Annotated in this window: 46 protein-coding genes (2 of these 46 running past the window's edge); 31 read left to right on the top strand and 15 right to left on the bottom strand. The window is 41.4% G+C overall.

Annotated features, from left to right (window positions below):
* Positions 1–730 carry the 3' portion of a signal peptidase I gene (lepB, locus tag FQ608_RS04390; RefSeq protein ID WP_158856577.1) on the top strand. Its footprint begins 347 nt before the window's first position, so only the last 730 of its 1,077 coding nucleotides appear in the window; its start codon lies off the left edge, out of view; its stop codon occupies positions 728–730.
* 86 nt (positions 731–816) lie between these two features.
* On the opposite strand, the gene ung is transcribed toward lepB, so the two are convergent.
* A complete protein-coding gene (ung, locus tag FQ608_RS04385) occupies positions 817–1,479 on the bottom strand; it encodes a uracil-DNA glycosylase (RefSeq protein WP_158856576.1) in 663 nt (220 codons plus the stop codon).
* A 73-nt stretch (positions 1,480–1,552) separates the two neighbouring features.
* Between ung and apaG the strand changes: the two genes are divergently transcribed.
* The 13 genes from apaG (at position 1,553) to pfkA (ending at position 14,430) form a co-directional block, all read left to right on the top strand.
* Positions 1,553–1,939 (top strand): Co2+/Mg2+ efflux protein ApaG, encoded by a 387-nt coding sequence (gene apaG, locus FQ608_RS04380; RefSeq protein ID WP_158856575.1) that lies wholly within the window; start codon positions 1,553–1,555, stop codon positions 1,937–1,939.
* On the top strand, positions 1,929–2,735 hold the full coding sequence (locus FQ608_RS04375; RefSeq protein ID WP_158856574.1) for an O-methyltransferase: 807 nt from the start codon (positions 1,929–1,931) through the stop codon (positions 2,733–2,735). Before apaG ends, FQ608_RS04375 begins: the two co-directional genes overlap by 11 nt.
* Positions 2,736–2,849: 114 nt before the next feature.
* Positions 2,850–4,490, top strand: a complete 1,641-nt coding sequence (locus FQ608_RS04370; RefSeq protein WP_158856573.1) for a capsule assembly Wzi family protein — start codon at positions 2,850–2,852, stop codon at positions 4,488–4,490.
* A 96-nt stretch (positions 4,491–4,586) separates the two neighbouring features.
* A complete protein-coding gene (locus FQ608_RS04365; RefSeq protein ID WP_158856572.1) occupies positions 4,587–6,260 on the top strand; it encodes a capsule assembly Wzi family protein in 1,674 nt (557 codons plus the stop codon).
* Positions 6,261–6,453: 193 nt separating this feature from the next.
* A complete protein-coding gene (locus FQ608_RS04360; RefSeq protein WP_158856733.1) occupies positions 6,454–7,371 on the top strand; it encodes a hypothetical protein in 918 nt (305 codons plus the stop codon).
* A gap of 81 nt (positions 7,372–7,452) precedes the next feature.
* Positions 7,453–7,824, top strand: coding sequence for a 30S ribosomal protein S6 (rpsF, locus tag FQ608_RS04355; RefSeq protein WP_158856571.1), 372 nt, complete (start codon positions 7,453–7,455; stop codon positions 7,822–7,824).
* Complete coding sequence (rpsR, locus tag FQ608_RS04350) at positions 7,821–8,072, top strand: 30S ribosomal protein S18 (protein WP_158856570.1); 252 nt, start codon at positions 7,821–7,823, stop codon at positions 8,070–8,072. Before rpsF ends, rpsR begins: the two co-directional genes overlap by 4 nt.
* 40 nt (positions 8,073–8,112) lie before the next feature.
* Positions 8,113–8,556, top strand: a complete 444-nt coding sequence (rplI, locus tag FQ608_RS04345) for a 50S ribosomal protein L9 (protein WP_158856569.1) — start codon at positions 8,113–8,115, stop codon at positions 8,554–8,556.
* A gap of 187 nt (positions 8,557–8,743) precedes the next feature.
* Positions 8,744–9,724: a GSCFA domain-containing protein gene (locus FQ608_RS04340; RefSeq protein WP_158856568.1), complete on the top strand. Its 981-nt coding sequence runs from the start codon at positions 8,744–8,746 to the stop codon at positions 9,722–9,724.
* Between the two features lie 42 nt (positions 9,725–9,766).
* Complete coding sequence (priA, locus tag FQ608_RS04335) at positions 9,767–12,283, top strand: replication restart helicase PriA (protein WP_158856567.1); 2,517 nt, start codon at positions 9,767–9,769, stop codon at positions 12,281–12,283.
* 403 nt (positions 12,284–12,686) lie between these two features.
* Positions 12,687–12,977 carry a hypothetical protein gene (locus tag FQ608_RS04330; RefSeq protein ID WP_158856566.1) on the top strand — a complete coding sequence of 97 codons (291 nt, stop codon included), beginning with the start codon at positions 12,687–12,689 and terminating at the stop codon, positions 12,975–12,977.
* A gap of 92 nt (positions 12,978–13,069) precedes the next feature.
* The gene (locus tag FQ608_RS04325; protein ID WP_158856565.1) at positions 13,070–13,435 is read left to right on the top strand and encodes a methylglyoxal synthase; all 366 of its coding nucleotides are present in this window, start codon (positions 13,070–13,072) and stop codon (positions 13,433–13,435) included.
* An 8-nt stretch (positions 13,436–13,443) separates the two neighbouring features.
* Positions 13,444–14,430, top strand: a complete 987-nt coding sequence (gene pfkA, locus FQ608_RS04320) for a 6-phosphofructokinase (RefSeq protein WP_158856564.1) — start codon at positions 13,444–13,446, stop codon at positions 14,428–14,430.
* A 136-nt stretch (positions 14,431–14,566) separates the two neighbouring features.
* Here pfkA and fbaA read toward each other — a convergent pair whose 3' ends face one another.
* Positions 14,567–15,628: a class II fructose-bisphosphate aldolase gene (gene fbaA, locus FQ608_RS04315; protein WP_158856563.1), complete on the bottom strand. Its 1,062-nt coding sequence runs from the start codon at positions 15,626–15,628 to the stop codon at positions 14,567–14,569.
* Between the two features lie 151 nt (positions 15,629–15,779).
* Here fbaA and FQ608_RS04310 point away from each other — a divergent pair, with 151 nt between their 5' ends.
* Positions 15,780–16,652, top strand: coding sequence for a type 2 periplasmic-binding domain-containing protein (locus FQ608_RS04310; RefSeq protein WP_158856562.1), 873 nt, complete (start codon positions 15,780–15,782; stop codon positions 16,650–16,652).
* 76 nt (positions 16,653–16,728) lie between these two features.
* Here the strand turns inward: FQ608_RS04310 and FQ608_RS04305 are convergent, their stop codons facing one another.
* Positions 16,729–17,514, bottom strand: a complete 786-nt coding sequence (locus FQ608_RS04305; protein WP_158856561.1) for an NIPSNAP family protein — start codon at positions 17,512–17,514, stop codon at positions 16,729–16,731.
* 353 nt (positions 17,515–17,867) lie between these two features.
* Between FQ608_RS04305 and FQ608_RS04300 the strand changes: the two genes are divergently transcribed.
* The 3 genes from FQ608_RS04300 (at position 17,868) to FQ608_RS04290 (ending at position 20,683) form a co-directional block, all read left to right on the top strand.
* Positions 17,868–18,812 (top strand): UDP-glucuronic acid decarboxylase family protein, encoded by a 945-nt coding sequence (locus tag FQ608_RS04300; RefSeq protein WP_158856560.1) that lies wholly within the window; start codon positions 17,868–17,870, stop codon positions 18,810–18,812.
* 277 nt (positions 18,813–19,089) lie between these two features.
* A complete protein-coding gene (locus FQ608_RS04295) occupies positions 19,090–19,485 on the top strand; it encodes a response regulator transcription factor (RefSeq protein WP_158856559.1) in 396 nt (131 codons plus the stop codon).
* 7 nt (positions 19,486–19,492) lie between these two features.
* A complete protein-coding gene (locus tag FQ608_RS04290) occupies positions 19,493–20,683 on the top strand; it encodes a sugar transferase (RefSeq protein WP_158856558.1) in 1,191 nt (396 codons plus the stop codon).
* Here the strand turns inward: FQ608_RS04290 and FQ608_RS04285 are convergent.
* On the bottom strand, positions 20,649–21,908 hold the full coding sequence (locus tag FQ608_RS04285; protein WP_234364062.1) for a glycosyltransferase: 1,260 nt from the start codon (positions 21,906–21,908) through the stop codon (positions 20,649–20,651). The genes FQ608_RS04290 and FQ608_RS04285 overlap by 35 nt on opposite strands.
* Before the next feature lie 312 nt (positions 21,909–22,220).
* Between FQ608_RS04285 and FQ608_RS04280 the strand changes: the two genes are divergently transcribed.
* Complete coding sequence (locus FQ608_RS04280; protein ID WP_158856557.1) at positions 22,221–23,456, top strand: glycosyltransferase; 1,236 nt, start codon at positions 22,221–22,223, stop codon at positions 23,454–23,456.
* Positions 23,457–23,487: 31 nt separating this feature from the next.
* Here FQ608_RS04280 and FQ608_RS04275 read toward each other — a convergent pair whose 3' ends face one another.
* The 7 genes from FQ608_RS04275 to FQ608_RS04245 form a co-directional block, all read right to left on the bottom strand.
* A complete protein-coding gene (locus FQ608_RS04275; RefSeq protein WP_158856556.1) occupies positions 23,488–26,199 on the bottom strand; it encodes a phosphoenolpyruvate carboxylase in 2,712 nt (903 codons plus the stop codon).
* A gap of 550 nt (positions 26,200–26,749) precedes the next feature.
* Complete coding sequence (locus FQ608_RS04270; protein WP_158856555.1) at positions 26,750–28,087, bottom strand: oligosaccharide flippase family protein; 1,338 nt, start codon at positions 28,085–28,087, stop codon at positions 26,750–26,752.
* Positions 28,077–29,222, bottom strand: a complete 1,146-nt coding sequence (locus tag FQ608_RS04265; protein ID WP_158856554.1) for a glycosyltransferase family 4 protein — start codon at positions 29,220–29,222, stop codon at positions 28,077–28,079. The genes FQ608_RS04270 and FQ608_RS04265 overlap by 11 nt, the downstream gene beginning before the upstream one ends.
* The gene (locus FQ608_RS04260; protein ID WP_158856553.1) at positions 29,219–30,136 is read right to left on the bottom strand and encodes a glycosyltransferase family 2 protein; all 918 of its coding nucleotides are present in this window, start codon (positions 30,134–30,136) and stop codon (positions 29,219–29,221) included. The genes FQ608_RS04265 and FQ608_RS04260 overlap by 4 nt, the downstream gene beginning before the upstream one ends.
* Positions 30,137–30,140: 4 nt before the next feature.
* Positions 30,141–31,571, bottom strand: coding sequence for an O-antigen ligase family protein (locus tag FQ608_RS04255; protein WP_158856552.1), 1,431 nt, complete (start codon positions 31,569–31,571; stop codon positions 30,141–30,143).
* Positions 31,572–31,578: 7 nt separating this feature from the next.
* The gene (locus FQ608_RS04250; protein ID WP_158856551.1) at positions 31,579–33,726 is read right to left on the bottom strand and encodes a GumC family protein; all 2,148 of its coding nucleotides are present in this window, start codon (positions 33,724–33,726) and stop codon (positions 31,579–31,581) included.
* A gap of 2 nt (positions 33,727–33,728) precedes the next feature.
* Positions 33,729–34,460, bottom strand: a complete 732-nt coding sequence (locus FQ608_RS04245) for a TolC family protein (protein WP_158856550.1) — start codon at positions 34,458–34,460, stop codon at positions 33,729–33,731.
* 187 nt (positions 34,461–34,647) lie between these two features.
* On the opposite strand from FQ608_RS04245, the gene FQ608_RS04240 reads away from it, so the two are divergent.
* The gene (locus FQ608_RS04240; RefSeq protein WP_158856549.1) at positions 34,648–35,286 is read left to right on the top strand and encodes an acyltransferase; all 639 of its coding nucleotides are present in this window, start codon (positions 34,648–34,650) and stop codon (positions 35,284–35,286) included.
* A gap of 43 nt (positions 35,287–35,329) precedes the next feature.
* Entirely contained in the window at positions 35,330–36,028 is a 699-nt protein-coding gene (locus FQ608_RS04235) for a LytR/AlgR family response regulator transcription factor (protein ID WP_158856548.1), read from the top strand.
* A gap of 13 nt (positions 36,029–36,041) precedes the next feature.
* On the opposite strand, the gene FQ608_RS04230 is transcribed toward FQ608_RS04235, so the two are convergent.
* Complete coding sequence (locus FQ608_RS04230) at positions 36,042–40,157, bottom strand: PAS domain-containing hybrid sensor histidine kinase/response regulator (RefSeq protein ID WP_158856547.1); 4,116 nt, start codon at positions 40,155–40,157, stop codon at positions 36,042–36,044.
* Between the two features lie 204 nt (positions 40,158–40,361).
* Between FQ608_RS04230 and FQ608_RS04225 the strand changes: the two genes are divergently transcribed.
* Positions 40,362–41,543: a glycosyltransferase family 2 protein gene (locus tag FQ608_RS04225; protein ID WP_158856546.1), complete on the top strand. Its 1,182-nt coding sequence runs from the start codon at positions 40,362–40,364 to the stop codon at positions 41,541–41,543.
* Positions 41,544–41,549: 6 nt separating this feature from the next.
* On the opposite strand, the gene hrpB is transcribed toward FQ608_RS04225, so the two are convergent.
* The 3 genes from hrpB to FQ608_RS04210 form a co-directional block, all read right to left on the bottom strand.
* Positions 41,550–44,024, bottom strand: coding sequence for an ATP-dependent helicase HrpB (gene hrpB, locus FQ608_RS04220; protein ID WP_158856545.1), 2,475 nt, complete (start codon positions 44,022–44,024; stop codon positions 41,550–41,552).
* Positions 44,025–44,102: 78 nt separating this feature from the next.
* Positions 44,103–44,612, bottom strand: a complete 510-nt coding sequence (locus tag FQ608_RS04215) for a DUF2911 domain-containing protein (protein ID WP_158856544.1) — start codon at positions 44,610–44,612, stop codon at positions 44,103–44,105.
* 60 nt (positions 44,613–44,672) lie between these two features.
* Positions 44,673–45,818, bottom strand: coding sequence for a Gfo/Idh/MocA family protein (locus FQ608_RS04210; protein ID WP_158856543.1), 1,146 nt, complete (start codon positions 45,816–45,818; stop codon positions 44,673–44,675).
* Positions 45,819–46,401: 583 nt separating this feature from the next.
* Between FQ608_RS04210 and FQ608_RS04205 the strand changes: the two genes are divergently transcribed.
* The 9 genes from FQ608_RS04205 to FQ608_RS04165 all read left to right on the top strand — a co-directional run.
* A complete protein-coding gene (locus FQ608_RS04205; protein ID WP_158856542.1) occupies positions 46,402–46,809 on the top strand; it encodes a response regulator in 408 nt (135 codons plus the stop codon).
* A gap of 196 nt (positions 46,810–47,005) precedes the next feature.
* Complete coding sequence (locus FQ608_RS04200; protein ID WP_158856541.1) at positions 47,006–47,524, top strand: hypothetical protein; 519 nt, start codon at positions 47,006–47,008, stop codon at positions 47,522–47,524.
* Positions 47,525–47,583: 59 nt separating this feature from the next.
* Positions 47,584–48,021, top strand: coding sequence for a phosphoribosyltransferase (locus tag FQ608_RS04195; RefSeq protein ID WP_158856540.1), 438 nt, complete (start codon positions 47,584–47,586; stop codon positions 48,019–48,021).
* A complete protein-coding gene (locus FQ608_RS04190; RefSeq protein WP_158856539.1) occupies positions 48,011–49,858 on the top strand; it encodes a TonB-dependent receptor in 1,848 nt (615 codons plus the stop codon). The genes FQ608_RS04195 and FQ608_RS04190 overlap by 11 nt, the downstream gene beginning before the upstream one ends.
* Positions 49,859–49,869: 11 nt before the next feature.
* A complete protein-coding gene (locus FQ608_RS04185) occupies positions 49,870–50,892 on the top strand; it encodes an aldo/keto reductase (protein WP_158856538.1) in 1,023 nt (340 codons plus the stop codon).
* A gap of 353 nt (positions 50,893–51,245) precedes the next feature.
* Positions 51,246–52,394 (top strand): iron-containing alcohol dehydrogenase, encoded by a 1,149-nt coding sequence (locus FQ608_RS04180; RefSeq protein ID WP_158856537.1) that lies wholly within the window; start codon positions 51,246–51,248, stop codon positions 52,392–52,394.
* On the top strand, positions 52,391–53,137 hold the full coding sequence (locus FQ608_RS04175) for a gamma-glutamyl-gamma-aminobutyrate hydrolase family protein (RefSeq protein WP_158856536.1): 747 nt from the start codon (positions 52,391–52,393) through the stop codon (positions 53,135–53,137). The genes FQ608_RS04180 and FQ608_RS04175 overlap by 4 nt, the downstream gene beginning before the upstream one ends.
* Before the next feature lie 4 nt (positions 53,138–53,141).
* Positions 53,142–54,503, top strand: a complete 1,362-nt coding sequence (locus FQ608_RS04170) for an aldehyde dehydrogenase family protein (RefSeq protein WP_158856535.1) — start codon at positions 53,142–53,144, stop codon at positions 54,501–54,503.
* A 409-nt stretch (positions 54,504–54,912) separates the two neighbouring features.
* Positions 54,913–57,671, top strand: partial view of a SusC/RagA family TonB-linked outer membrane protein gene (locus FQ608_RS04165; RefSeq protein ID WP_158856534.1) — the 5' portion only. It continues 490 nt past the right edge of the window; 2,759 of the gene's 3,249 nt are visible here — the first part of the coding sequence; its start codon is at positions 54,913–54,915; its stop codon lies beyond the right edge, outside the window.

Raw genomic sequence — 57,671 nt, 5'->3', positions numbered from 1 at the left:
ACATTGGCACCCTACTGACCTTAAGACCAACTATATCAAAAGAGCCATTGCTGTACCTGGTGATGTTTTGGAAATCAAAGACACTCAAATTTTTATAAACGGGCAAGCGTCAGAGAATCCGAAGGAGATGCAATTCTCCTATGACGTACTGACATCCCGCCAATTGAACGCGGATTTCTTTGACCAGTTTGGAATAAATCCGGACAGTTATTATCCATTTTCGGACAACTCCGGATATTTAGTTTTTGCCACACAGGAAATGGTGGATAAATTATCCGCTAATCCAGCCGTAGCTTCGATCAAAAAACGAACAAGCAAAGCAGGTCAGGGAGACGGGAATATTTTTCCTGACGGGGCCTATCACGGCTGGAACAAGGATCATTTTGGACCGTTGGAAATTCCCTCCAAGGGATGGACAATTGATTTGGATGAAGATAATTTCCGAAAATATGCCTATACTATCGAAAAGTTTGAAGGGCATAAAAATGTGAGCATCGATGCCAATCAGTTGTTTATCGATGGCCAGAAAGTGACTACCTATACCTTTAATCAAGATTACTATTTCATGATGGGTGACAACAGGCACGATTCACTGGACTCCAGGTTTTGGGGTTTTGTGCCGGAGGACCACGTGGTGGGTAAAGCTTGGTTCCTGTGGCTTTCTCTTGAAAAACACAAAAATTTCCTTAATAAAATCCGTTGGAACAGATTTTTCAAGTCTATCAACTAGCTTGAAAAATACAATTTCGGAGTGAGGGTCTCCTCCCCACTATAAATAACAAAACCCCCAAATAGTTTATTATTTGGGGGTTTTTCTCACCACCTAATTTCTTCCAGGCCTTTTTCTTTAAGGTAAGCATTAGCCTGACTAAAATGCCTGCATCCCAAAAATCCCCTGTGGGCCGAAAGTGGGCTGGGATGTGGTGCCAGTAATTTAAGGTGGTCATTTTCTGAGATAAAACTCCCTTTTTTCTGGGCATAAGCTCCCCAAAGCATAAATACCAATCCGGTGTTTTTTGAGGCCAAAACCCTAATTGCAGCATCTGTGAAAGATTCCCAACCTTTATTTTGGTGACTCCCAGCCTTTTGAGCCTCTACAGTCAGGGTGGCATTAAGAAGAAGGACTCCCTGACCAGCCCATCGCTCTAGGTTGCCATGGGAAGGAATGGGAATACCCAAGTCTGACTTAAGTTCTTTAAATATATTTAAAAGGGAAGGAGGAAAGGGGATACCTTCCTGTACCGAAAAGGAGAGTCCATGTGCTTGGTTTGGGCCGTGATAGGGGTCCTGTCCAAGAATAACTACCTTTACCTTATCGAAGGGACATTTCCAGAATGCCTGAAAAATATTCTTAGCGGAGGGATAGATGATTTTGGTCTGATATTCTTTTTTAATAAAGTCTACAAGCTGCTCAAAGTAGGGTTGTCCAAATTCATCCATAAGTACCTCCTTCCAGGTATTTTCTATTTTCACTTCCATTTAGATAAAGGGGTTGGTTTTTGTGAAATTAAACCGTTAATTTCGAATAAGTTTTTGGATATCCAAGGGAAAAATGGTCACTGCAATCACAGATGGAATTAAAGTCACCGTAGAAGCTAACTATCAGGCGGAGTTCTCCAGTCCGCATCAGCAGCACTTTGTCTTTATTTATAAGGTGACTATAGCCAATGAAAGTACAGCTACGGTTCAACTTCTTCGAAGAAAGTGGGAAATCCATGATGCCGGAGAGCAACCTAAAGTTGTGGAAGGTGACGGTGTTGTGGGACAGCAGCCAGTCATGGAGAGCGGTAGTTTCCATCAGTACGTTTCGGGATGTAACCTTCGCTCCGGGCTGGGTAAGATGAGGGGAAAATATTTTATGGAAAGAGTCATGGATGGACAGCTAATAGAAGTGACCATCCCCGAATTTCAACTAATTGCTGAAATCTTTGACAATTAGACAGCTGACTGCTTCTATTTATATAGCCAAGGAATACCTGCTTTATTTCTTGGAGAGAACTGATCATCACAGTCTTCAAGCACCATTTGCATCTACTTTCTATCGGGAATTAATGGTATATATTCGCCAACACCGAGAGGGCAACCCATCTTTGGAAAAGTCACGCAAAACCCTTGCCCAAGATACCCGGATTTTGGATATTAAAGACGAAGGAGCGGGCTCCAATTTTTCTGTTGGTTCAAAAAGATCCGTATTCTCCATTTGCAAATACGCATGTAGTGCCCTGTCCTATAATTTACTCTACCAATTTATAGTTATGAGGACTCCAGCAGAAACAGTAGTGGAATTGGGGACATCATTGGGGATCAATACAGGGTATTTGGCAACAAGAACGAAAGGAACTGTCTATACCTTTGAGGCAGACTGCTCGCTGCTTAAAATTGCGAAACATAATCTCAACACATTCCCGAATGTCACCTTCATCCAGGGAAATATCAATCAAACCTTCCCCGATTTTTTGTGTGACCAACCCCGAATCGATTTTATACAGTTGGACGCTCACCACACCTATCGAGCGACTATGCAATATTGTAAATGGGTTTGGCCATACCTACACGAAAAAAGTGTGGTGGTGATAGGAGATATTCATTGGTCAGCTGAAATGAAAAAGGCCTGGACGGAGCTTAAAAAGTTTCCGGGAGTCACTTCCACGATGGATTTTTTTGAATGCGGTGTTCTATTTTTTAGAACGGGGATACAACCGGAGCATCATATTTTGTACTATCCTGCCGATTAAAACGTTTTACACTTATTGAATTTCCCACTACGTATGTGAAGCTTTTTTCTTTTAACTATATTTGCAAAGCAAAAAAGGTTTGCGGCCACCCTCAGGTAATACAAATAGAAACAAATGGTAAGAATATGTATCGCCTTATTAGTTGTGATGGGCAGTGCGGTGTCAGTTTTGGGACAGTCAATACCAGCGGGATTTCCCATGGTGGAGGAATATTTAAGGAGGTCACAGCTCCTTGAAAAGATTGATCCTAACGTATCCTTTCTGGTTCGCCCAGTGTATCCCAGAGAAATAACCAATGTGCAAGATGCCTATTCTATTAACAAAATTTCAGACGATAGCATTTCCAATCCTACATTTCCGGGCGTCCAATTTTTTAAGGGTAACGGCAGGATGCAGTTACTTCCGCTTAGTTTACAGACTGAATGGAATCTCCGATATCCCTATCCTGTAGCGAGCCAGCATATCCCCAACAGAGGATGGCAGACCTTTGCCAGTGGGGGGCTGTATTTGGAAGCAGGGCCATTGGAGGTGAAGTTTCAGCCAGAGTTTATTTGGGCTCAGAATAAATTCTACGACCCTGGAATCAATAAATCCATTTATACGGAATATGAAGAACGCTTCGGGGATGGACCATATAGAAAATTATTGCCGGGACAAAGTAGTGTGCGGTTAAATGCGGGACCTTTTTCAGTGGGATATTCCACGGAGAATATCTGGTGGGGTCCGGGACAGTTTAATGCGTTGCTGTTTTCCAATAACGCTTTTGGGTTTGAGCATTTGACCCTTAATACCAGAAAACCAGTCAAAACATTTTTGGGGTATTTTGAGACGCAAGTCATAGCTGGGTATCTCAAAGGATCCGAATCTCGGACCAACGTTTCATTTATTAATCCGAGTAGGTACAGATTTGAAGATAGATACCTCAATGCATTTATCTTAACCTACCAACCCAAATGGACGCCTGGTCTATCGATGGGCGTTTCCCGTGTATTTCAGCAATATATTTCTATGAGGGGGGATTCATTCAGTGATTATTTCCCCATTTTCGCTCCTTTTCAAAAAGTCAGAAGTGGTTTTGGTAGAGATGCAGAAGGCAGAGATCAACAAGCTACTGTTTTTTTCAGATGGGCAGTTCCGGAAGGTCAAGCTGAATTCTATTTTGAGTATGGGCGCAGAGATCATGAGGCAACTTGGCGGGGAGCTTTGCTTAACCCGGAACATGCCCGTGCATTCCTGTTTGGTTTTAATAAGTTATTCCCAGTTTCCAATGGCGCGCATATTCAAACCCGGTTTGAATTGTTTCATCAACAAGAATCCATAAATATTTTGGCCAGATACCCCGGTACTACAGGAAGAACTAACTGGGGTGGGCACTCACCGGTCATTCATGGTTTTACCCACAGAGGACAGATGATCGGACCGGGCATAGGACCCGGGAGCAATGTGCAGACCTTGGAAACGTCATGGGTGAAGGGAATAAAAAAAATCGGATTGCGACTAGATAGACTAAATAGATACCAAGATAGGTTTGTTAAGGACTTTAACGATTTTACTCCTGAGCAACGCTGGGTAGACCTAGCTCTTGGTACTATTGTTGAATGGAAATTCAATAAACTTCTAATCAGTTCAAATTTAACTTTGGTCAATTCCTTAAACTATCAATGGCAAATGGAACCTATAGATTCGCGCCTAGTTCCCAAAGGAAAAGACATGGTAAATTTTCAGGGAAATCTTAAGACTATTTATCTGTTCTGATGTCAAAGAAAGCGGGAAGTACCATACAGTTTAGCTACAATGAGTAATGTTCAAATCAGCGTTCTAGAAGAACAGGCGAACAATAACCAAATCTCAATGAATCGATATCGATATTATGCTGTTTTTTTTATCTGTTTGCTCGGATCGGGTAATGCGTTAGCCCAGTCTGTTTCTCTGTTTACCCCTCTCTTGGAAGATTATGCACGAAGGAAGCAACTTACCGGAGATATTTCGGATGGTTATTCGTTTATGGTTCGACCGTTTGTTGCGTCGAAAGAGTTAGGCTTTGACTCTTTATTTAATCAGATTATCTATAAAAACGCCAATGTACCCGATGAAAAGCTGAAGGTGGAACCATTACCTGTCATTTTCAGGATTCAACATAATTCCGGCTACTCATTCGGCCAAAATAACGGCGTTATGGTACCCAACCGCGGTGTGCAGACGGTGCTCAGTGGTGGCTTTCACCTGTCTTATGGCAAGTTTAGTTTCCAGTTTCAGCCCGAATTTCTAACCGCACAAAATAAACCATACAGGGGAATGCCTGCCGGATCAGGTAGAAATTGGAGAGACTATTACGAATACCTGAATCGTATAGATTTACCGGAACGCTTTGGAACGGGGACAGTAATTAATCCCTATTTGGGCAACAGTAGTGTCCGGTTTACATTGGACAATGGTCTCTCTCTAGGAATTTCCAATGAATACTTGTGGTGGGGACCTTCCAAAAGGAATTCGTTGATGATGAGCACTAATGCTTCCGGATTTTTACATGTTACGGTTAATACCCAAAAACCCATTGAAACCAAAATAGGGAATTTTGAAGGCCAATTTTTGATGGGAAGACTTCAAAACTCCGGATTTCCACCTCCAAACGCTACGCTTCGAATAAGAAACTCCCTTCTGTATGCGCCTAAAAGAGATATGGATTGGAGATATCTGGCAGGTGTTATTTTTACGTATCAGCCAGTCTGGATCCCGGGCCTTTCGCTTGGCTATAGTAGCACGTCACAGATGTACCATAACGATATGGATCGTTTTGGGGACTATTTACCGATTTTCAACGGGAGAAAAAACTTCACCTACCTGGACGACCATGTGATAAATAGAAGGCAACAACAAAGCGCAGGCTTTTTTCGATGGATTAGCGTAAAGGGCAAATTGGAGTTTTACGGAGAGTATGGGACCAATGGCAACAGTAAGACCTTCCGGGAATTTATTGTTAACCCAGACCTGTATCGCGCTTTTACGCTGGGATTTGTTAAATTGATGCCATTATCAGGTCCGGAGCAGTTCATCCAAGTTACCGGGGAGATCACGCAAACCGGGCAGACGGTCCGCAAAGCAATAACCGATATAAACAGTTGGTACATCCATTCACATGTACGGCATGGCTATACTCACCGTGGTCAAAACCTAGGGTATGGATACGGCTCGGGAAGCAATTCCGCCTTTTTGGAGATAAGCTGGGTGAATAATTTTAACAGATTGGGTTTCCAAATGGAGCGTATAGCAAATAACAACGATTCGTTCTATCTCCAATATGAGCATATTGAAGGCTGGGATCGGTACTGGGTAGACATAGTGCCTTCTATGGTGTTGGATAGGAAATTTGGTCAGTTGTTACTTTCTACTAGGTTTCAGTACGTGAACACGTTGAATTATTATTGGGTCTTGGAAAGAAACCCGAACGCCTCTCTTTACAGACTTCAACCTGGAGATGACAGGAAGAATTTTGTCTCCCACATCAGTTTAGGTTATTTGTTTTGACGTGATTTGTAAGTAACCAATCTGATCAATAAATCGCCGAAATAATTGGTCTAAATTTTGCTATCTAGGATTGCCTTGAAATTTAGATCTTTATGCTTGAAAAAAGTCCCTAGATGATGTTAATTTTGTGCAATAAATCTGAGGCTAAGAAGTTTGATATCAATAAGAAAGCAATTTTAAAAGAAAAAATATGATGAACGAAGATTCCGGGAAAGCTGTGCAAAAACAGGAACAGGGAAAAAATATATTAATTATCGTGTTATTAATCCTTGTGATCATAAGCGGGGTAAAGCTATATTATGACCATCAGGAAAAGGTCCAAAAAACCGAGGAAATTTTAATTTTGTCGGAGGAAAACACGGATTTGAATCAGCGGTTGGATTCTATCACCTACGAACTTGACATCAGAATCAATGAAATCAAGCAACTTGGTGGAGATATTGATTCGCTGATTTCCATAAAAGATCTACTGATCCTTGAGCGGAACAGCAATCGAAATAGGTCGGTAGCTGAAATAGCGAGATTAAATCAGCGCATAGATGGCTACGGCAAATTGTTGCAGGAAAAGGATGCGGATATTGTCAAATTGAAGGCAATGAACGAGCAGTTATTTTCAGAGAATACAGAGCTGAAGTCTACCAAAGCAGAAATAGAGGAAGAGGTGGTGAAATTAAGCCAGAAAACTCAAGAACTTGAAGAAAAGGTAAATGTTGCTGCAAAATTAAGGGCTGAAAATATTGTGATTGCGGCTGTAAATTCAAGAGGAAGAGAAAGAGAGGGTGAATTCAGAAACAGACAACAGGAAAAGTTGAAAATAACGTTCACGCTTGCGGATAATCCGGTTGCTCCATTTGGTACTAGGGATATTTATGTTCAAATTCTATCACCAAATAATCAGGTTATCTTTGATATAGCCAAGGGGTCCGGTACTTTTAGCATGGATGGGCGGGAGGAGTTTTACACTGCCAGACAGGATATTTTGTTCAACAATTCCCTCCAGCGGTTGACGTATTTCTACGAGAAAGGATCTGACTACACCAAAGGGATGCATACCGTGCGTATTTTTGCAGATGGGTTGGAGATTGGTGATAAAGCATTTGAGGTGAAATAAATCCGCCTAGGTTTGGTTAATTAGTCTTAAACGGCTAATTTTGCAGACTGATTTCAAAAAATATACTTAAAACAATTTAGAATGTTCCAAAAAGATTATGAGACGGTATTCATCCTTACTCCCGTTTTGTCTGATGTTCAGATGAAGGATACCGTGGACAAGTTCGTGAACTTGTTAAAAGAAGAGGGAGCAGATATTGTGAATGTGGAGAATTGGGGGCTTAAAAAGCTTGCCTATCCCATCCAGAAGAAAACTACTGGATTTTTCGTGCTGGTTGAGTTCAAGGCGTTGCCTACGTTGCTCAAAAAATTGGAGATCGAATATCGAAGAGACGAAAAGGTGTTGAGATTTTTGACGACCGTTCTCGATAAGCATGCTGTCACGTATGCAGAGAGAAGAAGAAAAGGAGAGTTTAACAAAAAAGCAGAAGTAAAGGAGGAAGCAGCCAAATGACACTGAGAAACGAACCTATCAATAGGGAGCAGATTAAGAAAAAATACTGCCGATTCAAAAAATTGGGTATTAAGTACATTGATTACAAAGACCCTAATTTCCTTTTGAAATTTGTGAATGAGCAGGGAAAAATCCTTCCTCGCCGACTGACCGGAAATTCAGCCAAATTCCAACGTAAAGTTGCACAAGCTATTAAGAAAGCCAGGCATTTGGCCTTGTTGCCTTATGTAGCTGATGGTCTGAAATAATTTCCGACTGTATCATTCAACATTAATAATCCTTACTATAATGGACGTTATTTTAAAAACAGATATAAAAGGGCTTGGGTATAAAAATGATTTGGTGGAAGTAAAGCCAGGTTATGGTAGAAATTACCTGATTCCCCAAGGTTTTGCCGTGTTGGCAACTGCTTCCAACAAGCGGGTTCTGGAAGAGAACATCAAGCAAGCAGCACATAAGGCAGAAAAAATTAAAACAAGCGCGGAAGCTTTAGCCGAAAATATAGCCAATACCACCTTGCAGATCAAAGCCAAGATTGGTGATTCCGGTAAGATTTTTGGTAAAGTGACTACATTGCAGATTTCAGATGCACTTGCTGAGAAAGGCATTGAAGTAGACCGAAAGAAGATTTCAATCAACCAGCCGGTTTCAACAGCTGGAGAATTTGAAGCAGAAGTCGATTTGCATCGGGAAGTTAAGACTACCGTAAAATTTGTGGTAATTGCAGAATAATTATTCAAAAGCCCGGTTTAGCCGGGCTTTTTTTTGACACTTTTTTAGCAGCTTTTTATTCAATGAATTTTTAGTTTCCTTTTTTTTAAGTGATTGCCTTTTCCTTTGTTTACCTTAAAAAGGTATTGTCTCAGGATTAATTGTGAGTTTTGGTTCCACTCGGTTTTTTTTGTTTACATTTATTCATATGGAATTCAGAACAAATTTTTCAATTCAACCTCAACAAGATAAGGTCACCTACGACCATCCGGTAATTACCATGGGGTCCTGTTTTTCTTCCCTGCTGGGCCAAAGGATGGGTTTGGGCAAAATGAATGTGCTGGGCAATCCTTTTGGGGTGATTTTCAACCCGGTGACCGTTTGCCAATTGATAACTCATTCACTTCTAAAAACATCACTGCCAGATGAAGGGTTTTTAGCTTCAAATGGATATCATTACCATTATTTGACCCATTCGACTTTATATGGCAGGACTTTCGAGGAGTTGAATCATCGGCTACATATTATCCAAAGAGAAGTTGCCGACACGATATCCAAAGCCAGTCATGTGTTTTTCACATGGGGATCATCGTATGTTTATGAAAAAAAAGCCGAAGGCCTTATCGTGGCCAATTGTCACAAACAGCCCGGTAGACAATTTGAAAAGAGACTTTCAAATTTGTCTGAGATGCAATCGGCGTTTAGCAAATGTTATGAAGCAATGATTCGTGTTCAGCCAAATATACAACTAGTCCTAACGGTAAGCCCTGTACGCCATATCAAAGATGGAATTCCAGAGAATCAACTTAGCAAAAGTCTCCTTCGAATTCTTTGCCATGAATTGGCAGAGACCCATGGGCAGGTATCCTATTTTCCAAGCTATGAGTGGATGATTGATGACCTAAGGGATTATCGTTTTTACAAATCAGATCTAATTCACCCTTCCGAAGTTGCGGAAGAATATATTTGGCAGGAGTTTCAAAAAGTTTATTTTGACCAAAACACACTATCTTTATGGGGAAGAATAAAACGGATTCAAACCTCCCTTGCCCACAAGCCCTTCCACCCGGAAAGCATGTCCCATCAAACTTTTTTGCGTAATTTGCTCTATGAAATGGAAGAATTATCCCCCCAAGTAGATTTTTGTTCTGAAATTGAGGGGGTAAAGCGGCAACTGGAATCCATTTAACTAAATCTGATCCCGTCTAAAAGCAAACGTTTTAACTACAAGTTGGAAGATCTATTTGGAAATACTATTCAGGAAGACATGCTAGAGGCAATGTATGCGGATATTATCTTGCCTGTACCCATACCTAAAACTTTTACCTACCGTATTCCCCCGGCGCTTCAATCTCTGATAGGTATAGGGTTTAGGGTCATTGTTCCGTTTGGTAAGAAAAAAATACTTACGGGAATTGTTGCAAAAGTACATGGAAAGGCTCCAACTGTTTATGAAGCCAAACTGGTTTTGGATCTATTGGACAGTACTCCGGTGGTCAATGCCCTGCAGATTAATTTCTGGGGATGGATGTCTTCCTATTATTGTTGCCATATCGGCGAGGTGATGAATGCTGCGTTGCCGAGCGGTTTGAAAATTAGTAGCGAGAGCAAAGTTCAGCTTCATCCTGATTTTGAAATGGACAATCCCGGATTTCCCATGGACTCCAGGGAGCTTCTCCTGCTGGAAGTCCTGCAGGATAAAAAAGAACTGGATATGCAGGCCTGTAGTGATTTGTTGGGTATTAAGTCCGCCCACCTTATCATAAAGAGTCTATTGATAAAAGAAGCGGTGCTCGTTTTCGAGGAGATAAAGGAAAAATATCAACCGAAAAAAGAAACTAGAATCAAACTCAATTCCAGATTTTTAAATAGCAAGAATGAATTGGAATCCTTATTTGATTCCCTGAAAAGCCAGTCTAAGCAGGAAGAAATACTATTGAAATACCTGCAGCTGATACCTGTGTATCAACAACCTGAACTCAATGACTCCGGGGTATTGAAAAATCTTTTTGCCAAAGCGGGGTTGTCAGAGAGTTCGCTAAAGACATTGATTAAGAACGGTATTTTGGAGGAGTTTAAAGTGGTCATCAGTAGGTTTGAGGAAATCCCGATTTTACAAGAAACCGTCCAACTTGCCGCTTTTCAGCAAGAAGCATTTTCTACGATTAAGGAGCAGTTTGAAACGAAGCAGACGGTTTTATTGCAGGGGATCACCGGAAGTGGGAAAACCGAAATCTATATTCAATTGATTCAAGAGGTGCTGGGAAGCGGGTCTCAGGTTTTGTTGTTGCTGCCGGAGATTGCCCTTACGACTCAAATTGTAAACCGGCTACAGCGGGTGTTTGGTAGTAAGATGGGGGTGTATCACTCCAAATTTTCGGACAATGAACGGGTGGAGGTTTGGCTTGGGGTTTTGTCGGGAAAGTATGATTTTGTGGTAGGTGTGAGGTCTGCGGTCTTTCTGCCATTTGACAGTTTGGGACTTATATTGGTCGATGAAGAACACGAGCCATCCTACAAACAGTTTGACCCTGCACCCCGGTTTCAGGGCAGGGATGCCGCCATTATGTTAGCCTGGCTGCACCAATCCAAGACCATCCTTGGCAGTGCAACTCCTTCCTTTGAATCCTATTACAACGCACGGATAGGTAAATATGGCCTAGTGCAGATCAATCAGCGGTACGGAAAGGCCGAATTGCCCCAATACATGCTAGCAAACATTCTTTCGGACAAAAAGAAAAACCTGTACAAACTAGACTCCACCAGGCTTCTACGGGAGAAAATCCAGGATGCGTTAAATCATCAAGAGCAGGTGTTGATCTTTCAAAATAGGAGGGGATATGCACCCTATATGTCCTGTGAGGAGTGCGGATGGATTCCAGAATGCGAACATTGTGATGTAAGCCTCACCTATCACCAATTCGCGGAAGAGATGCGCTGCCATTATTGTGGGTTTAAGGAGAAAGTACCCCCGCTATGTCCTGCCTGTGGCAGCCAGAAATTGACATTGGTAGGAGTGGGGACCGAGCGAATTGAGGAGAACCTGAGCCTGCTTTTCCCTGAAGCCCGTATTGCCAGAATGGATCTGGATACCACTCGGAGCAAATATGGATATCAAAGGCTTTTGGAGGAATTTGGAGCGGGTAATATAGATATTTTGGTAGGAACGCAGATGATCTCTAAGGGCTTGGATTTTGACAAAGTTACGGTAGTGGGTGTCATAGACGCTGACCGCATGCTGTATTTTCCGGATTTCCGGTCTGGTGAGCGGGCATTTCAGATGATTACCCAAGTGGCGGGACGTGCTGGACGAAGGGATAAAAATGGAACTGTAGTCTTGCAGTCCCGCAAGCCGGATCTACCCATTTTCAAGCAGATAATGGATGGGGATTATATCAATTTTTATCTTCAGGAAATGGGTGAGCGTAAACGGTTTTTTTATCCGCCATTCGTCAAGTTGATAAAGGTGACCGTTAAGCACAAAGACCATAAAATTTCTGAAAGGGCTGCCCGCCATCTATTTCAATTGCTGGCAGAAATTCCCGTCCGGAAGATTATGCTTGGTCCTGAGAAAGGCCTCGTTGGTAAAATCAAGAATCAATATATTTTTGAAATATTTGCTAAAATTGACAGATCCGGAAATCATCACGCAGTTTTTAGACAAGGATTAGAAGATTGTTTGAACCAGTTGCGGGCGGAAAAAGACTTCAAAGCAACCCGTTTTATAGTGGATATTGATCCTTATTAGAAGATTGGGTACACCAAAAACCGAGTAGAATACGTCCGTGCAGGTGGAAACCAAACGTACGACTGTGAGATTTCACATAAAACAATTTGTATACAGGGTGACATTGGTGTCTGCCATGTTATTCGGGTCAGCATATTCAAATTCCCAACATTTTAGTTGTGATAGACTGTTCTTTTCTACTGGAATGGGGTTTGGTATGGCTGCCAGCCAAAGCGAATTGGATGACATAATTATTAGAAAATTAAACGCATATAATGCTAGCAGATCATGTGAAAAAGTTTTGCTTATTCCGAAACATGAAGTAGGTATTGCAGTTGGATTTTAGTGGTTAAAACTTTTGTTGATTTTTGGTGGCTTACATTTTATGTGTTTAATTTGGCACTACCACAAACAGATCCGCGCTATGACAGTCTCAGAATTTAAGCAGCAATTGGACCTGGAAGAAGTTCCCGGTCATCTTTCGGTCTATTTAAGATCGCTTTGGTTTGATGCAAAGGGCGAGTGGAAGGGTGCCCACGATCTGGTGGACCAACTTCCTGGAGAAGACGCAGCTTATGTTCATGCCTATCTTCATCGCAAAGAAGGCGATCAGTCCAATGCAGACTATTGGTATAGAAGATCTGGAAGGCCGAGATCCCAAGTTAGTTTGGAAAAAGAGTGGGAAGAATTGGTTTCCTACTTTTTAACCAAATAAAATTTCTGGTATGATTTCAGATATACCCCCTGCATCATGGTAGGCGGTTGCTTTTTAATACGTAACTTTGAGTTTCAAACCTATCAGGAAATATGAAAATCGCATTGATTGCCCATGACGGGAAAAAAGCCGATATGGTCCATTTTTTGAGTGGATTCAAGGAAGCATTAGAAGGAATAGAACTTGTAGCTACCGGTACAACGGGACAGCATATAGAAAGAGCCGGGTTTAAAGTCATTAAGTTGCTTTCTGGACCACTTGGTGGTGATGCCCAAATTGGTGCCATGGTAGCCCAGAAGGAGCTGGATATGGTTATCTTTTTTAGGGATCCCTTGGGTAAGCACCCCCATGAACCAGATGTGCAGATGCTTATGCGGATCTGCGATGTGCACAATGTTCCGCTTGCCACCAACTTCGCGGCGGCGGAAATAATATTTAAAAACCTTAGAGACCTTTGATCTAGTACATGGAAAATATTACAATAAAGAAAATTGGTGTACTTACTTCAGGTGGGGATGCACCGGGAATGAATGCCGCTATTCGGGCGGTTGTTCGAGCGGGGTTTTATTATAATTTGGAAGTTTTTGGTATCTATAGGGGATACGAGGGGATGATAAATAATGATATCCGTAAAATGGACAGCAGATCCATAGCCCATGTATTGGAGCGGGGTGGAACCTTTCTCAAATCCGCCCGAAGCGAGGAATTTAAAACTCCGGAAGGAAGGAAGAAAGCTTATGACAATCTGAAAAGCAATGGAATTGATGCCTTGGTGGTAATCGGCGGAGATGGTTCCTTGACGGGGGCACATTTATTCTATAAGGAATATGGTATCCCAGCTGTGGGCTTACCCGGTACGATTGACAACGATCTCTTTGGCACTGATCTTACAATTGGCTTTGATACAGCTTGCAATACGGCGATTCAGGCGATTGACAAAATAAGGGATACTGCAACTTCCCACGACCGACTATTTTTTATAGAGGTAATGGGGCGTGATGCCGGATTTATAGCTATTAACGCGGGTATTGGAAGTGCCGCTGCTGCCATATTGATTCCTGAGAAAAAAATGCCGGTGGAAATGCTGCTAGAACGGCTTAAAAATAGGGAAAAGGCCAAAAAAGAAAGTAACATTGTCATTGTAGCTGAAGGAGGTAAAAGTGGCGGAGCAACGGAAATAGCCGAGAAAGTTCGCAAAATCCTCCCTACTTACGACATCAAAGTAACCATCTTAGGACATCTACAGCGAGGAGGTGCTCCCTCAGCTTTTGACAGGACACTCGCCAGCAAGCTTGGAGTATCAGCCGTAGAGGGTCTTTTACACGGTAAGTATGACGTGATGGTAGGTGTGATTAACAATAAGATTGTTTTTACTCCGATTAAGCGGGCTATAGTCGATGATAAAAAAGTCGATGAAGATGAACTCAGAATAGCCAATATATTATCCACCTAATTTATTCCTACGCCGTAGTGCTTTTCTGGAACCAGGTGATCCTTATGAAGAAAAACCTTCCAGGTTTGAGCATTTAAGTATATCACAAAAAAAGGGACAAATTAATTTGTCCCTTTTTTTGTGGCAGATGATAGAATCAATTTCTATCAATTGCATTAAGCATGTCAAACGCAACTTCCAATCGCTTGGAGAAATTTTCTTCGCCTTTCCTTAACCAAACCCTGGGGTCATAGAACTTTTTATTTGGACTATCAGGTCCGTCAGGACTGCCTAGTTGAGTTTGAAGGTATCCTTCTTTACTTTTATAATAAAGCTTAACACCCTCCCAGAAGGCCCACTGTAAGTCTGTATCAATGTTCATTTTAATGGAACCGTAGCTGTTTGCTTCCCTGATTTCCTCAACCGTTGATCCGGATCCTCCATGGAATACAAAATTTACCGGTTTTCCGGTTGTGCCGAATTTTTCGTTGATATAATCCTGAGATTTTTTAAGAATAATTGGCTTTAAAGAAACGTTTCCAGGCTTATAGACACCATGTACATTTCCAAATGCGGCTGCAACTGTAAACAAATCACTTACTTTTTTCAACTCCTCATAGGCATGGGCAACCTCTACAGGCTGGGTATATAATTTCGAACTGTCAATATCCGTATTGTCTACACCGTCTTCTTCTCCTCCCGTGACACCCAATTCGATTTCTATGGCCATCTGAAGTTTTGTAAATTCCTTAAAATACTCCACCGAGATACTGATGTTCTCCTCAAGCGGTTCCTCGGAAAGATCCAGCATATGTGAACTAAATAAAGGTTTTTTGAATGCTTTATAGAATTCTTTTCCTTCAGCCAGCAGCCCGTCAATCCAAGGGAGGAGTTTTTTGGCGGCATGGTCGGTATGTAATACTACTGGCACTCCGTACGCCTCAGCCATTTTATGCACGTGCATAGCACCCGATACACCTCCAGCTATTGCACCTTGTTGTTTATCGTTAGGAAGCCCCTTTCCCGCGAAGAACTGAGCACCACCGTTAGAAAATTGAACCATAACTGGTGAATTTACTTTCTTTGCCGTTTCCAATACTGCATTAACGGTATTTGAATTTATGCAGTTGACTGCAGGCATGGCAAACTCACTTTCCTTTGCATAGGCTAATAAGTCTTTTAATTCCTCACCGTATTTTACTCCTGGTTTGAATTTCATAGGATAATATTTTTTCAATGATTGTAAAACAACCAACTTAAGAATAAAAGTTGATTAATAAGCTTCAAAGATAACAATAACCATGCTTAATCCCTTTATCCCGAAGTTTAAATATAAATTTTTCAACCGCATTTTTTTTTATATTTGGGTTATGGAAAAAATTAGGATCTTAGGTGTTCCTGAGCATTTCAACTTTCCTTGGGTACAAGTGGTGAAAGAACAGCCTTTATTGACCCAAGAAATCATGTTGGAATGGGAAAACGAATCGAGGGGCTCAGGGGCAATGAATGCGGCTATTCGGGAGAATTCAACTGACCTGGCTATCATACTGACAGAAAGTTTTATTAAGGATAAAATTGAAGGCAATCCTGGTAAAATTATCGGATTTCATGTGTTGTCGCCCTTGGTGTGGGGAATCCATGTGCCCGCAAGCTCCAAGTTAAAGGAACTCGATGATATTAAAAATGTCCCTTATTTAATAAGCAGAATGGGATCTGGCTCCCATTTAATGGCTTTCTTATTGGCTAAGCAACAGGGATGGCCAACGGAATCTTTGGAATTTGAAATTATTGGAAATTTAGAAGGTGCCCAAAAAGCGTTTAGAAAATCCACAGCAAAAGTCTTTCTGTGGGAAAAATTCACTACCCAACCTTTAGTCAACTCTGGTGATTTTCGCCGAATTGGCGAGATTCCTACTCCGTGGCCATGTTTCGTACTGGTGGCTTCGGAAAATGCCCTAACTAACTTTCCAGCGGAGGTTATGAAGGTTAGAGATTTGGTATATGCCAAATCCGTCGAATTGAAATCCCGTAAAGCATTATCAATCGAAGAGATTTCTACCTATTACGGCATCGAAAAGGCAGATATTAATGATTGGTTTGGCATGACAACTTGGGCTTCGGATTCAAGCGTTGCATCCGATTCTCTAGAAACCACAATGGAGCTACTAAAGGACCTTAACCTTATTGGCAATAAGATTCCAGTCGATAAATTGGTGGAGAAAAAACTGATTAGCCTCCATTGAAAGGCCTGCGTGTTAAAACACAAAAGGGAAGGAGATAGACTCCTTCCCTTTTGTAATTATCAGATTTTTCAAACTCTTACAAATCAGAATATTCGGCTGGATACAAAAGGCGAGTATCGTTTTTGGAAACGGTATTTCTATACTCCTCGAGATCCTTCATGGCTTCCCAATCAGAATCTACACGAAACGCATCCCATCCAGCATTTCTTTTTTCCATGTTTTCAAAAGTCGTCAAATACATCAGGTTAGGCATTTGCGCCCCAGCCAAAGTTTCTCCATAAAAAATCGGATTGAAATTTAACTTGTCGAAAATATCGATTTCCCCATTATTAAACATCTTCACCTTTTGATGATACAACCGCTCGGTAGCGGCCTCATAACTTCTTAGCTCATAAATCCGATCTTTTTTGGGGCCAGTAACTCCCGACGCCTTGTACCTTGGAGAACCTGTGAACCCTTGCATCAGTGCTGTTTCCATGCGCTTGTAGGGTGGATTGTTGTGAGCGGCAAAGATATAATCCCTACCGGCTTGCTGATATGAATTGTCCTTGGCGAGTTTTCCCGGGAAGTTAAAGTAGCTTTTTGAATTTGGATAAGGAATGAGCACATAGATTTTTTTGCCGGCATCGGCTTCAGATGCTATCGGTTTAAACACACCTACTTCTTTGATTCCATTCCTGTGTGCGGCTGGAATAAATGCGTTTTTAAGGTAAGCATCAATCATTCCTTCCTGCTGAGCATTTTCAATGTGGTAAGTTCGAAGTTCATACAGGTCTCTTTTTCCTGCTTGACCTACAGTCGGCGCTATGGCAACGATGGCGAGAATAAAGGTAAATAAAATGATGGCGTAATTGATTTTCATATAAGTAGTTTTTCAGTGATAAGGTTAAATTAGGATATTATTAACCGTAAAAGTAAGTTTTTCATTCCAAACAATTCATTCATTTACATTAATGGCTTGATTTTTTTTATTCTAAAAGGTATTCGGATCATTGGTAAATGGGTTCATCTCCATTATTATGAGTAGTAATTTGATTTTGTTTTTATTTTAGTGAATAATTCAAGGTATACCCTGAAAAAAAAAGTTTCTTTATCCGGTATGTTTTAAAATATGCCTATTTTTGGAGCGGGAAAAAATATTCCTTTTTATTTTCAATTCAGTTTCTTTACCACTATTTGTAATTTTATATCAATAGTTTTAATGGTCAGTTATTTATGAAAAGAATTTTAGTGACTGGAGGAGCCGGTTTTTTGGGGAGCCACCTATGTGACTTACTTTTAAGCGAAGGACATGAGGTTTTGTGTGTTGATAATCTTTTTACGGGAAGACGCAGGAACATTCATCATTTATTGCAAAACAAAAATTTTGAATTTATGAGGCATGATGTTACTATGCCTTTATTCGTCGAAGTGGATGAAATTTACAACTTGGCCTGTCCTGCCAGTCCCATACATTATCAATTTGATCCGGTCCAGACTACCAAGACGAGTGTCATCGGAGCCATCAACATGCTAGGTCTGGCTAAGCGACTTAAAATAAAAATTTTACAAGCGTCCACCAGCGAGGTATACGGAGATCCCGAAGTACATCCTCAGCCAGAATCTTATAAGGGAAGCGTAAGCATCACCGGAATCAGAGCGTGTTATGATGAAGGTAAACGCTGTGCGGAAACCTTGTTTTTTGACTACCATAGGCAGCACAACCTGAACATTAAAGTCATGCGGATTTTCAATACCTATGGTCCTAGAATGAATCCCTACGATGGCAGGGTAGTCAGTAATTTCATTGTACAGGCTCTTCAAGGTAGAGATATTACTATTTTTGGTGATGGTAAACAAACCCGAAGTTTCTGTTACGTAGATGATTTGATTACCGGCATGCATAAGCTGATGAACAGCAGAGATGGATTTACAGGTCCGGTAAATATCGGAAACCCCGTCGAATTTACCATGCTTGAATTGGCCGAAAATGTTATTGAACTAATCAATTCCAAGAGTAAGTTGAAATTTATGCCACTTCCTCAGGATGATCCCATGCAGCGAAGACCAGTTATAGATTTGGCTAAAAAGGAGCTGGATTGGGAACCAAAAATCCCACTTCGGGCCGGCTTGGAAAAAACAATCTCCTATTTTGATGAAGCACTTAAAGAAATGGAATAGATCAGTGGTAAGTTTATTTTAATTATTGGCTGGAAAGAGAGGTAGCGTTCTTTTCTTTCCAGCTTTTTGATTAAAAGATATTGAGCTTTTAAATATATTAAAATGTAATTTAGATATAATATTTTGTTATTTGTATATTTTTTAATTATTTATTCTTTTTTTTGTCGAATGGCATGTGAATTAGATCAAAAAAAATGAATTATTCTTCAATTATTTTCTTCGCAGAGTAGTATCTTTATTTTTTGAATGGCAGCACCTACAATTAATCAACCCATTAATGAACAACAAACTAAGAATATTAGCCATAGACGATGAACCTTCCGTTCTTCTAATAATTCAACATTATTTTAAAGATAAATTTCTAGTCCAGGTATTTAATAAACCGGCAGATGCCATAAGCTGGATGCAGGAAGGGAATATTCCGGATGTGATCATTTGTGATCTGAATATGCCTGAAATTAGCGGAGAGGAATTCGTTGTGTTTTTGAGATCCAGCGGATTTTTTTCCTCCATACCGGTTATTATGCTTTCTGCCACCGAGTCCTCCGAGAAGAAGATTCTAATACTTAACGCAGGTGCTGATGATTTTATGGTAAAGCCCTTTAACCCCAAAGAACTGGAAGCTAGAATAAACTCAATATTGAGAAGAATGGGCAAACTTGTACTACGCTGATTTTTAGATGGAAAACCGACTACCCCACATTGCAATTGTAACTACAAACAGTTCGCTGCTGAATGATATTACCGAGGCGCTAGGAAATAAATACGAACTTACAGTGTTCTCAAATGGCATTTCTTTGTACCATGCCCTCACCAAAGAGAAGTTAAATTTCGACAGTATTATAAGTGTTTCAGGTTTGCGGGATGCGCACGGAATTACGCTCAAAAAGACCATCATCGAACTAGGTTTTGCAGTCATTCCCTTTTTCCTTATTCTGGACAAAATCGACCCCGAAGGAATCAAAGCCTCATTGAAGGAACAAATTACAGATGTGTTTACCCTGCCGCTTCAGGGAGATTTGTTAAAAAATAGGGTCGATTTTCAAATAAAACATCCTATTCATACTTATACCAAAACCAAAACTGCTGATCCAAGTCTCAAACCCTATAAAATCCCCTTTGTAAAAAGGTTAATAGACATCCTGGGTTCTGGATTGGTTCTATTATTACTTTCTCCTTTGTTTTTGATTATTGGTATATTGATCAAATTGGAATCAAAAGGTCCCGTTTTTTATTATTCTTACCGTGTTGGAACAGGTTATAATATTTTCAAATTTTATAAACTCAGATCCATGCAAACCGGATCTGATGCCAATCTTCAAAATTTGAAACATCTTAATCAGTATACAACATCAAATGAAGAAACTGCCTTACAGGATGAGGAAGTGAAGGAGCTATGTGAATTTTGTGAACAGGCCGGTGGTGGGTGTCTACAACCGCTTTATGATGACAACAAAGTAGTCTGTGAACGTTTATTTCATGCTAAAAATACCACCAACAAAGAAGCCGCCTTTATTAAAATTAAAGACGATCCAAGAGTCACCCGAATAGGTAAGTTTATTCGAAACACGAGTATAGATGAATTGCCGCAGCTCTGGAATGTGCTGAAAGGGGACATGTCTCTGGTGGGCAATCGGCCGCTACCCCTCTATGAAGCCGAAAAGATTACCACGGACAAATATGCCCTACGGTTTCTGGGACCTGCGGGAATTACAGGCCTATGGCAGGTGGAAAAAAGAGGGCGTGGGGAAATGTCTGAGGATGAGCGGCTAAGCTTGGATAATGATTATGTCAAAAACTTCAGCATCTGGTTTGATTTTAAAATCATTCTACGGACTATTCCAGCTCTTTTTCAGAGCGAAAGTGTTTGATTTTTTCTTCCAGTAATTTCCAGATTTGAGCGGCCCGGTTATCCCAAGTATTCTTAGAAGCTTCTTCATATCTTTTGAGCCGCATTGTCGGTGTATCCATAGCCATTTCTTCCGAAATCGCTGAAACGAATGCTTGATGCTCCTTCTCCAGTCGAATTAGCCCTTTAAATGAAAGGATATCTTCAGAAAACGGTGTCGCTATAACGGGTTTTCCCGAGGCCAGGTATTCATTTATTTTTAATGGATATATACTTTTGGTCACTTCATTGCAGAGAAAGGGCAAAATCAAAACATCAAAATGAGCTAAAAATTCAGGCAACCTTTCCAGCGGTTTTGGACCTACAAAATGCAAGTTGGGTATGGCATCCAGGTCTATGGAAGTACTGCCCCAATGATTTCTAGGTCCGACCATGACAATATTTTTATCCGGGTGACCCTTGCAAATCGCCGCTAAAAGGTCGTAATCTGTTCTGTGGCAGATATTTCCGGTGTACCCAATTATAGGATGAGTTATCCCCTCCATATCAGGTGGAAGGTCCAATTTCTCCTCATACGCTTTTCGAAAGGTATCAAAGTCAGCCGCATTCGGCAGATAATCAACCGAAATACCTGATAAATTCGTCAAATCCGCTTGAAGTTGCCTGGAAGTGACTATGCTGAGTAGTGCGTTTCTAACAGCTGTAATTTCCGCACGGGCTCCATGTTTGCGTAAATATGGTTCCAAGGCCCGGATATTATCTCTGGATTGATAGATAAAGGCTGTAGCTGGGAAGTTGGAAGGAAGCGAGGAAAGGTATAAGGGATTAAAGGAATTGAAAAACAGACATTCAGCACTTCCCAATTCAGCCAAGCCTTTGCTGATACTACGATGCAATCGTCTGTCATTCCATTTCGAAAGAAGCGAATAAAGCCGTCCCTCAGGAAGCCAGTTGACAGGTAACATTAACGGAGGAGTCAGGGCAAAGAGATTAGGACCATATTGGTGTAAGGGATGCAGAGGAGCCTTTCCGTAAAGGAGACTTTTTTTTCTTTTAATCACCGCCGACGTTTTTCGTTCTCTCCAATAGTCTATCAGTGTAAATGGATAGTCTACATAAATGACCGGCTGATTTTTGGCAAACGTTTTGGCTAATGACCATGCTGCTGATGAAAAATCACCGTCCCAGCGTGACATGCTGATCATGACCAATGGAATTTTTTTAAGGATTTCGACTGAAATTTTCATCTGTTTATAATTTGATTTTTAACGGTCATAACTTGTCCCGAGTATCGGGGTGGAATCCCTGCCTGCGGCAGGCAGGTCGCAACTATAATCATCCCACTGTGTGACGATCTCGTCATGCTCGATTTCATGTGCTTATGATTTTTTTTTAAAGGTCACGTGGACTCTCGCTACTATTATCATCCCAATGTGTGACGCTTTCGTCATGCTCGATTTCATGCTGTTATTTCTTCAAAAATTATCGTAAAAATTAAGGATTACCCATACAATAATAGTAAATTCAGCCTATAATTCACTGATAAACTTTTAGCAGCTTTGGTAATTTTGGAAATATTGGCGGCAGCCTGTTGTTTTTATTTGATTTTCCCATTTGTAACTGGAGCTGTAGCTTCCCTTCTGCCTGCCCCAGTTAAGCCAATGCCTTTAATGGGTTCAACCTCGGACTTTGCCTGTGTAATCACTGTATATAAAGATTTAGATATTGCGTGGCCATTGGTGAACTCTTTGCTTAGTCAGAAATATTCCCGATATCACATTTATTTGGTAGCCGACGGTGTTTCAGATCCAAAAATCAAATATATGGATCCTAGATTATCACTGCTGCTTCCGACCTCACCCCTCAACAGCAAGGTTGCATCATTAAATCATTCCTTGGAGAAAATGGATATTAATCACACCCATGTCGTGGTTTTTGATCCGGATAATTTAGTTCCAGCTCATTTTTTACAGGTTTTGGATCGGTATCATCAGGCGGGTTATTCTGTAGTCCAAGGCAAAAGAATAGCGAAAAATATTGACACCACCTATGCCGCATTGGACGCACTGGGAGAATATTACTATGACTATTCGGTGAGAAACGTCCCTTTTCTACTGGGTGCTTCTTCGACAATTGCGGGGTCGGGCATGTCTATTCAAAAGGACCTGTATCAGAAAAACATCGCTCATGAAATGAGGGAGTTATTGGCAAATGGGGTCGTAGTGTCTGAGGATAAATCGCTTCAGCTGCAACTTGTCCGTCAGGGATTGAGAATTGCATATGCGCCGGCTGCTATAATCTTTGATGAAAAAATAAGTTCATCCCAGCAGATAGGCAAGCAAAGAGGCAGGTGGTTGAATAGCTACTTTCGCCATAGCTGGGAGGCCTTGAAGGCTTTGGGAAAGGGATTGGCAGGTCTTGACTGGAATATTTTTTTATTCAGCATTACGGTTTTGATGCCTCCTATGGTGGTTTTGGTGGGAGGGTCTTTGCTCGTGATGGGAATAGCTATTTTCATCAAGCCCTTATTGGCCGTTGCTATTGGAATATGCATGTTGATTTTTATCGCCGGGTTTGGAGTAAATTTGACTCTTAACCGGACCCCGAGGCGCGTGATGGCCGCCATACCTACCATTCCACTCTTTGTTTGGGGCCAATTGGCTGGTTTTATGAATATTCGTCGGGCCAATAAGGATTTTATGGTAACCGACCATACGTTTAACATAGAGGTGGAAGAAATTTGGGACCAAAGAGTGCATGAATTCAGCTACCTAAAACATTGGTGGAATATATAGCCTTTAGTTTTGTAGAACTGAATTTTTTCAATTAACCCGTATTTTTTAACCCATTCGCCAGGGCCGTGGTTATTTCCAGAAGTTTGGTTATCAGAGTTTCTTCTGAATCACGGCCAGTTCCTTTTATACTGCGCCATTCCTTTAGGTATCTTATCTGTATACCATTCAGGTAGCCCAAGGTATGTTTTCTTCTCTCTAAATTGTCTAGAAGACTTTGCCTACGCTCGGCCCTCTCTGCCTTAAGTAACAGACCGATTTCATCTAACGCCCTTGTATGTTCTTCCAAAATGAGATCGGTAAAAAAATCTCTGATTTGCCTGTTTTTAACCAAGGCAGCATATTCTATCATCCATTCCGGATCAGCGTTCATCAGGTTTGTCTCCACCTGAATAAGTATATAGCGCCAGAGTGGCCATTCATCTGAGAATGATTCAAGTGAGGAGTAGGTATCGGGTTGTTGAGTTCGTAGGATTTCTAAGGCTTTTCCCACCCCATACCAGCCAGTAAGATTGAAACGGGATTGACTCCAGCTAAAAACCCATGGAATAGCGCGAAGGTCTCCTAAACTGCGTGTTCCTGTCCGTCGGGCTGGTCGGGACCCAATTTTACTAAGCTCCAACACGTCAATTGGGGTGGCCTCACCATAAAACTCGATGAAATCTGGGTGGTGGATAAGGTCTGTATATGATTTTAATGAGGCATTGGATAATGCTTCCAAGGCATGCACGGGATATTTTTCTTCCTTTGGAGGGAAGACAGCATAACCAGTCTGACAGGCTACCCCTGACAATAGCATCTCCAGATTGTAGGTGGCATTTAGGAGGTTTGCAAATTGCTGGGCGATAGTTTCTCCCTGCACGGTAAATTTCATTTCTCCACTCATACTTCCTTGCGGCATACTTTCCAAAAAACGGTGGTATTTGCCCCCTCCACGGCTAATCGTGCCCCCGATGCCGTGGAAAAACCTCAACTGAATGTTAAATTGATTGCTAACGGCAGTTAATTTTTGCTCTGCTTCGTAAATCTCCCAACGACTCGTCATTATTCCCCCATCCTTGTTGCTATCACTGTAGCCCAGCATCACTTCCTGAACTTGCCCCAAATCATTGAGGTGTTGCTTATGCAGCGGATGCGAAAGTAGTTGGTGAAGCACGGTATCCGAATGCTGTAAGTCTTCGATGGTCTCGAAAAGAGGTACGACTGGAAATGAATACTGGGCCAAGCCCACTTCACGGTGAAACAAATAGATACAGAGCAAATCACTTAAATTTCTAGTCATGCTCACAATGAAGGATCCAATGCCTGCTGTGCCGAAATTTTTTACGTATTCAAATACAACTCGATGGCAGGCCAATACCTTGTCCGCCTCGGTGCCAAATGAATGTCCCGCAACCGCAAAGGGTCTTTGGCTTTGTAATTCTTTAGAAAGAAATTCCACCCGTTCCTCTTCATTCCAGTCAGCATAAGGCCTTTTTTCTGGGTAGACAGCTTTCACCATTTGAGTTAGTGCTTTTTCGTGAAATTCACTGTTTTGTCTGATATCCAGTTTTGCCAAGTGAAAGCCGAAAGTATTGAATTGCCGTTCAAGAGGGAACAACATTTCGGAAATCAGATGGTGAGAGCCAATTTTTTCTAAACTTTCGCGTAAGATCCTTAAATCCGCAGTCATCTCATAGACTGTTTTGTATCCCAAATTTTCCTCTTCCTGTCCCTTAATATGAGTATGGGTCAACTTCAAACGTATTAAATTTATGAATTGCCTCCATGGTTCATATTCATTTCGGGATATAGCCTGATGGCCTTCCAAACCAAAAAAACTCGCCTTACTTTTGATATCGTCTTTGAATTCGGATGGAGCTGGGTTCCTGATCTCAGAAAAGCTCATTCGGGCGGCTAAATTGGCCAATTCTTTATCCAACAATTTAAGAGCAGCTTGTCGGTGTGTCAGAAGGGTATCCTTAGTAAGTTCAGCAGAGACATAGGGATGCCCGTCTCTATCGCCTCCTATCCAGCTGAAGAATTCCATACTGGGATATCGAGAGGGGTGGGACAGTTCTTTTTTATCAAAACCCATCTGAACCCAGCTTTGCCTTAGCACCTGATCGCTCTTTCGAAGGGCTGCGGGGAAAACTTTGGTGAAGTAGTGCATCACATTTTTCCGTTCAGTCTCTACGGTAGGCTTTTCCAGAGACACCTCACCTGTTCTCCACCACCGCTCTATAAGAATAGTAACCTCTTCAGTCAATATCTCTCTTTCCGCTTTGGAGAAAGTTGGGTTTTCCAGTGTGACAAGCTTTAGATAAAGGTCCCGGTGCAGATCCAGGATTGAAACACGTTTTGCTTCCGTTGGATGGGCTGTGAGTACAGGCATTAATTTAGTTTTGCTGATGAGTTGGAGCATCTGCTCTTGAGAGAGACCCTGTTTTGTCCATCGAGTAAATGTCTCCGACCAAGAACCTCTTACAGCTTCCATTCCATTTTGATCTACAATTTTTCTGCGGAATTGTACAGAGGCATTCTCCTCCACCAAATTCATAAACTGGAGGTAGATACTTAAAACTTGGATATGTTTTTCCGAAGGGTTGGAGAGGCTGATAGGCGTTTTGCCCTGCTGCAAGAAAAGTAACATTTCCGTAAGCTCTTTCTCGCCGAGGTCCTCCAAAACTTGTCGGAAGCACCCCGCTAATAAATTCATGTCAAATTTTATCTTTTCAAATAGTTCAGACTGGGATGGCTGCTGCATGGTTAGTGGAATTGTTGGTATATAATCACTGTAAGTTACAAAGCTTAGCCAAGCAACCCAAAAAAATCCGTATCATCCGTATTCTATTTCATCTTCAGAAAGGAAGGCCCGCAGATTGCGCTGACTTTCGCAGATTATTTTTATTGATGTCGAGATTTAATTCAACACAAAAAAATCCGCTTTATCCGAGTCATCCGTATCATCCGTGTTCTATTTTACCTTGAATCGAATGGAACGCAGAATTGGCGGATTGTACGGATTTCTACGGATTATTTTTATTGGCATCGAGAATTTATCCAGCACAAAAAAATCCGCTTTATCCGAGTCATCCGTATCATCCGTGTTCTATTTTACCTTGAATCGAATGGAACGCAGAATTGGCGGATTGTACGGATTTCTACGGATTATTTTTATTGGCATCGAGAATTTATCCAGCACAAAAAAATCCGCTTTATCCGAGTCATCCGTATCATCCGTGTTCTATTTTACCTTGAATCGAATGGAACGCATATTTTCGGATGATTTTTGTAGACGTCGAGCATTTGTTCATTCAACCTTTATTGAAAAGCTTTTGCCTTCCTACCCGGTACAACTCCGGATAATTAACTACCGCATACCGGAATGGCTGAAGTGCCCGAATAGGTATAAATCTCCTTAAAATCAACTGTTTAATAATAGCTGTAAGGGACACAGCCAATATCAATCCGTATGCAGCTCCCAGCAGACCTATTCCATTAATGAGTATCCAAGTAAAAATAGCGCCGTAGATAAATGTGCCGAAAACCATAATCATGTTGAAGAAAGGTTTCCCAATGGCATCCAGAAAGACACCCGATTGCCGGTCATAGGGTTTGATCACTGCCAAAAAGGCCACTACACGCAAAAATGGCGCAGCGTCCAGATAGTCCTCCCCAGCGATAAACAATACAATATATTCCGCAAAGAGGAGATTGACAAGTAAAAAGGGGAGGGTCAAACTCAGCATCATGCCGATGGTTTTCTCGTATATTTTACCAACTTCATCCAACCTTTTCTTATCAAAGGCTTCGGAAGCTTTGGGATAGGAAATGGAAGCGATGGAATTTATAGGGATTTCAATCATATTCATCACCCGACCTGCGGTGTTGGCTAACGCTACTTGCACAGGAGACAATAAAGCACCTAAAAGAAATTTGTCCAAACTATTTGTGAGCATGGATATAAGGTTGGTTCCAAAAACGAATTTTCCGAAATGAAAAATTTGTAAATTCCATTCTTGGTGCCAACCCCATTTTATGTCCAGATATTTTCTCACCTGATAGCAGGACATCAGTGTTGCGAGCAAGAAGGTGGCGTTTTGATACCAGGCCAATGCAGAGAGGCTTAGGTATTTTTCAGGGTTAAGGTAATAATAGGCAATGATCAAAAAAAGTGGGAGACTTTTGCTTATTCCTGCTAAAAAATAAGCTTTGAAATCATACTTGGCTTGCATCAACACAAGATTGTGTGTGTGTATAACCAATATGGGGAGTATATAAGTGAAAATTCGCAATATATCGGCAAGTCCCGGAGCGTTCAAAACATTTTCCAATGGCACAGCTAGCACCCAAAGCAGTACCATGAAAGCCAGGGTAAGAAAAACATTAAGCCAAAGGGAGGCCATCTGGATTTTAGCCTGGTTTTCCAATGACTGATTGATCAGGAATTTTATCATTCCGTTTTGGATAAATCCACTTCGGGCCATGTCGACTATGGCGACCAACGTGATTAGCAGGACCCAAACTCCAAATAATTCGGGACTGTAAATCCTTACCAACAGCATAAATCCGATAAAGCCCAGAATAAAATCAATCCCTCGGTGCATCATGGTATACATACCACTGGTCAGCCAATATTTTTTATCGCTCATTGGACTGGCTAAACGTGTACGAATAAATGTCCAATACTTTTTCCGCACCCCGCTGGTAGCTGAACATTGGGGGTCTTGTAAAACCTTTGAAAATCAGTTGCTGGCGCTTGTATGTGTCAAGTAGAAGGTGTTTTATGGCATCAGCCAGGGATCTTGGGTCAAAGGGATCTACAAGAATGGCAGCGTCTCCGGCAATTTCCGGCATGGAGGAGGTATTGGATGTAATGACCGGACATCCGCAGGCCATGGCTTCTAAGATCGGCAGCCCGAAACTTTCCCGAAGGGAAGGATATAAAAAAATCTCGGCTTTGGCATAGACTGCCGGTAAGTCCTGATTGGGTATATAGCCGGTAAGGTGAATTTTTGATCGTAGGTCCTTGGCAGACATAGATTCAAGTAGCGCCATTAACTCCTTCTCCCCAAAGTCCGGCATCACCAAAGGCAAGCTTAGTTGATTTTCCCTATCCAAAATGGCCAAAGCTTCCAAGACGCCTTTTAAATTTTTTTTCGGATCCGTATTTCCCAAGAAGAGTATGAATTTTTCAGGAAGTCCGTAGGATTTCCGTTTCTCTTCCTGGAGGGCAGGAGAGATAGGCTGGAAATGTAAGCTCACCCCGTTGTGGACGACTACAGTCTTGTCGGGGTCTTCCTCGGTAAAATGTTCTTTAATCCGTTTCTGTTCATAGGTAGATACAGTCAAAATACGGGTAGCTTTAGGGACAATCTGGGGGACATTCCACCAACGGTATAGGTTGCCCAAGCGTTGGTACCAAGTTCCGGACCGAAAGTTGAGTTTTTCGAGATAAATGATGTCGTGGAGGGTGAGAACCAGCGGGACCTTTCCCCAAAATGGTGCTGTATTGCTGGTACAATGTAAGATATCCAATCCAAATTTTTTCGCAGCCCGGGGCAAATACCACTGCTCCCAAATAGGGTAGGGGCTGGGCGGAAGTCGGATTATTTTAAAATTTGAAGATTCAGATATGCAGCTGGAATCCTCCACTTGGTTGACAAAAATAAAATACTCATTGACTTTATCCAACTGTTGGAGGTTGCGGATTAATTCCACAGCGACCATGTCCATTCCGTGTCGTTTTTTCCTGAATATTCTCTGGGCTTCAATTCCGATTTTCATGGGGTATTGGAGGTTAAGGGTGGGTTATCGTGGATGTCTTTGATAAAAATGCTTTTCGTAAAACCCCTGATATATGCGCTGGCATGATTTAATTCCCCTTTAAATAGGTGCATGATTATATTTTTCGGTAGGGCAACAAAGAAATAGTACAGCGAGGTAAGGAGAAAAACGGGCCATTCTACGTTTCTTCTGAGAAAAATCCATCGGTTTCTACTCATATAAAACGTTTTCAAAAGAGAGTTTTTGCCCACACTCATGGATTCCTTGTGTAAAATTGAGGCGCTGGGTTCATACCATATCTCATATCCAGCGTTTTTGATCCTTTCACAATAGTCCATTTCCTCATAGTAGAGAAAATACAATTCAGCCATCATGCCAACCTCTTCCACCACCTTTCGTGGGATAAACATGGCAGCACCATGAGCCAAATAAGTAACCCTTGAATCTTGATATTGGCCCGAATCTTTCTCTTGAAATCCGATGCCGCTACCTCTTCCGGTGATCGGATTAATATTGGTAAAGCCGGCATATTGAATAATGGTATCGTCATCAAAATAATTGATTTTTGGACAAACCAATCCCACTCGTTCACTTTTTGTAGCCCGATCAAGGAGGCCTTCCAAGACATTTGGGGCGACTACTGTATCGTTATTGATCAGAAAGAAATAGGAACCTTTAGCGATTTCTATTCCCCTGTTATTGCCTCCTGCAAAACCTTCATTTATTGGATTTTTCACCAAGACGATTTCCGGGAATTCTTCCAACAGTATACTGGGATCTTCTTTGGAGGCATTATCCACTACGATGATTTCAACATTGGGATAGGTGATTTGTTGAAAACTTTCCAACATACCTCTAGTATGTTCCAGACCGTTGTAATTTATCGTAATGACTGAAATAAGTGGCTTGTCCATGATATTAGCTTAAAAGTTTCTTTTCCGATAGTTCTTTATCCAAGTCTGGGGCAAGAAAGAAATAGGCCCATGACATATAAATTACAATTCCTGTTGGCATTTGACCCAAAATCGGATTTCCATAACTAGCCAGAATGATTCCAATATATCCCGCATACAAAGCCAGTAATTTCTGTTTAAGACCTCTATCCTTAACTTTCCATATTTTCAGCAGAGCCATCAGCGCAATAAATAATAGGATACTGAGGTGAAGACTTAGACCTACTACGCCCATCTCTGCCCATATTTTCACATACCAACTGTCATTTGGGGTTTCAGCCAGAAATGTTCCCGGACTGAATCGTTGTCCCCATGATCCGGACGTGCCAATCCCTCCGCCAAAGGGCCGATTTTGCAGGTAAGATTTAAATTTTTTCTGATTTTCTTTACGAACATTCAATGATGCGTCATTTGGGTCTAAAGCGGAACGCATTCGTCTAATTTGATAATTATCCTGGCCAATTGAGGAAAATTTCAGAAACGAAAAAACAATGCCAAGTACAACTAGCCCTCCCAGCATGATTTTGAAATTTTTGGAGGCAAATAGAAATGCCATTGCACCACCAACAGGTACAATTAAAGAACCCCGGGTTCCTGATATAATCATCATGTAGAAAAACAAAAGCGACAGAAAAGCATAAATTAGCTTTGTTCGAATAGGATAAGGACCTAACGCTAGAATTGCAGCCATCAATCCAGCTTGGGCAATTCCAGCTCCAAACTGTCCAGCATCTGAAAAAAATGAAAACACCCGTAAATTTCCAAATAGAACATGGGTAGATCTTGGGCCCTGATCCAACCAATTGTTTTCGGCGCCATCTAAGCCAATGTAATATTGCCTTAGCCCCCAGAGAGAGGCTAGAACTGAAAACACCATAATAAAACGGATAAATCTATCCAGGTCTTTCACCTTATGGGCATAGAGTAAAGTAAGGGGGACCGTCAAAATCATATACAGGGCAGTTCCTCTTACGGCATAAAACCAAGCTGCCATACTACGGGCTTCGGGATTGATTATTTCCGCAATATTATATGCCATCCAGATGATACATACCAGCATCAAACTGTTTTTAATTTTTTTGAAGTCTGTTTTAATTTTGGTGTGGAAGATGGCGGAAACTATAGCCAATATCAGTGCGAAATCCACTGAAAGACCCAATGGGATGGAGGACATATATCGAATTGCACCGATAGCTACAAAGGCACAAATCAAAGTAAGATCCAATGCATTGGAAGGCCTCTGCATAACCCAATAAAAAAAAGCGACCCCTATAGGTAGGGCAAAAAGGGCCGCAATACCCAAGATATCAAGGTAAATGACAAGGAAGGCCAAGCATGTTGCGACAACAAGCATTCCCATAATGGCGATTACCCCATTAATTTTGGTCACCTCCATGTATGTCTTAGGATATTAGGTTTTTAATACGCTTCCTCAATCGACTTCGTTTTTTCGGGATTTCCCCAATAATCTCTTCTGTTTCTTCTTCACTAAGCTTATTTAATAATGCTAAGTGTGGTATGCGAATAGTTTGTTTAAGAATTTCTAATGTTGTTTGATTGGCAGCACTCCAAGTTCCCTCAGAATCCAACACCAATATCAAGAGGTGGGATTGATTTATCAAAGAATAATTCAGGTGATGATCTTGGAAATCAGGCATTTCTACAAGTATAAAATCGTGATTATTTGATGAAAAGCGTTTCGCCCAGTTGTTATTTTCAATCTCATACAGGTCCTTATTTGGATCGTAGAGGTGGGTTTCACAGGGAAGTGAAACCTGATTGGTTGTCTCAGATGGACCAAAATAGATGACAGTTTTCTTCCGTAACAAGATCTCCTTAACCATTTTCTGAATCAAAAAGCTTTTTCCTTCTTGCGGCTTCAGGCTATAAAATACAATAATATTCGTCCCGCGGTCCCGGTTGATATACTGGTTCAAGTGATTATATATTTGATTGGTCAGTCGTCTTTGAAGCGGCTCTACCTGTACTCCTTTACGTTGAATAGTCTCATTATTCCATCCACCCGCCACTACTAAACCAGTTAATTTTTGGGCATTCTTTACGGTTTTTATCGTGGAGTCTATAAAGAAGGACAATAAGACTACACCAATGACAAAAAAGCCACTACCCATCAGACCTCCCGCTACAAGGAACAGCTTTTTTGAGGGCAGCGGTTTTTTAGGAAAGAACGGTTCATCAATGAGTTTTTGAGGAGAGGTCATCTCAAGGTCGTATTTTTGAAGGTAAGCCATGTTGAGGCCATGCAATATCGATAAGTATTGGTTCTCATTTACGTCGACTTCTCTTTCTAGGCGCTTCAATTCTGCTCCGAGCGGCGCAAATTCATCTATTTTTTCGATTAGATATTCTTTTCGATTTTGCATGACAGCGATGGCCTGCACTTGCTCTTCATATTGAATCTTGAGCCTTAGCCATTCGTCAAGTGCTTCCCTTCGCTGAAGGCCCTCAAAGGACATGCTGCTGGTAAACAGCTTCTGGGATTCTGCTTCGATCTCTTTTTGAAATTCACGGATTTCTTTTTCGATATCATCGACAAGTTTTGTAGCAGTTCGATTAAGACTTAACCCTAAAAGCTGTTGGTTTCTGGCGACTATTTCATCTTGTAGTCTGCTGATATTTTTAATAACTGACTGCCTAGTTTCAAAACTGGCAAATAATTCTTCGAGTTTATCCAAGTTGGCCTTGGTTCCGGACATCAATTGGGTCGATCTCTCTTCATCCTGCTCGTGTTCGAGCTTGGCTATATCCAGGTATTTACCCTGCTCATAGTAGTTGAGGATTCTGTTTTCAGTCATGAAAATTTTCAGGTCGGATTCCGCAACCCTCAATTTTGTCTGAGCGATTAACAACTGATCTTCGAAGTATTTGATACTGTTGACATTTTCCAACTCTTTCATCTGGGCATACCTGTCCATGAAAGCTCCGGTAATAAACTGCAGTGTATGATAGCATATGGCTGCATCATCTGCCTGAAAGGTCACCTCCATCATGTCTGAAGATGACTTACGGGCTACAAAAAGGTTGTTTAATATATGTTGAATACTGTAATGCGGGTGCTCACGCAATAAGTATTCGATGGGGGAGTCGGGAAATTGCCTATAATGTTCCACAATGGAAGTAAAGGTTTGCTCCAGATTATCAGGAACTATTAATGCTGATTTTAGCGCATCGGGAATGTGGATTTTTAACTCCTCAAAATCCTTTTCCGATAAAATTGCCTCATTTGGTTTATCTTGAATCAAGTGGAGGGCAAGCAATTTTAAAGAGGCGGATTGTACCGTTTCTCTTGACTTAATTAATAAAGTCAGGTTATCAAATAGGTTGTTGGATGTATAGAAATCCATACGTATGGCTCCTCCATCGTTTACCCCCTTATTGGTAGTGGGGTTGGTAAAGATAATGGTAGATGATTCGAATTTTTGGGGTAAAGTTTTGGCTAAGGTAAAAATCAAAAATGCCACCGCGATTGGTATCAGGACAATCCAATATTTGTACCTAAGTAGAAGAAGAAATATTTGTTTGATCGACATGGCTATTTTATGAGTTGACTCAAAGGAAGTCCAAGTAATAGTTCCAATTTTTGTGCGGCGGTCATAAAGCCCCTTCTGGCATTTTCATACTCTGACTGGGCTATTGTGTAGATTTCGGCATTTCGGGTATAAATAGCTCCATCTATATTACCGCTGATGTATTCCAATTCCATTTGGGCAAGGTTACTTTGAGCTTTTTGCTGCATTTCAAACCGAATTTTCATCAGCCGTTGTCCGGTAACAAGCATATTGTATTCTTCCACCACCTGGGAAGCGATGACCAATTCCATTTCCTGGGTTTTATAATAGGTGGCCTCTAATTCGTTTTTTTGCAAGTTGACGCGGTCCTTGCGGGTGTATATTTCTGATAAAGGTATGCTGAGATTTGCGCCGGCTCGGTACCCGTTTGCAATATTTGACAAATCACCTCCACCAGGTCCAGTGGCGATGATGGCCTGATTACCATAGCCGTAATCCACGTAGCCACGCAATAAAGAAGACCAAGATTTTTTGGCCAAGTTGATTCTTGATGTTGCTGATCCAATCAACGCTTGATTTAACTTTACGGTAGGATGATAGGAAATGGCAATATCTATTAGTGAATCAAGTGAGGGCAGTTGTTCCTCTATACTTTGTTGTAAATTAAAATTATAAACAGCCTGAGTTTCTCCTTGAGCTATCAATTCTCCACATATTACAACAACTATTACACTTGTAATTAATTTTTTTAACATAAGATAATCAGCCCAATAAAAATATTAATTTCATTATTGTATATTTAAATTTCATTTTTTTATATATGTAATATAAAAGTTGTAGTCACGTTATTATTGGTTGCTAAAGTTAATGTTTTTTTATAAAAATGTTTTTTTGAATTTAACATTTCTCCTTCTATATTCAAAAAAGCATTCTATTTTTAATATGGTTCAAGAACGAATTAATGAGAAACTTTTGCAAAAAAGCATAGAAATTTATGGTCGGGCGTGGTTAAGCAAAAGCGAAAAACGGAGCCTTTATTTTCATCTCTCAATAGATTTGTGGATCGCCTTCTGGAGGTTGGTAAATGGATTTGTAAGGTTGCGGTCCTGTGCTACCGGGAAATTTATTACTGTAAGGGGAAATCCTAGAATTGAGGGAAGAGGGAAAATCACTATCGGGGATCATTGTAGGATATGGTCTCATATGGGAGTGACGCAACTTTATGCAGGTCCAAGGGCCGAACTAACTATAGGAAACCATACCTTTGTAAATACAGGAACTATCTTGTCTGCTACTAACAGAATAACTATAGGCAACAATGTACAGATAGCCAATCAGGTTATCTTAATGGATGGGGATTTTCATGGAGTGGATGACCGGGAAAAGATGAAGGCACCAAGTGAAATTATCATAGAAGATGACGTTTGGATTGCCACCCGTTCGATGATTTTAAAAGGGGTGACCGTAGGCAAGGGTTCAACGGTAGCTGCTGGGTCTGTCGTCACGAAAGATGTGCCTCCCTTTACTTTGGTGGGAGGAGTACCGGCGAAAATTATTCGTTATTTAAATAAACCAGAATAAATTGTAAAATTTTATATTTCGAAAGAAGTAAAACCAACTAAGAATGATAAATTGTATTGTTATAGATGATGATCCTGCTTCTATTCAAGTCCTGAATTTTTATATTTCCAAAACCAAAGATATGTTATTAAAAGCGTCCTTTACGGATGCAATAGAAGGATTGAATTATCTCTTGGATAACAAAACCCAGATAAACTTGATCTATTTGGATATTGAAATGCCGGAAATGAATGGTTTTGAGATACTTAAACATAGCCAATATGACGGTTCCTTGATCATCATTTCGGCCAATAAAGAAAACGCAATTGCGGCCTTTGAAACCAATGCCTGCTACTATCTGCCAAAACCTTTCAGCTATGATCAATTCCTAAGAGGATTGGAGAAATGTAAAGAAACGACTGTAAAAATTGATCCGGATTCCTACTCAGGAGATTTCATTTTTGTCAAAGATGACCGCATATTCAAAAAGCTACTTTTTTCCGAGATTAACTATTGTGAAGGAAAGGGGGATTATATCAGCATCAAATGCAGCAGTCAAACTTATATGATCAAATCTACCATCGGCAATTTCTTGGAAAAACTGAACGGATATGCCGAATTCGTTCAGGTACACCGAAGTTGGGTGATTAATCTCCATTTTCTGACGGATTTTGATAATGATACGGCAGTTGTTTCCGGAAAAATTATCCCTATTGGGGCAAAATATAGGGAGCTGCTGAAGAATAGTGTCAAATTTTTATAATCCAATATATTCACTACCCGGCCAGGTATTTTTCGATCAGTTTTGTGACCACTGATTCTTCTTCTATGTATTGATCAAGTAAATGTTCGGCCTCTTCTTTTTGAAATTCGGGTAAAGCCTCAATAGCTCGTGAAATTTTCAACATAGCGTCCAATCCTGCCGTGAGAGCTGACCCTTTGATTTTGTGTCCTTCCGCATTTAGCCCGATCAGATCTTCCTTTTGAACCAATTCCGAAAGTTTTTCCTTTGAGTACTTTAATTCTTGAACAGTGATGGTCAAAACTTCCCTTATTATTACAGGGTTATCTCCCAGATACTCTTTCAATTTTTCAATGTTAAGGTGATATTGATCTGGATCAGTGTCTCCCCAGCCAGATTTTATAGATTTAGGTTCACCACTAAACGATTCTGCCTGATTATTTTGGAAAGGAAGCCATTTTTCAAAAATGGATTTTATGGTGTTTTCCACAATTGGTTTAGGGACAAAATCCACCATCCCGGCAACCTGACTTTTTTCTTTTTCTCCTTTGATATTGCCGGCAGTCACGGCCACGATGGGGATATGAAGCAATGCAGGGTTGTTTCTAATGGCAGCTGTTGCCTCATAGCCACTCATGACGGGCATTTGAATGTCCATAAGGATGATGTCGGGTTCCATCTTTTCGGTCAGAGTAAACGCCTCCATTCCGTTTTTGGCTTCTATAATTTCCGCATTGGGAGATATTTTTTTCACAATGGTCTTTGCCAAAAACATATTTATAGTATTGTCCTCCGCTATAAGTACCTTGAAGCGATTTTCAAATGATACCGTTACTGAATCGGACTGCATTTTGGTTGAAATTTTGTTCTTTGGATTGATTTTGGCCAGTGCTTTGACCAAGTCATTTAGCTTAATTGGCTTGGATAATTTTCCAGCAACTTTGAGCTCCCTGGAACTAACATGTATGTACTCATCGTCCGCAGAACTGTGTAATAAAAGGATGGGAATTTCAGAAGTAGGGTGAGAAAAATTCTCCCGTATTTTCCTTATGGTTTCCAAACCATCCATATATGGCATGTTTAAATCCATCAATACAACGTCACAATCCGGATTGTGCTCCAACTTCTGAAGGGCATCGAAGCCGTTATGAGCTTCTGTCACATGAATTTCTTTAAGGCCAAACATTTCTTTCAGAATCAGTCGGTTATTGGCATTGTCATCCACCACCAGTGCCCTTTTGATATAGGATAGATCCATCCAGTTTATCTCCTCACCCTGCTCTGTTTTTAGTTCGATCTCAAAGGAAAAAGTGCTGCCTTTATTTAACGTACTATCCAACTTCAGTTCACTGCCCATCATATGCAACAATTTGTTTGAAATGGTTAGTCCAAGGCCTGTTCCGCCATATTTTTTTGTTGTGGAACCGTCTTCTTGGGAAAAGGCGTCAAAAATCTTCACTTGGGTATCTGGAGATATACCAATGCCTGTATCCCGCACTTCAAACATGAATTTGGATTTGTGGGCATTTATTTTTTCCGAAATGGTGATTTTTAGTTCTATTTCCCCTTCGTTCGTAAACTTCACCGCATTCCCAAGAAGGTTTATGATAATTTGCTTGAGCCGGATATCGTCTATGAAAATATATCTTGGAAGATCAGGGGCCAAGTTAAGTAGCATTTCAATCCCCTTTTTCTGGGCTTGATATGAAACCACGTCAGTGGCCTGTCCGGCCAAGTCATAGATATCAGCCCGGTTAATGTCAAGTTCCAACTTTCCAGCTTCAATTTTGGAGAAATCTAAAATGTCGTTGATTATGTTTAAAAGCGTATTTGCGGATTGGTTGACAATGTTGATGTACTGAAGCTGGGAGTCATTCAGTTCCGTTTTGATCAGCAAGTCGGTAAAACCTATGATGCCATTTAGTGGAGTACGAATTTCGTGACTCATATTTGCGAGAAATTCAGACTTTGCCAAACTGGCTTTTTCAGCCTTCTCTTTGGATTTTGTGAGTCGCTGCTCCAATTTTTTTCTGTCAACGGCATTTCCAATGCTATTGACAAAACTTTTTAGCAAGGACACCTCTGCGTCAGACCATACCCGGTCAAATTTGCATTCATCAAACCCAGTGAATCCCCAGAATTGGTCGTCGTCAAATATGGGGATAGTAAGTATAGATTTGATCCCCTGGTTTTCCAAAAATTGTCTGGTGGGATTTTCCTCAGGCAGGTCTTTTATGATGGCTATGAAGGGCATACCATTAATCATTGGTTTGGCAAAATCACCAAAAATTTCCATCGGAATATTTTGAAGGTCGGGATTGTTGATTTGCGGCTCCGCTTCTTCCGAACTCCATTCAAAACGTTGAGAGGTTTGACGGTTTCCTTCCTCGTCAAAGGAATTCTCAAAGAAATAGACACGATCTACATTTACGGATTTTCCTATAATTTCCAATGAATTGGAGACAGCCTCATATAGATTGTCATTTGAAAGCAATTCGTCCGTAGCGGTAGAAATGGATTGAAGCATCTGCTCTTTCTGCTTCAGTTTTTCATCATTGTGCACCTGCTCGTCAATGTCTTGTATGGTACCATATAAGTAGGTGACCACACCTTCCTCCACATTGGCATCGCCAATTGTTCTAACCCATATTTCCTTTCCCTCGGCAGTGATAAGCTTTAGTTTTTCATCCCATGGTTTCCCGTATTCTATGCATAACTGAACCAGTTCATTCATTTTATCCCTGTAATACCCTTCTTTATAAAACAGAATGGATTCATCTAAGGTGGGTGTGTAATGGTCAGGTAAACAATGGATATTTTTGGTGATTTCTGTCCAAGTAAGTTCTTTATTGCTCATATCCAGTTTCCACCCCCCAATGCGTGCCATCATATGGGTTTGGTTAAGCAGCTCCTTGGCATCTTGTATGGACCTTTCGAGACGTAATCGCTCAGTTACATCTACTGAATTCCCTATAACATATTCATTACCCTCACTGTCTTTTTCAAGGATATTACTATACAACCACACCTTATATCTTCCATTGGTTAATTTAGTGGTCATCAACCCTTTCGCCGTTCCGGTATTTTTTATTTCTTCAAAGTAATTATTTATTTCAGGATGATATTTGACAGGAATAATGTCCCATAGTTTTTTTTCTAGAATTTCACCTGTTGTATAGCCCAAAAGCCTTGCGCCATAGTGATTGAAACTTAAAAACCGCCCATTCAAATCATGGGTTAACATCAGTCCCTGACTGTTTTCAAAAAATGAGCGGAATTTGTTTTCGCTTATGACGAGTTGATATTCCTTTTCTTTTTCCTCCGAAATATCTCTTCCAATAGCGAATATCAATTTACTTCGTTGGTCTGCCGTTGCGGTCCAAGAAAAAGCCTTATACGAACCATTCTTACTTTTGATCCGATGTTGAAAGTAGGAAGTCTGTTTCCCCTGTATCAAATTATTTATTTCCGTCTCCGTAATCTCAATGTCTTCAGGATGAATAAATGATGCCATTGCGGTGTTCGATAATTCATCCTCCGTGTAACCCAACAGGTTTTTAAAGCTTGAGTTTACCTTGATAAATTTACCGTCAAACCGCATAACACAGATCAGATCCTGGGACAACTCGAGTGCTTTTCCCAAAAATTTTTCCTCAAACCTTACTGTACTTTCCAACACCGTAGTAAATATCTGTTCCGCCAAAAGATTGAGGGTGTTTAGTTGATGGGAAAGAAGCATCTCTCTCTCGGTACCCATAACTGCCAAAATCCCCATCTTGTGTCCTTCATGCGTTAATATAGGAGTTAGGCTTATCGCTTGGAGATTCCAAGGTTCTTTGGAAAGAAAGTGACAGGGATTTTCACTGTCATCCTGAAAATGAATAGATTCTGTATTTTGATTCAGTGAGTTTAAAAAAGCTGAAAAGCAATCGCTAAAGGAAATTTGGTCTGGGACCAAGCCATAAGCAGACTTTATCCATAAGCTCTTATTTTCAAAAAAACCGATAAATCCTACAGGTCGGTTTACAGAAATGCAGGCAATTTGTATAATTTGGTCAAGAAAATCATTTTTGATATTTTTTCCCAAATAAAATTTAGTCGGCAAATTTTCTGCTTTTTTCCCATCCTCCCTTTTAATAGAATCATTCATCGGTCAAAATTTATAGCCAAAACAAGGTTTTTTTTAAATAACAAGAGCAATAAAAATAAAAGAAAATTCATTTATTTACTGCGTCAATTTAAGATTTTTAAAATAAGAATTCAAGGTGGTGAATTTTTGAAACCTTATTTTATCTTTACAAAATTAATTTACATTCCCTTATTACTATAAATTTACTTTTAATATTCGAAGAAAATGATTTTGCAGGAAATATTATTTTGGGTTGGCCTTTTCATCGTTTTTTATGCGTTTTTGGGTTATGGGTTTGTGCTGTATTTTTTGGTGAAATTAAAGCTCTCGTTCATATCCTCAATGCCAGCCATCATCTCTGATTACAAACCGGATGTTAGTTTGGTGATACCTTGCTATAATGAATCGGATATCATCCGTGAAAAAGTGATGAATTCATTGACCTTGGATTACGAAAAACAAAAACTTCGACTCTGTTTTATTACCGATGGTTCGACAGATAACTTCAGAGAAGTGTTGGCGGAATTTCCTGACGTAACGCTATTGCATGAAGAAAGAAGGGGAGGAAAGACCGCTGCAGAAAACCGTGCTATGAAGTGGGTTAGTACACCGATAGTCATATTTTCAGATGCCAATACGCTTTTGAATAAAGAAGCGGTGAAAAATATAGTCCGACACTTCGAAAAGGAAGACGTTGGGTGTGTTTCTGGGGAGAAACGGGTTCTAAGCGATGAAAAGGACACCGCAAGCGCAGCAGGGGAAGGGATTTATTGGAAATATGAATCTTTTTTAAAAAAGCTTGATTCCCAATTGTATAGTGCGGTAGGTGCAGCTGGGGAGTTGGTGGCATTCCGTACCTCGCTCTACGAAGACCTCCCGGAGGATACCATTCTGGACGATTTTATGCAGTCCATGCTGATAGCCTCAAAGGGATTCAAAATTGTATATGAACCGGAAGCGTATGCCTTGGAGTCAGGCTCAGCTTCAGTAGCAGAAGAACTAAAAAGAAAAATCCGTATCAGTGCAGGAGGTTGGCAGTCTATGAAAAGACTCTGGGGTAAAATTTCTCCTATCAATCAACCCCTATTGTTTTTCCAATACCTCTCCCATCGGGTTCTAAGGTGGACCGTTACCCCTTTTATACTCATTTTGATTTTTATACTCAATTTTTTTCTCCTAGATTCGGGTTGGGTCTATCCTTTGACTTTGATCGCTCAGATCACCTTTTATTTGGCTGCGGCAGTGGGATATTTTCTTGAAAACAGACAAATTCGGTTAAAAATACTTTTTGTACCCTATTATTTCTGCGTGATGAATTATGCTGTAATTGCAGGGCTTTTCCGTTTTCTGAAAGGGGGACAGAAGGGCACTTGGGAAAAAGCAAAAAGAAAAGCAATGACCACTTAAAGCAACTTAGGAATTTGCTTTTCGCTTCACCCCCCGAACAGCTTCTGCAATAAGAGGGTCCTCCGGCCAATAGTGTTTGGGATAGCGGCGTTTCATTTCTTTTTTCACCTCGTGATAGGCGTTGTTCCAAAAGCTTTTTAAGTCGGTGGTTACCTGGACGGGCTTAAATCCGGGAGAGAGTAAATGGATCAATAAGGGCATTTTCCCGACATTGACCGAAGGAGTTTCCATGAGTCCAAAGAGCTCCTGTAGCCTGGCTGCAAGTATTGGAGGTCCAACCTCTTGATATTGAATACCGATTTTTGATCCGCTGGGAACTTCTAGGTTTTCCGGAGCCAACTGCGGCAATAACTGACCCAAATCATAGGGCAGGCTGTTTTCTAAAACGTCAATCAAATTGATTTTTTTCAATTCCTCAACACTTTTAACCCGGTCGAGGTACAGAATAAGCCAATCCTCGCAGGTATGAAGTAGCGTTTTTGTGGTTACGTCTGGCCAACCCTGCTCCGGGTTCCATTGTCGCAGACAGTTCACTCGGTTTTGCCAGTTTATCACTTCGCTGTTGAAGTTGAGCAAATGTTGTCCCTCGTTTTTAATCGCTTGGAGTACGACGGCTAGCTGGGTTGATTTATTGGGAGCTTTTAGCGGTGTTCGTTGAAGGATAATCTGGCCAATTCTCCATTCTTCCTGCATAATCAGTCCTCCCTGTTTTGTCTCCCAGCTGATTTTATCCCTTCGCTTGATCATAGGCTTCAAGTCTTTTGGATTTAATGGGGCCGCCGAAAAGATCTTACCTAGTTTTTCTCGTGCATCCATATGTGCAATAGCCAACCAGGGTTGATGGGCCAGGTCATCTTTGTAGTCCATGGCTGCCAGTTTGCCATTTGCAAGTTGGAATTTATTCCCCGGTCTGCTTGAGGCTATGCGTTCAGGATAGGCATAGGCGAGTAACAACCCTACGGCATAGGGGTCTACTGGATCATTTTCTGCTGAAATTTGAAGTAGTTTTCGGTATACTTGTGCAACTTTTTCGATTTTTTCTACAGCCCGTCTATTCATTTTATCCCTTCTGTGCCGCCTTAAAAACTCCACCCTGAGGGAAACATCCAAACTCGGCGAATGATCCAAAGGGTCTTTCTCTTCTAAAATAGCGGCCAAATCTGTTGCAAGTGCGGGGGTAAGCAATTCCTTGCCTTTTAACAACATATGTGCGATTCTTGGATGGCAGGGAAGTTCGTAGATAGCCTCTCCATGCGCTGTGATTTTTCCGTCATCAATCGCCCCGATATCCACCAGCGTCTCCAATGCTTGTTGGATTGAGCGCATAGGTGGGGGAGTAAGCCATGTGAGTGATTGGATATCGTTTGTTCCCCATTTCGTCAGCTCCAATACTAATGGTGTCAGATCCGTTTCCAGAATCTCAGGTGTGCGGAATGGAAGTAAATTATAGTGAGTAGCTGATGACCACAGTCGGTAACAGGTTCCCGGCATTAGTCGTCCGGCCCTTCCTGCACGCTGGTCTGCGGCATCTTTGGTAATAGGAAGTGTTGTCAGGCGGGAAAGTCCGCTTTTTGGGTCAAATCTGGAACTGCGCGTGAAGCCGGAGTCGATTACTACCTGAATTCCCTCAATAGTAAGGCTCGTTTCTGCAATCGAAGTAGCGAGTACTATTTTCCGTTTACCGCTAGAATCGGGGAGCAGTGCAGCTTGTTGTTGGGCATGTGGCAGTTGCCCGTATAACTGGTTAACAACGACTTCCGGGTGTTTTCTTTTAAGAGATTCAGCCGTCTTCTTAATTTCTCCCTGACCTGGCAGAAATACCAAAAGGTCTCCCTGAGTTTCTTGTAAAGCTTTTGAGGTTGCCTGACTGCAGATCTCGGGAATTAAGTACGGATCACTCTCTCCGGTGTAAATGACCTTTACCGGGTATTGTTTTCCAAGGCTGGATATTACAGGCGCAGAAAGCAAACTTGACAAAGCTTCTGTCTCCATAGTGGCGGACATCAATAAGATGCGCAGTTCCGGCCGCAATATTTGTTGTATTTCCCTACATAGTGCTAATCCAAGATCAGCATGGATGCTTCGCTCATGAAATTCATCAAAAATAACCAGCCCGATATCCTCCAATGCATTGTCCCGCTGAATCAACCGAGTCAGAATACCTTCGGTGATAACTTCAATTTTCGTTTTAGTTGAAATTCTGGTATCGAAGCGAATGCGGTATCCTACCCGTTCTCCGACCTGTTCACCCAGTAAATCAGCCATTCGGTGCGCAATACTGCTCGCTGCAAGCCTCCGTGGTTCCAGCATCAGGATTTTTTTATTTTCCAGCCAAGGCTCATCCATCAATTGCAAGGGTAGAAGGGTACTTTTACCCGCGCCGGGAGGGGCATGCAGGATGAGCGTTTCCTGTTCCCCCAGCAGATTTTTTACTTCGGGTATTACTTCTTGAATAGGGAGTAAAGGAAAATTAGGAAGCATAGATGGAAGCAGTTTTTTCTAAAAACAAAAAAAGCCGGAAAGTTTCCTATCCGGCTTCAAAATTACTTAAAATTTTATTTATTCAATTTTTACTTTGGCTCTGCCATATTCCCATTTGAGTTCCAAACCGTCCGACAACACATCGTAGGTCAGCCTTTCTGTCAATGTAGAAGTTTGACCAGAAGGCACTGCTACTCGGATTGCATCTTGAGATTCGTCATATTGCGTTCCCCACTGTCCGGTTTGCTTGTTGAAGATAAAGGTACTCATAGATTCACCGGGAATAACAAATATACTGTATTTCCCAGCAGGGAGAGACTTTCCTTCCACTTTGATATCCTTGGAAGTTGCGAAAATCGTCGCCTCATTGGCTCCTGCTCTCCATACTTTCCCTAACGGAATTAGGTCACCAAAGATGGTTCTTCCTTTAACCGCGGGACTGCTGTAATTCACTGTAATGTCCGCTCCGTTAATCGAACCCTCAGCCGTCATTGGCGGACTGGGTTTTTCTTGGCAATAGGACATAAATATCACCGTAAACACCAACAAGCTGGAAATACCCGCCTTCTTTAAATAACTATTTTTCATCTTTTTTTAAGTTTATGGATGAATTAACGTAGCGTAATGCTAATTGTTTCGACCTGCAAATTATATAGTAACCCAGGCTTGCTTTTTGTGACTCTCGATTATCCGCTCACAAATCAAAAGTTCACGGTATCCATCTTCAAAAGTGGGGTAACTGGGGTTATCAGGTTGTTTTCCTGAATCTATTGCGGTATAAACTTCTTTAAACATTTGTTTGGAGGTGTCTGGGAAACCTTCGTTATGTCCTCCGGGAAAACTGATTAGCTTTGCTGCCTCAGTTGAAAATAAGGAGGGATCCTTCATCAGGTGTTGATTGGCAGTTTCTCTTTTCCCTATCCATAATTCATTGGGTTTTTCAGAGCACCATTCAAAATTTGCTTTTGAGCCGGCAATTTCGATGTTTAGTCGGTTTTTACGCCCGGCATTCACTTGACTCACAGTTACGGAGCCTTTATTGCCATTATCAAACTTCAGCAAGACTGACGCATGGTCTTCGGTATTAATAGGCACTTCCTGATAGTCCGAAGGCTGTAGCATTTTACCGGAATAGGTTTCTATTGCTTTCAGCGGTTTTAAACGTGTTTTATGAACGGTAGAGAAATCCGCCATGACAGCTGTAATTTTCAAACCCGTGACATATTCTGTCAAGTCCAGCAAGTGGGAGCCTATATCTGCTATTGCCCTGGAATCACCGGATTTATCCGGCTCCAACCGCCAGTTGTAGTCGGTCTGGAGGAAAAGCCAATCCTGAAGGTATGAGCCCATTATCGAGTAGATATCTCCAAGTTCGCCAGACTCCCGCATGGTTTTCATCTGCCTCACCATCGGATAATACCTTAAGTTGAAATGGACGGCATTTACCAAGCCTTTTTCTTTTGCCAATGCCACCAATTCTTCCGCCTCGTCCAGTTTGGTGGCTAGCGGTTTTTCACAAATGACATGCTTTCCTGCTTCCAGTACAGCTTTGGATTGCTTGAAATGCAAAAAATTCGGCGTACAGATGTGGACGGAATGTATGCTTGAATCTTTCAGCATATCCTCAAAAAGCATGGCCTTTGGGATACCCAAAAGTTCCGCTTTTTGGTCGGCAAGCTCTTGTGTTACTTCTACAAGCGCGGTTACCTCCACGTTAGGAATTCTACGGAGTGCTTCAATGTGGGCAGGACCAATAAATCCCGTGCCGACTACAGCAACTTTAATTTTTTTCATAAGGGTTGATTGTTCTAATCTAGTACAACATGCGGCTAAAGATAGAAGCTACTTTTGTATTTTTCAATCCTTCTACGGATAACTTTTTTGAGGCTTTAGATACTTTCAAAGTTAATTCTTGGACTTTTCAAGTAAAGTTCATCCTGCTTTTCAATATTATCGTATATTAATCAGACTAAAAGGTGCTGTTTTGAGTGTACATTTATTTCTTTAAAAAGCGAAAATTTAAAAATGTATAGGAAATAAGAAGTTAAATCGATAAATGAATGGGGAGTCGATCAAATTAACTTTGGCCCACCTTATGGAATTCATTTTTCTGTCTCCTTAGTACTTGGATATGATTTAAAACTAGCTGTAATTTGCAGCAAGATTCAATGGGTGTAGGGGGAAAACCAATAGCATTTTGGGTGCTCCCGATCCGGTTGATCAATCTCCGATATATAGTTATTTGCAGTAAATGAAGATCTTAAAGCAAACAAATAAGATGATACGCATTTGTTTTTTGTATTTAAGCTGAGGTCGGTAATTTGTTCGATATAGGGGATATCGAATTGATTGTTTGGTGGATAAATAGGTAATACAGATGAAAGATATTAGACAAGTTTGCTTAATTGAGGATGATCCGATAGCCGTATTGCTTTCAAAAAAATTCATGCAACTAACTGGTGCCATCGAAGAAATCATCGTCTATGGAAACGGAAAGGAAGCCTATGAGGGGCTAAAATCCCGATTGAAAGAAGGGAAACAGTTACCCAACCTTATTTTTCTGGATCTAAACATGCCCATTTGGGATGGCTGGAATTTCTTAAAGGAATTCAAAAAACTGAATATTCTTTCAAAACCTATAATATATATTCTTACCAGCTCTACTAGCCAATGTGATAAGGATAAAGCCAAAAATTTTGGTTTGGATGATCATTATTTGGTTAAGCCAATTGACTTGAAGAAAATTAAAGAGATTTTTAAAAAAGAAGTAGAAAGTGGTAATTGATGTTACAAAATAGACTTTTTCTTTTGAGGATTTATATAGTGATGGTGTCGAAGGTTTCATGAAGAAAATTGCAGGTATCACTGCACATTAGTTTTGGTGTAGAATTTTTTTCAGTTTCCGCCAATTATCACTTCGGAATTGCATGATTGGGATTTATTTTTTAAATTGAAACTTTCAATTAAATCCCGAAAAAATCATGCAAACAATCGCCAATATTGACCGTCGATCGATTTTGAAAACAACCGGATGGGTGCTTCCGGTAGCAATTATTTTCCCCATTATTGTACATTTAATCCCACCTTACAACGGTATTCCGATTGGGGCCTACTTATTGCCCATGTTTTATATTCCATTTGTTGCGTTGGTGTGGTATAGACTTCCTGTGGCAATCATAGTGGCTGCCTTGGCGCCAATTTTAAATTTCACACTTACAGGTAATCCAAATTGGGGCTTTATGGCTATTCTGACTACAGAATTAATCCTGTTTACTTTCTTGGCTTATCTAATGCTGAAAGGAAACCTTAAATGGGTAGCCGCTCCGCTTTCTTATATAGGGGCAAAAGTAATTTCATCAGTACTTCTATTGGCGATTCCTATCTTAGACACAGACCCTTTTAATTTCTTTATGGGATCACTTACCACTGCTGCTCCCGGGATTTTGATCCTCTTTTTGATCAATGTGCTAGCGATCAAGTACAACCCTACCAACAATTAAGTCAGTTGAGGAACTAGTCATTTTCCAAAAAGGATTTTTATTAAATCAATATTCTACTCATGGACGAAAAGGTACCTGTATCTTTTGTAACTATAAGTAATGCCATAAAGGAGTTTTCTTTTCCCCAGGCAGACTTGGTCATTGGCATTGGCAGTGGCGGGACGGTACCCGCCAGTTTGGTCGCACATCAACTTGGTGTGCCACTTTATATTGTGTCGGTAAATTACAGAGATGAAAGAAATCAGCCGAAAAGAGAATCCCCGGTATTTCTAGAGGATTTTACCGGGTCCTTTCCGAATGGGTGCAGCATACTACTTGTGGACGATGTCTCCGTCACCGGTAAAACGCTTGAATTAGTGAAAGGAACGTTGAAGGAATATCGTGTGAATACGTTTGTTTTAAAAGGCAAAGCGGATATGGTACTTTTTCCGACTATCAATAAATGTGTCCATTGGCCATGGCATACCAATTCTAAACAGTTAATTTATGAAGGGTAGCGTAATAGCACTGATGATTTTTTTCATGGGGCACGGATCATTAAAGGCTCAGCATCGAGACAGTTTGGTTTTGGAGTTGGATCAGGTCGTGGTGACAGGAACGCGCTTTGAGCAACAAAAGAAGAAAGTTTCAGCATCCATATCCGTAATTTCCCGGGAAACGCTTGACCGATCGGGAGAAATTAACGTTTTGCCCGTTATCGTCCATCAGGTACCTGGTTTTTTTTTAAATGACAGAAGTATGACCGGTTTCGGAGTAGGGCCGGGATCAGGGGGGAATATAAGTATTCGCGGAATAAGCGGTTCTCCAAATAACCGTGTACTTGTACTTATTGATGGACAGCCACAATATATGGGGATTTTTGCCCATCCAATTGCCGATGCCTACAGTGCCTCAGATATAGAACGGGTCGAAGTTCAGCGGGGTGCCGCATCTTTGCTTTATGGCTCCAATGCCATGGGAGGAGCTATCAACCTGATTACCAGAAAAGCGACGGAAGAAGGTTGGCAGGGGTCCGCAAATGTGGGTGTAGGATCCTTTGGAACCTTCCTTGGTACCGCAAATGCAGGCTACAATGAAGGGAAATTTCATTCTATGGTTTCCTTAAATAGAAATCAAACCAATGGATATCGCACGGATGCCAACGATAGTTTTGAAAATACAACGGGGTATTTGAAAATGGGCTATGAATTATCCTCCGCACTATCTGTTTCTGGAGATTTACAACTTGCCAATGCGACGTATAACCAGCCTGGACCAACCGACGCACCCCTCGAAAATGACCAAAGGGAATACTTAAGGGGAAGAGCCGCTGTGTCGCTAAACAATGACTTTGGAGATGTGTCGGGAGCGCTTTTGTTGTTTCACAATTTTGGAGAGCATGAATTTCAGACAGGATTTTTCTCTACCGATCAAAATCAGGGCATCACCTTTTTTCAAAATCTCACCCTACTTCCCAATCAGGTAATTACTGTAGGGCTGGACCACAAGCGATTTGGAGGAAAGGCTGTCAATGAAAATTTACCTCCCCCTGCCCGTATAGGAGTAGGAATCCAACATTGGATCAATGAAACAGACGCATACCTGCAGGTTCAGCAGGATCTCGGCGAAAAGGTAAGTGTGAATGCAGGGGTGCGTCAAGTACACAACTCTCAGTTCGGAGGAAAAACGCTTCCCGGATTCGGTTTGGCCATACAGGCATCCCCGCATACCACGTTGAAGGCATCCAGTTCCAAAGCCTTTCGAAGCCCTTCTATAATAGATCTGTTCCTTTTTCCCGCGTCAAACGAACAGTTGGAGCCTGAAGAATTATGGAACCACGAAGCAGGTTTTCAGGCACAGTTTCTGGATAAAAAGCTCGAGATTGAAGTCATGGCTTTTTTGACCGAAGGCACGAACCTAATTCAGGTAAATCCCATGGAGATGCCGGCTATTGGAAGAAACACGGGTAGTTTTTCAAATAAGGGAATTGAAAGCCAACTGCGCTACAAATCTGATGGTTTTTGGCGTATTGTGTTCAACTACGCCTATGTAGATGCGAGTGAGAATGTACTCTTTGCTCCCAAACATAACTTGAACCTTCAGGCTGATTTCTCAATTAATAAATTCAGCCTTATTCCGTCCATGCAGCTCATAGGGGGGCTTCGCAACAGTCCGTTGGAATCGGCTGCGGCAGAAAGCTATACCCTTTTGGATCTTAGGGGGATGTATCAGATCACTCCCAAAATAAATGCGTATATTACGGGTAGAAATCTGTTGGACACGGCCTATCAACTTGAAAGAGGCTACCCCATGCCGGGGGTAAATATTATAAGTGGAATTCAACTTAAATTTTAACTGACCCAATCATGAAAAATAGCGAACAAAATAACCAAAGAAGGACATTTCTGAAGTCACTTGCCGGATTGACAGCGGGGATGATGTTACCGTTGACAAGTATAAATGTTGATGGGAAGCCTGTTCCAAGTCCCTACATGAGGGATAGATTGGGCGATCTCCTCCCTAAGCGGAAATTTGGAAAATCCGACCTTTCGGTTACTATGTTGGGACTTGGAGGAGCGCATATAGCCAATATGAGCGAGAGTGAGGCGGAAAAGACCATTGAAAGAGCTCTTGAAGGAGGGGTTAGATTTTTTGACAATGCGGAGTCTTATGGGGCCGGAAGGGGGGAAAATAGATATGGCATGTTTCTTACCCCAAAATATAGGGACGTAGCTTTTATACAAAGTAAATCCACGGCCAGAGATGGTAAAACTGCACAGGAGCATTTGGAAGGTTCGCTGAAGCGGATGAAGACGGACTATATAGATCTTTGGCTGATTCATGCCGTAACCAGTCCCTCAGATGTTGACAATAGATTGAAGAATGGCGTGCTGGATTATGTGCTGAAAGCACGCGAAAGTGGAAAAGTAAAACATATCGGATTCTCCGGACATTCTGATTTCAACGCCCATCTACGTATGCTGGAAAGTACGGATGAACTGGAAGCCTGCCAGATGCCTATAAATGCCTTTGATCCAAATTACAAAAGCTTTATCACTAATGTGATGCCAAGGCTAGTTGAAAAGGGCTTGGCCCCCTGCGCCATGAAAACCTTGGCGAATGGAGGATTTTTTGGAGGGACTACTCATTTTAACAGCGGAGACAAGCCAAGAATTGTACCGAATGCGTTAAGTGTGGAGGAGGCCATTTATTTCTCTTGGTCCCTACCCATTAGTGTACTGGTGACTGGCGCCAACGATGCGGATATGCTCAGCGAAAAAATCGAGTTGGCCAAGAGGTTCAAAGCATTTGACGAAACCAAACGGCAGGAGCTGATTAGCCGAGTTTCGGGGTTTGATGGAAAATTAGTGGAGTTTTATAAGGTATAGTCGCTTGTTTTATTTGTTTGGGCATTCCATATTTCAATCAGTGTAATTCTTCAACGTGATTTGTCCTGAGGGAATGCCTTTGTCTGTATTCCTATCAGCTGACAATGCATTATCAAAGATAATTATCCATAACGAAATTTATTTAAGAGATTGGATAGATCCATCCTGCTTGGTTGATGGTCAGTTGGTTTCAGATGGGAATTGAGGTAATTTATTTTAGGCCATGCCTAAATTGGAAATTGCGTATTTTCAATCAAAAAATTAGCTTTCTGTTCCTAACTTATTCGAAAATATTCTTTACTATTGCTTTCTTTTTTATGCTGTAAAACTCCAAAAATTATTAACACCATTTCATGGATATTCAAAAAAAATATAGCTTTAGTTTTCCTACTGCCATCCGGTTTGGCGTGGGTGTAATTACTGAATTGCCGGCCTACCTAAAGTCCCATGGATTGCTCCGTCCCCTACTGGTGACAGATCCCCTAGTAAGCCAACTGGATTTTTTTAAAGCTATCGTAGAAGACCTCAATGCTCAGGGAATATCGGTAGAGGTATATGCTGATATGCATAAGAACCCCGTAGAGTCAGATGTGTTGAAAGGAAAGGAAGCTTATACTTCTACCCGGAGAAATGCTATCGTAGGTGTGGGAGGCGGTGTTCCACTGGATGTTGCCCGGGCCATTGCGTTGAGCATCAATCATCACCGCGACTTGTTTGATTACGATGACTTGATAGGAGGGGACAAATATGTTACAGAACCCATTCCGCATCTCGTAACTGTTCCGACGACATCAGGGACCGGTTCGGAGGTCGGCCGCAGTGCCATTATTGCAGAGGATGAATCCAAAAAGAAACGTATTTTATTTTCTCCAAGTTTGTTGGCAAAAATGGTATTTGCCGATCCTGTGCTGACGATGGATTTGCCGCCTTTTGTAACCGCCGCAACAGGCATGGATGCGCTTACGCACAACTTAGAAGCTTTTTTGGCTAAAAATTTTCATCCAATGTGTAATGGTATAGCACTAGAGGGGATGAAGTTAATCAGTGAATCGATCGTTACTGCCACGCATAAGCCGGACCTGGTATCAAGATCCAAAATGCTTATGGGATCTATGATGGGAGCCGTGGCTTTCCAAAAAGGACTTGGGGTCGTACACAGTTTAGCGCACCCCCTGTCCAGCTTGCTGGATACCCACCACGGCCTTGCCAATGCTGTAAATCTACCTTATGGAATGGAATTCAATTATAATGGTTTTGAATCCCATTTTGACCAAATGGCCTATATGATGGGTCAAGGGCCTGGTGCAGGGGATAGGTTTGTGGATTATCTGTTTGACCTGAATAAGCAGCTGCAGTTGCCCTCAAAGCTGGGAGCTATAGGGGTAAATGAAAGTCATGTTGATACATTGGCTGATTTGGCGAAAGCCGATTTTTGCCATCCCAACAATCCCAAGCCTGTAAGCAGGGAAAATTTCAAACAACTCTACCTGAAAGCATTATGATTAAAATAGGCATCAGTTCCTGTTTTATGTATCCCGACCCGAGTCGCTTGGTATTTGGTCCGAAGACCTTAAGCTATTTTGAAAATGATATGGCAACCTACATCTCCCAGAAAGGGATATTACCTGTGTTAATTCCTAATTTGGTGGATGACCTGTTAATGGATATTTTGGAAGAAATGGATGGATTTGTATTTCAGGGAGGTACGGACCTGGCTCCATCCTCTTACGGCGAAGAACCTATTGTTCCTGGAAAATGGTTGGGGGACCCTGTAAGGGATGCCTACGAATTCAAAATAATGGACTATGCCTTTAAAAATGAGAAACCGATATTTGCTATATGCCGGGGATTTCAATTGCTGAACGTCTACTTGGGAGGAACGTTGTATCAAGATATTGCCACCCAACGGCCAGACGCCATCACCCATAGAGATGCCCAGGCTTATGATAGCCTGAGGCATGAATTGAATCTGGTGCCCGGTGAACTCCTACATCAAATCTATGGAGATAAGAAGGCAGTTGTAAACACAGTCCACCATCAAGGGATCAATGCCTTGGGTAATAACCTTACTGTTTTGGCTACTAGCAAGGAAGATGGGATTATAGAGGCAGTAGAATATTCGAAGGCACCTTCCGGAAAGGTTTTGGCCGTACAATGGCACCCGGAATTCTCTTTTAACAGCACTGATGACATTTTGGATTCGCAATTGCTTTATCAGGCTTTTCTTACCCACCTAACAAACTAGTATAATGAAAATATTTAATCCAGCAAATAACACCCTGATCCAAGAAATTGAAACGGACACCAAAGAGTCTGTTGCGCAGAAAGTTGAATCTTTAAAAGTTGGCCAAAAAGCATGGCAGGCAGTTCCTCTGGCTGAGAGGTTAGGGATAATTCTAAAATATGGAGAATTGGTTCAAGATAAAATAGAAGATCTGGCTCATATACTTACGCTGGAAACGGGAAAACCGATACAACAATCGATAAATGAAATTCGAGGAGCCAATAACCGATTGGTTCATCTTGAAAAGCATGCGATTAAGTGGTTATCTCCGGAGGTAATGACTGAGGGGCCTACACGTGAGGTTGTTGAATATGAACCCTTGGGCGTGATTGCTAATATTTCTGCATGGAATTTCCCCTACAACGTAGGCTACAATGTATTCCTGTATGCACTTGTTGCGGGTAATGCTGTTTGTTACAAACCTTCTGAATTTTCCACCCTTACTGGGTTGAAATTCCAAGAACTTCTTTGGAAAGCGGGAGTACCTTCTGATGTGTTCGCCGCTTTTATTGGTACAGGGGAAGTTGGCCAATATCTATTAGAATCAGATCTGGATGGATATTTCTTTACAGGTTCTTATGAAACTGGTAAATATATCGCCACTCAGGTCGCCCACAAATTGGTGCCTGTTCAGTTGGAACTTGGGGGTAAGGACCCCTTATATGTTATGGATGATGTGCCTGATGTGAAACAAGCGGCAATTAACGCCGCTGAGGGGGCATTTTATAACAATGGGCAGAGTTGCTGCGCGGTTGAGCGCATTTATGTGCAAGACGGGATTTATGATGAATTTATTTCTGCCTTTGTCGAAGAAGTTAAGGGGTATACGATGGGTGATCCGCTTAGCAAAGATACATTTATCGGGCCAGTGACCCGATCACAGCAGGTTGATTTGATCCTAGGTCAAATAAAAGATGCTCTTTTCCACGGTGCGGAAATACGTACCGGAGGGTTTCGCACTGAAGGAGAAGGGAATTACATAGTTCCTACTGTGCTTACAAGTGTAAATCATGACATGCGGGTAATGAAGGAAGAATCCTTTGGACCAATTATAGGGATACAACGGGTAAAAAGTGACCAAGAGGCATTCGAATTAATGAAAGATACGGATTATGGGTTAACGGCAGCAGTTTTTTCCCAAGATCAAGACCGGGCGAGAGCAATTTTAGATAGATTATCCGTAGGAACGGCCTATTGGAATTGTTGTGACCGGGTTAGTCCGGAGGTACCTTGGACCGGAAGGAAAAATTCAGGATTAGGCGCAACACTCAGCTATCAGGGAATAAGGGCCTTTGTTCAGCCGAAAGCATATCACCTTAGGGGTTAGTTTTACCTTTTTGTTACCTTATGCCTGCAAACCTTTACTATTTCATAAAGGGGTGCGGGCATTTTTTATGAAACTAATTCTGATATTTGACGATAAATATTTAAATTTATTGGAAATAATCGAAATATTTATTTTTGATTCTATTTCTTAAGAATCAAAAATCGTTAACTTTAAAGTGCTGTATTATTACGATTGGTATATGTAGATTCTGAGATTGGTAGTCATTCGTTCCATGATGATTTTTTGTGATTTATAGAATTTTTTTTCAAATTATGGATAGAATAGTCAACTGCCTTCCTGCGGGATTCCACGACTTGATGCCATTCGAGAAATCCTGCGCCCTCATTTCAACCTATTATAACCTGCCTAATTAATCAAATTAATTATTCATTTCATTTAATCCTACGCGATGAAAAAAATCTTACGCACGTTATCCGGTGAACATCTATTGCGGATGGCACTATGGAGTTTCTGCCTTGTTGCAATGTCAACATCCTTCACTTTTGCACAAAACCGCACGATAAGCGGAAAAATAAGCGAGAGTTCTACAGGTGACCCTGTTTTGGGCGCATCTGTTCTGTTAAAGGGTACCACGAGAGGTACAGTCACAAATCTAGATGGGGAATATCAATTGGAGGTATCGGGTCCCGAAGCGGTCTTGGTAGTTTCTTACATTGGCTTTACTACGCAAGAGTTAACAGTGGGTAATCGTACTGAAATCAACATTTCCCTTGTTTATTCTGCGGAAGATCTCAGTGAGGTGGTGGTTACCGCCTTGGGGGTGGAACGCGAGACAAAGGCCTTGGGCTATTCTGTTCAAGCGGTAGATGGAGACCGCTTTACGGAAGCGAGGGAAACTAATGTCGTTAACTCCTTAAGCGGCAGGGTGGCTGGAGTACAAATTACCAATTCTTCCAGCGGCATTGGGGGATCTTCGAGGGTAACGATCCGCGGTGAATCATCGCTTAATATAAACGCAAATCAGCCGCTCTTCGTCGTTGATGGTGTACCTATTAGTAATAACATTGTTGGTTCATCCGGAGCCGGAAACTTGGAGGTAGACTACGGGAACGCCGCCGGAGAAATAAATCCGGACGATATAGCCTCTGTTTCTGTGTTGAAAGGACCTGCAGCAGCAGCACTATATGGTTCGAGGGCAGCCAACGGTGCTATTTTAATTACTACAAAGACAGGCAAGTCAAAGCGGGGTCTAGGCGTTACTATCAACTCCAACACTACCTTTGACACACCTCTGAGGATGCCGCAATGGCAGGATAAATATGGTCAGGGTAATAACGGGTTATTCTCCTTTGTCAATGGTGCAGGTGCCGGCTTGGCAGATGGCGTGGACGAAAGTTGGGGTCCGGCAATGGACGCAGGCTTGTCCATTGCCCAGTTTGACTCCCCTAGAAGTGTGGCCGGATTTAGAGGTGGTGATTTGAATGCGCCAGCTGGCAGCACCATCACACCCACTCCTTGGGTGGCCCAACCCAACAATATCAATGATTTTTTTCAGACAGGTGTGACACTTTCAAATAACGTATCATTGGCCGCAGGAAACGAGTCATCCAATTTCCGTTTTTCATGGACAAATCTGGACCAAACCGGAACTATTCCCAATACGGATTTAAAGCGCAATACCATTGCTCTTAATGGCATGACGCAAGTCACCAACAGGCTTTCAGTAAGCACAGCAATTAACTACCAAAACAGTGTCAGTGGAAACCGTCCCAGCATCAGCTATGGAACAGAAAGCTTGATGTACCTCTGGATATGGTATGGCCGTCAGATAAATACAAGAAATCTTCGTGATTATTGGATGCCCGGTATGGAAGGCCGTCAGCAGTTTAATTATAACTACAACTACCACGACAATCCTTATTTCACGGTCTTCGAAAACACGAACGGTCAAAGCAAAGACAGGGTATTTGGTAATTTGATGGCCAATTACAAATTTACCGACAAGCTGAACCTAATGGTGCGAACGGGAATGGATATGTATAATGAATTGAGGGATAGAAAGCGGGCTTTCAGTACGCAACGGTTTCCGAGGGGAAGCTATAGGGAGGACGCTGTTTATTTTAGCGAACGCAATACGGATTTCCTATTGAGCTATTCTGAAACGGAAAACGAGAATTGGTCCTATACGGTATCGTTGGGTGGAAACCAGATGGTGCAGGTAAACCGGTACAACCAGATCGTAGCTCCCCAGTTGCTAATTCCTGATATCTATAATTTCACCAACACTGCCGTTAACCTACAGGTCAATCAGTTTACCTCTGAAAAGCGGATAAATTCCCTTTATGGTTTTGGCCAGATAGGCTATAAAAACGTATTGTTTATGGATGTTACCGGAAGAAATGACTGGTCTAGCACCTTGCCTATAAATAGTAACAGTTATTTTTATCCATCTGTTGCTCTAAGCGGTGTCCTTTCGGATATGTTTGAAACACCAGATTTTCTTTCTTTTTTGAAAGTTAGGGCGGCTTTTGCCGAAGTCGGTAATGACACAAACCCGTATAGCCTCACCAACGTATTCAATCCTGAAATTGCTTGGGGTTCTATTCAGGTTAAGTCTGAATCTAATCGGCTAACCAATGCCACATTGATGCCGGAACGAACCTCTTCCTATGAATTTGGTACAGATATCCGGTTGTTCAAAGGTAGAGTAGGGTTGGACTTCACATATTATGACAACAGAACCCGCAATCAAATTATCCCTATTGAATTGGACATTGCCACCGGTTATGCGAGTCGCATAATCAATGCGGGAGAAATTCAAAACAACGGAATTGAACTCGTCCTTTCCGGCTCGCCAATGCAAAAAGCAAGCGGATTGAATTGGAATGTTATGGCCAACTTTACCAGAAACAGAAGTAGGGTGTTGGAATTGACAGATGAGTTGGATAGCTACTCCATGGTAGGGAGAAATGGAGCGACAATTCAAGCACGTGTGGGCGAGCGAATGGGTAATTTATATGGTAGGGGGTTTGACAGGGTTGAGGATCCAAACAGCCCTTATTTTGGACAAATTGTTCACAACACCAGCGGTACACCACTTACCGCCCCAGATCTAAGGTTGCAGGGAAATTACAATCCAGACTGGATGCTGGGAATTCAAAATAACTTCAGCTACAACCGATTTACCTTTGGGTTTTTATTTGATAT

Origin of the sequence: Lunatibacter salilacus (assembly GCF_009797935.1) — a bacterium.
In the GTDB taxonomy this organism is placed as follows: Bacteria; Bacteroidota; Bacteroidia; order Cytophagales; family Cyclobacteriaceae; genus Lunatibacter; species Lunatibacter salilacus.
The sequence above is the reverse complement of the archived record's forward strand: the minus strand, read 5'-3'. Positions and strand labels throughout refer to the sequence as shown.

Coding starts and splice junctions, on each gene's coding strand:
- rplI (WP_158856569.1), top strand. CDS start 8,113: ATGGACGTTATTTTAAAAACAGATATAAAAGGGCTTGGGTATAAAAAT.
- FQ608_RS04310 (WP_158856562.1), top strand. CDS start 15,780: ATGGAAAAAATTAGGATCTTAGGTGTTCCTGAGCATTTCAACTTTCCT.
- FQ608_RS04200 (WP_158856541.1), top strand. CDS start 47,006: ATGCAAACAATCGCCAATATTGACCGTCGATCGATTTTGAAAACAACC.
- FQ608_RS04260 (WP_158856553.1), bottom strand. CDS start 30,136: ATGGACAAGCCACTTATTTCAGTCATTACGATAAATTACAACGGTCTG.
- FQ608_RS04195 (WP_158856540.1), top strand. CDS start 47,584: ATGGACGAAAAGGTACCTGTATCTTTTGTAACTATAAGTAATGCCATA.
- pfkA (WP_158856564.1), top strand. CDS start 13,444: ATGGAAAATATTACAATAAAGAAAATTGGTGTACTTACTTCAGGTGGG.
- FQ608_RS04305 (WP_158856561.1), bottom strand. CDS start 17,514: ATGAAAATCAATTACGCCATCATTTTATTTACCTTTATTCTCGCCATC.
- FQ608_RS04225 (WP_158856546.1), top strand. CDS start 40,362: ATGATTTTGCAGGAAATATTATTTTGGGTTGGCCTTTTCATCGTTTTT.
- FQ608_RS04245 (WP_158856550.1), bottom strand. CDS start 34,460: ATGTTAAAAAAATTAATTACAAGTGTAATAGTTGTTGTAATATGTGGA.
- FQ608_RS04325 (WP_158856565.1), top strand. CDS start 13,070: ATGAAAATCGCATTGATTGCCCATGACGGGAAAAAAGCCGATATGGTC.
- FQ608_RS04170 (WP_158856535.1), top strand. CDS start 53,142: ATGAAAATATTTAATCCAGCAAATAACACCCTGATCCAAGAAATTGAA.
- FQ608_RS04175 (WP_158856536.1), top strand. CDS start 52,391: ATGATTAAAATAGGCATCAGTTCCTGTTTTATGTATCCCGACCCGAGT.
- FQ608_RS04295 (WP_158856559.1), top strand. CDS start 19,090: ATGAACAACAAACTAAGAATATTAGCCATAGACGATGAACCTTCCGTT.
- FQ608_RS04300 (WP_158856560.1), top strand. CDS start 17,868: ATGAAAAGAATTTTAGTGACTGGAGGAGCCGGTTTTTTGGGGAGCCAC.
- FQ608_RS04215 (WP_158856544.1), bottom strand. CDS start 44,612: ATGAAAAATAGTTATTTAAAGAAGGCGGGTATTTCCAGCTTGTTGGTG.
- FQ608_RS04370 (WP_158856573.1), top strand. CDS start 2,850: ATGGTAAGAATATGTATCGCCTTATTAGTTGTGATGGGCAGTGCGGTG.
- FQ608_RS04330 (WP_158856566.1), top strand. CDS start 12,687: ATGACAGTCTCAGAATTTAAGCAGCAATTGGACCTGGAAGAAGTTCCC.
- fbaA (WP_158856563.1), bottom strand. CDS start 15,628: ATGAAATTCAAACCAGGAGTAAAATACGGTGAGGAATTAAAAGACTTA.
- ung (WP_158856576.1), bottom strand. CDS start 1,479: ATGGAAGTGAAAATAGAAAATACCTGGAAGGAGGTACTTATGGATGAA.
- FQ608_RS04190 (WP_158856539.1), top strand. CDS start 48,011: ATGAAGGGTAGCGTAATAGCACTGATGATTTTTTTCATGGGGCACGGA.
- FQ608_RS04235 (WP_158856548.1), top strand. CDS start 35,330: ATGATAAATTGTATTGTTATAGATGATGATCCTGCTTCTATTCAAGTC.
- FQ608_RS04275 (WP_158856556.1), bottom strand. CDS start 26,199: ATGCAGCAGCCATCCCAGTCTGAACTATTTGAAAAGATAAAATTTGAC.
- FQ608_RS04290 (WP_158856558.1), top strand. CDS start 19,493: ATGGAAAACCGACTACCCCACATTGCAATTGTAACTACAAACAGTTCG.
- rpsF (WP_158856571.1), top strand. CDS start 7,453: ATGTTCCAAAAAGATTATGAGACGGTATTCATCCTTACTCCCGTTTTG.
- FQ608_RS04265 (WP_158856554.1), bottom strand. CDS start 29,222: ATGAAAATCGGAATTGAAGCCCAGAGAATATTCAGGAAAAAACGACAC.
- FQ608_RS04255 (WP_158856552.1), bottom strand. CDS start 31,571: ATGGAGGTGACCAAAATTAATGGGGTAATCGCCATTATGGGAATGCTT.
- hrpB (WP_158856545.1), bottom strand. CDS start 44,024: ATGCTTCCTAATTTTCCTTTACTCCCTATTCAAGAAGTAATACCCGAA.
- FQ608_RS04180 (WP_158856537.1), top strand. CDS start 51,246: ATGGATATTCAAAAAAAATATAGCTTTAGTTTTCCTACTGCCATCCGG.
- FQ608_RS04365 (WP_158856572.1), top strand. CDS start 4,587: ATGAATCGATATCGATATTATGCTGTTTTTTTTATCTGTTTGCTCGGA.
- FQ608_RS04210 (WP_158856543.1), bottom strand. CDS start 45,818: ATGAAAAAAATTAAAGTTGCTGTAGTCGGCACGGGATTTATTGGTCCT.
- rpsR (WP_158856570.1), top strand. CDS start 7,821: ATGACACTGAGAAACGAACCTATCAATAGGGAGCAGATTAAGAAAAAA.
- FQ608_RS04285 (WP_234364062.1), bottom strand. CDS start 21,908: ATGAAAATTTCAGTCGAAATCCTTAAAAAAATTCCATTGGTCATGATC.
- apaG (WP_158856575.1), top strand. CDS start 1,553: ATGGTCACTGCAATCACAGATGGAATTAAAGTCACCGTAGAAGCTAAC.
- FQ608_RS04340 (WP_158856568.1), top strand. CDS start 8,744: ATGGAATTCAGAACAAATTTTTCAATTCAACCTCAACAAGATAAGGTC.
- FQ608_RS04230 (WP_158856547.1), bottom strand. CDS start 40,157: ATGAATGATTCTATTAAAAGGGAGGATGGGAAAAAAGCAGAAAATTTG.
- FQ608_RS04360 (WP_158856733.1), top strand. CDS start 6,454: ATGAACGAAGATTCCGGGAAAGCTGTGCAAAAACAGGAACAGGGAAAA.
- FQ608_RS04240 (WP_158856549.1), top strand. CDS start 34,648: ATGGTTCAAGAACGAATTAATGAGAAACTTTTGCAAAAAAGCATAGAA.
- FQ608_RS04185 (WP_158856538.1), top strand. CDS start 49,870: ATGAAAAATAGCGAACAAAATAACCAAAGAAGGACATTTCTGAAGTCA.
- FQ608_RS04250 (WP_158856551.1), bottom strand. CDS start 33,726: ATGTCGATCAAACAAATATTTCTTCTTCTACTTAGGTACAAATATTGG.
- FQ608_RS04205 (WP_158856542.1), top strand. CDS start 46,402: ATGAAAGATATTAGACAAGTTTGCTTAATTGAGGATGATCCGATAGCC.
- FQ608_RS04270 (WP_158856555.1), bottom strand. CDS start 28,087: ATGAGCGATAAAAAATATTGGCTGACCAGTGGTATGTATACCATGATG.